A 57671-nucleotide genomic window follows, 5' to 3' on the forward strand; every position below is an offset into this window, starting at 1 on the left:
CGCTGATCGGCCACCACACCCTGCTGGCATCAAGATCCACCGCCGCGCCAGCTAATCGAACATCCGGGGATTATTTGTCTGAGGCACGGCCTACCTTTCGCGGGGATCTTGACATGAGGCACCCCGGGTGTGGGTTCTGATGGGGCGCCAGGTCCCCACCCGTATAAAGCGAAAACCTATGTTCCAAGATGTCTGGAAAATCTGAAGACATCCTCGTGGAAGGTGTACGAGCCTAGACGGTGTTCAACGCCCGAGACTACTGAGCACACCTAAGGAGATTAATGGGATAGCGGGAAGCGGAGCGCTGAATTTCGTGCATGAGCGCTTCCTTTTTAGGCTCTGCACTTGAGGCTGGGTAATGGCTCCGAAAGAGCTGATACCCAGGTATCAGGAATAATTGTCCGGTTTGGACCTTGCTTGTTTACAACAACAGCGGCGCAAGAAGCGACATCGTCAGGAGCACAATGCCTCCACCGATGCGAGATGAAATCGACAGGAAAGGTAGCAGGTCAAGTCGTTGAGAAGCTTGAAGCACTGCTAAGTCACCAGACGAACCAAAGTCGGCCAAGCCTAGACCGGCCGAGATTGCAGACTCGATGATATAGAGTCGCATCAACCAGCCTATGGCCCCCGCGATCGCGATCGCCAAGAGAACGGTCGCTACGGTCATCACCATGTACCCGGGGTCGGAAAGTAGTGCGAGTAAGTCGTCAATATTGATAGACACGATACTCAATGTCGCCAATACGGCCGGAATCATGGAATTGGCGACGAATACATACCAAAGGTCGACTGCCTCTTCGATCTCGGTGGGAAGTTGAACGAAAACCTTCAACACCGCGCAGATCAAAATCAAAAACACGTAGGCGTGCAGTTGCGGAATAAGGGTAGCAACGAAGTTGGCAATGATGAAAAGCATCCCGGCGAGTAAAAATCCGGTGACCGCTGACTTGATCGCGATGACGGGGTTCGTCATGGAATATGTGCGTCCCGAGAGATCTGTTGAGACATCGCGAGCTAAGACGCCATGTCCGTTGAATCCCTTCCAGCGGGTTCCGAGCTTCTTTCCGGCGAAATTCATTCCGCCGGCCGAGATGATACAGACGATGTTAGCTACTGCGACAGCAGGCACTAGCAATGTGAGGTATTCGGTTGAATTTCCTCCACTTTGACCTGCAATGATTTCGGAGATGGGGATGGCGCCGGCGGCAACTCCACCACCTAAAACGGGACCAACAACGTAGAAAATTGTGTATCCGGCGCCCATGCCTGCCAACTCACCAATGGTACCCAAAATTGCTATGCAACCGATGATGACTGCGATGATTGGCACGATAATTCGCGTGCCTGCCTTGATAAGTAGCGTGCGTGGCATGCCAAGGATGCTGCCGGTGATCAGGGCTGCCACAACGAACTGACCGAACCCAGATACTTCATAAAAGCTCTCTATGGTCGTGATCAGGTGGCTCGGGACTAGGTCCAAGTAATTCAAAATTGACGGGCCCAAGATGCAAAGTATCACTCCACCGCCGATGAAGTTGAAATACGGGATCGCAGAACCGATCCACATGAGAGCCCCGCCGGTAGTCATGGTGAGTGCGAACGCAGTTGTCATGCCGGTATCAGCTGGAGACAGGGCCGCGAGTATTACCACCAGTGTGGTCAGTATGAGAAAAGTAGGGACCGGGAGGCCAAGGATTCGCCGGTCGATACGTGGCGTCGTGTCTTCGGTTGTCATGGGTCGGTGATGGCCCTTCATCAGGGAGTATTGGATACAACTTTAGGCTTTTGGCCACTAATTTGAGGGCATGAGGGTTGCTCGCCTCTAGTATCGTACACAATATACAATAATGGGGGCGTTGCTAGGGAAGGACACTGATGACAGAACAACAACACTGTGAACGCGGACCGCTGGCGGGCATTCGGGTCATCGAGATGGGACAGCTCATTGCCGGCCCATTCTGTGGGCAGTTGATGGGGGATCTCGGCGCTGAGGTCATCAAGATCGAGGACCCGGTGCGAGGCGACCCCTTACGCCAGTGGGGACAGGCCCGGGTGGAGGGCGACTCGTTGTGGTGGTCGGTGCTGGCCCGAAACAAAAAGTCGGTGACCCTCAACCTGCGCGAGCCAGCTGGTCAAGCCATTGCGCGCGAGCTGATAGCCTCCGCGGACGTGGTACTGGAAAACTTCCGCCCCGGCTCGATGGAGAAATGGCATTTGGATTACGAGTCCCTGTCGGCAGACAACCCTGCTTTGGTGATGACGCGAGTCTCCGGTTACGGCCAAACCGGCCCGAGCGCCCAGCAACCCGGATATGGGTCGATCGGTGAAGCCATGGGCGGGCTACGCTACATCGTTGGTGACCCCACCACCCCGCCGTCCCGCGTCGGGATTTCGATCGGCGACACACTGGCAGCGATTTTCGCCACCCTGGGAACGCTGGCAGCGCTGCTGGAGGTTAAAAACTCCGGACGCGGCCAGGTGGTGGATGCCTCTATCTACGAATCGGTGCTGGGCGTAATGGAATCGTTGGTTCCCGACTGGATCGAAGGTGGCATCCAGCGTGAGCGGACCGGATCGATCCTGCCCAAAATTGCTCCCAGCAACGTCTACCCAACCGGCTCGGGGGAGTGGATGATCATTGCCGCCAATCAGGACACGGTCTTCGCGCGTCTGGCGGCAGCCATGGGCCGACCCGAACTCGCCGAGGATCCCCGGTACGCGAACCACTATGCCCGCGGAGAACATCAGGCCGAACTTGATGAACTGATTGCCGAATTCTCGATGACCAAAACCTCGCAAGAACTCACTGAGCTACTCCAGGCGCACTCAGTGCCGGTGGGCAAGATCTTCCGACCTCGAGATATGGTCACTGACCCACAGTTCATCGCCCGCGAGTCCATTATCGCCGTGGATTCGGAACAGCACGGCTCACTCCACATGCACAACGCGTTCCCGCGGCTGTCACGGACCGATACCCGGGTGCGGTGGTCCGGTCCGGTGCTGGGCAAGCACACCGCAGAGATCTTGACTGATCTCGGATACGACGCCCAGCGGCAAGATCAGCTGCGTGCTGCGGGGGTGATCCGCTAATGGCTGGCACCTTGGCGAATGACTGGAACCTCCCCGAGAGAGCCAGAATCGTTGACGTCGGCTTACGCGATGGTCTGCAAGCGGTGGCGGATCCGTTAGAGACCACTCGGAAAGTCGAGATCGCCGACCGCTTAGTGGCAGCCGGTTGCAGCGAGCTAGAAGTCTGTTCGTTTGCCCATCCCAAAGTGCTACCCCAATTGGCCGATGCCACCCAACTGGTCGCAGAACTCGACCAACTCCCGTGGCGTAAGAACGTCACCCTGCGTGGGCTGGCCCCGAACCTCAAGGGCGCCCAGCGCGCGGTGGAGACCTCACTGGAGGAAATCGCGGTGGTGATTCCGGCCGAAGACGGTATGGCGCTCAAGAACCAATCGGCCACCACCGACCAACTCCTCGACCAGCTCCCGGCGATGGCGCGGGTGGTCGACCAAGCCGGCAAACGTTTGATTGTCGCGGTGGCCTGCGCCTACTTCTCACCCTGTTACGGTGCGGTCTCCGCGTCGATGCGACACCGGGTGATCCGCGCCGCCGTGGACCTGGGGGTGGACAAGATCTACCTGGCCAACACCACCGGTGAAGAACACCCCGGCGAAGTCTATGCTGGACTGGTTCAGGCCCGCACCCAGGATCCTCACGTGAGCTTCGGAACCCACCTGCACAACCGCAACGGTGTGGCCCCGGCCAATGCGCTCGCAGCCCTGGCTGCCGGGGCAGACTGGTTGGAAACCAGCGTGGCCGCCCTGGGCGGGGACATGTGGTTCCCCGGCGACCCCGTCGTGTTAGGCAATATGGCCACCGAAGATCTTGTGCACTTTTTGGAGTCCACGGGGATCGCCACCGGCCTCAACCTCGAGGACCTCCGCGCCCTCGCCACTGACGTGGTGGGCTGGACGGGCTTCCCACCTAGTTCCTTCGTGCTCCGCGGTGGCACCCGCAACGACCTCGCGGAAGCGAGCTGGGACTAATGGAAGACCAGATCATGCAACTGATCCTGGACGGCGAGATCCACCCAGGTGACTGGTTACGCGAAGCAGATCTTGCCGCCCGTCTCGGGGTTTCCCGCACCCCGATACGCAACGGTATAGCCAAACTCGCCAGCACCGGCGTGGTTGTTTACCATCCCAACCGTGGTGCCCAAGTCCGGCAATATACCGCGGAAGATGTCGTTGAGATCTACGAGTCCCGTGCCCTGGTCGAATCTTTTGTTACCGGTCTGGTGGCCGAGGCGATCGAAAAACCCCAGCTGGCCCGGTTGACAGAACTCTCCGCCCAAATGCGGGCCGCTCGTGGTGCCGAGCGCGCTCAGCTCAACGGAGTATTCCACCGCGAGATTATCACGGTGCGAGCCGATCACCCGCTCGCCTCGGCTGCTGAGAATCTTGTCATCCCGTTGCTACTTCATCGTGTGATGGCGAGCTATGGGCCTAAAGCAAGTGAACGTAGCATGTGTCAGCACGAGGACATCATTCAAGCTTTGGAACATCACGACCGTGCGTGGGCTGAATCAGCGATGCGAACACACATTCTGTTCGGTCTCAACCAGTACCGTCAACGCGCTGAGGCATAGCCCAAGGCCACATCAAGGGCCTGCAGGGTGGCTTCAGGCTGGTCGATCAGCATCAGGTGACCGGCCTGCTCGATCACGGTGTGTTCGGCCTGTGGCAGGGCCTCCAGCAGGATCTCGGTGGCTTTCGGCGAACACAGCTGGTCGTTGGCACCGCTGATCACGTGGATCTCAGCGGTAATCTTCCCCAAGTCATCGTGCAGACTCGAGCCCACCGACGCCACCGCCCGGGCGGCATTGGCAAAGCCGGCACCCTGGCCAATATCCTCGACCCGTTGCGCGGTGAGCTCATCGACGTCAACGGTATCCTGATAGACCATATCCCGGGTATCTTGGGCCAGCATCTCGAAAAACTCCTCGGGATGATCCACTAGCTCAGCCCGTTGCCGGTAGTACTCCGCGGCCCGCGAGCCCACCACCGACGAGGTCCCCAACACCACGATCTTCTCAAACAGTTCCGGACGGTGGGCCGCTGCCCACAACACGATCATCCCGCCCAGTGAAAAACCCACGGCAGTGCGCGCCTGGGTGGCTTCCATCACCTCGATGAGATCCTGGCCCAATTGCGCCAGGGTCCCGTCGGCCTCACCCAGCGGGGCCTGTCCAAAGCCACGCACATCGTAGGCCACCGCGCCGGTGACGTGCTCGACCACGGGCTCCCAACTGGCCGCCGATTGCCCGAGCCCGTGGACGAAAACTGCCTGATGTTCCATGCCTCTACTGTAGCGCCTGAAAGCTCATGTAAGGTGAGTCACACTGGTTGCTATTCAAGGAGTATCAATGGCGCACACCCACGCTGTTACCATCTTCGGCCCCGATTTCCCCTTCGACTACCGGCACTGGCTCACCGCAGGCCAACACATCGGTCGCCTTCCCGATCACGCACTTGGCACCGAGGTGGCGGTTATTGGCGCCGGCATCTCCGGGCTCGTGGCCGCCTATGAGCTGATGCGACTGGGACTGAAACCCGTGGTCTACGAGGCCGAACGTCTCGGCGGACGGCTACGTTCCGAGCCCTTCACCTTCACGGCAGAACACGCCGGGCGAGATCATTCCGCCATCATTGCCGAGCTGGGTGGCATGCGCTTCCCGGTCTCTTCCACCACGCTGTTTCACTATCTGAATCTGGTCGGATTGGAGACCAAGCCCTTCCCCAACCCGCTCACCGAGGCCGCCGGTAGTACCGTGATCGATTTGGGTGGTGACACCTGGTACGCGCGCAGTCTGGAGGATCTCCCCCCGTTCTTTGCCGAAGTAGCCGAAGCCTGGGATGCCGCCCTGGAGCGAGAATTCGGGCTCACGAGCCTGCAGGAGGCCATCAAGCGCCAAGACGCCACCGGGCTGAAAGCGGCGTGGAACCAGATCGTGGCCGCCTGGGACGATAAGAGCTTCTACGAGTTCGTGACCGAATCCGAGGAATTTTCCCGCCTGTCCTACCGGCACCGAGAAGTCTTCGGTCAAGTTGGCTTCGGGACCGGGGGCTGGGACTCGGACTTCGCCAACTCCATGCTCGAAATTCTGCGCGTGGTGCTCACCGAATGCGACTCACATCAGCATCTGGTGATCGGCGGCTCCGAACAACTGCCTCGGCGTCTGTGGGAACGCGGTCTGATCGACCCGGTGCACTGGTCTCAGGGCACCAGTCTGGCCGCGCTCCACGACAACCGCCAGCCACGGGGTGCGGTGTCGGGGCTTTACCGCGATGGCGAGCAGATTGTGGTCACCGAAGCCACCGGGAGCGCTCAGCATTACGACGCGGTGGTGGTGACCTGCCAATCCTGGCTCCTGACCACTGAGATCGACTGCGCTGAAGACCTGTTCTCCCAAGAGATGTGGATGGCCTTGGATCGGACTCGGTATATGCAGTCCTCGAAAACTTTCGTGCCCGTCGATCGCCCCTTCTGGAAAGACCAGGACCCCGCCACCGGCCAGGATGTGATGAGCATGACGCTCACCGACCGCATCACCCGTGGGACTTACCTGTTCGATCACGGCGACGATCAGCCCGGGGTGATCTGTTTGACCTACTCGTGGATGTCGGATGCGCTGAAAATGCTACCCTACGACCCAGAGAAGCGTGCCGAGCTGGCGCTAGGAGCCCTGGAGAAGATCTATCCCACCGTCGATATCCGCAGTCACATTATCGGCGAGCCGGTGACCGTCTCCTGGGAAGCCAACCCCTACTTCTTGGGCGCGTTCAAAGGGGCGTTACCGGGCCACTACCGGTACAACCACCGCATGTACGGTCACTTCGTCCAGGACGATCTGCCCGCTAGTCAGCGCGGGATCTTCCTCGCCGGAGACAGCGTGTCCTTTACGCCCGCGTGGGCCGAAGGCGCGGTACAGACCGGGCTGAACGCGGTCTGGGGTGTACTTCACCACTTCGGCGGTACCACCGATCCGGCCAATCCCGGACCCGGTGACCTGTACGAGCAATTCGGACCCCTTGAGCTGGCGCCATGAGACTCGCCATCGCCCAAGTGCCACCGCTCGACGGGGACCCGCCTGCCAATCTGCGCCGGCTGGACCAGCTCGCTCGCCGGGCGCATGACTGCTCAGCTGAGCTGTTGGTGTTGCCCGAAATGTTTCTCACCGGCTACGTGATTGGCCGGCAGCGCATCCTCGAGCTGGCCGGGTCCTATCACCGTGAGGTCGCCGAGATGGCGACCCGCTACCACCTGGCCATCGCTTACGGTTACCCCGAACGCAACGGGGCGACCGTGTTCAACACGGTCGGGGTTCTCGATCAGGCTGGGACGCGGTTGCTCGATCAGCGCAAGATCCACTACTTCGGCCAGCTCGACGCCGACCAGTTCGACCCTCCGCCCAGGCGGCCGCCTCAGGTGGTCTCCTGGCGGGGCTGGCAGATCGGGGTGGCGATCTGTTATGACATCGAATTCCCCGAAACTGCCCGCGCGCTCGCGGTGGCCGGGGCGGATCTGATCGTGGTGCCTACCGCGAACATGATCGACTACGACCAGGTGCAACACCTGCTGTTGCCGGCCCGCGCTCTGGAAAATCAGGTGTATCTGGCCTACGCCAACTATTGCGGGTCCGATACCCAGCACGAGTATGGCGGACTGTCCCGCGTGCTGGCGCCAACCGGGGAGGTTGTCGCCACCGCAACGCGGGACCCCACCATCCTGGTGGTGGAGATCGATCGTGACCGGCTGACCGCCTGCCGACAGCGCCATTCGTATCTGGCCGACCGACGTTTCGACATTACTCTTAGGTAAACTGATGTCAATTACCGCACATAGGTGTTGCGTAATTAGTGGGCGTGCCCTACACTCCAAAGTGTCAACGGTTTTGGAGAGGAGGGACATCATGACCGAGATTCAGGATTTGGCTGAATTTGTGGTCGCGGCCGATTCAGCCACGATGTCCGAACACGCTGTGAAACAACTCAAGATTCGTGTCATGGACACCATTGCCGTTGCTATTGGTGCCTTGAACGCCGAGCCCCTCGTGGCGATCCGCGAGCTGGTGGACGAGCAGGGTGGCTCCGAACAGGCCACGCTGATCGGTGGCGGACGTACCACCGCCGAGAAAGCCGCCTTTTACAACTCGGCACTCTCACGCTACTTGGACTTCATGGATGCCTACTTAGCGCCGAAGGAAACCAACCACCCCAGTGACAACATGGGGGCTGTGCTGGCAGCCGCCGAACTGGCCGGGGCCAGTGGCAAAACCTTCCTGGACGCTTTCGCGGTGGCGATTCAGGTCCACACGCGACTCTCCGACGTCGCTCCGGTGCGCGATCGCGGCTTCGACCACACCACCCAGGGTAGCTATGCCGCGGCCGCTGGCGTCGCGAAGGCCTTGGGACTCACCGCCGATCAAGCTGCCCATGCGATGGCCATTGCCGGCACGGCGAATAATGCGTTGCGCGTGACCCGCACCGGGGATTTATCGCACTGGAAGGGCCTGGCCTACGCCCACGTGGCACAGGCAGCGACCTGGGCGGCCTTGCTGGCCCAACGTGGCATTACCGGACCCGCCGAGGTCTTTGAGGGCAATAAGGGCTTCAAGGACTCCATCGCTGGAGATTTCCAGATCTCCTGGTCCGCCGAAGATCTCGAGAAGGTCACAGAGACCATCATCAAAAAACACAATGCCGAGATCCACTCGCAGTCGGCCCTGGAAGCCGCTCAAGATATGCGCGCCCAGCACGATTTCGACCCCACAGCGATCGCCAGCGTGAAGCTGAAGACCTTCGACGTCGCCTGGAACATTATTGGTGGGGGTGAAGAAGGCGATAAACGCACCATCCGCACCAAGGAAGAAGCCGATCACTCCCTGCCGTGGATGCTGGCTTGCGTGCTCCTCGATGGAGAGCTCACTCCGGCACAATACAGCCCCGAGCGCATTGTGGCTGATGATGTGCAGTCGCTGATGACCAAGGTCGAGATTGCCGAAGATCCCGAGTTTTCCGCGCAGTTTCCACAGCATATGCCCGCTGAGCTGACCGTCACGCTACAGGACGGCACGGTGCTCAACGCCGAAAAACGGTCTTACCCGGGCTTTCACGATGATCCGATGAACTGGCAAGACGAACGCGCCAAGTTCGACGCGCTCGTTAGCCCCTTCACCACCGAAGACTGGCGCGACCACATGGTGGAAGTCATTTACGATCTCGACAACCGCCCGATTGCAGACCTGACTGAGCTTCTGGCTCAGGTGAACCGCTAAGAAGAAAGAGAGGTTCAGATGTCGAACGAGATTCCTTTCGATGTCTCGATGAACTTTGTCCCGCGCGCTCACCGTCCCGCCAAGCCGCGCACCATCGGTATGACCGAGATTCGAGCGCCACACTACTCGACCTACGGCACCCGGCATATGCAGGATGTCTTCGACGTGGCCGGGCAGTGGATTGACGGCATTAAGTGGGCCGGTGGTTCTTTCGCGCTGATTCCCGACGAACAAGTCAAGGCCATCAACGAGATCGCCCACCACGGTGACGCCTATGTCTCCTCGGGAGGCTGGATCGAGACCGTCTTGCGTTACGGCGACGAGGCCGTGGACGAATACCTGAAACGGGCCAAGGACCTCGGTATGGACGTCATCGAGATTTCCACCGGGTTCATTATGCTCCCCACCTCGGGGTTGCAGCGACTGGTGGAACGCGTGGCGAACGCTGGGCTGAAACCCAAGCCCGAACTGGGCATTCAGATCGGTTCCGGTGGTGACTCCGCCGAATCCGAACTCGCTGCTGAAGGTGCCAAGGATGTCGGTGACCTGATTGATCGCGGCAAGGCCGCCCTCGAGGCTGGCGCCGAGATCATCATGATCGAATCCGAAGGGATCACCGAGAACGTCGCCGAATGGAATACCGGTGTGGCCGCTTCCATCATGAACGGTCTCGGTCAGGAGAACGTGATGTTCGAGGCCGCCGACCCGCTGGTGTTCGAGTGGTACCTGAAGAATTACGGTAACGAGGTCAACCTATTCGTCGACCACTCCCAGATTCTGCAACTGGAAGGAATGCGACAGAACATTTGGGGCAATAAGGGCTCCTGGGGTCGCATCATCAACCCGAGCTAACCGCAACGACTCAGTAACACCAGCGTTTCGCAGTGGGCGGTTTGGGGGAACATATCGAGCACGGTGCCCCGTACCGGCGTGAAGTCCGGCAGATACTCCAGATCGGTCGCCAAGGTCTTGGGGTGACAACTGGAGTAGAGCACGTGATCGGTGTGGGTGTTCAACCAGCTGGCAAGCTCGGCTCCGATCCCGCGTCGGGGCGGATTGACCACCACCAGATCTGGCCGTTCCTCGGCCGTTGCCAGTCTGGTGGCATCCCCGGCCCGGAACTGCACGGTGTCCGCTAGCCCCAGATCGGCCACCGTCTGATTCCCAGCGGTGATCGCTTGCGGTGAGCTCTCCATGCCCCACACCCGCAACGGGGTGCCGGCCCGACGCGCTGTGTCGGCCAGGGTTAACCCAAAACCGCCCACTCCGGCATATAGATCCCACACCACACGGATCTCCGGCAACTCAGCGATCCATGTGGCCGCGCGGTGATATAGCTCGGCAGCAATGACGGTGTTGGTTTGGAAAAACCCTTGCGGGCGTAACCGCAAGGGCACCCCGTTGAGCAACATCGTCAGCGTCTGATCCCCGGCCAGGTGGATCTCCTCGTCGCCTTCCAGCAACGCCTGATGCTGGGGCAAAATATTGGCGGTGATCACCCGGGCCGGGGCCTGGCGCCGTGCCAGCTCGTCTTGGAGTGCTGGCAGATGCTCGCGCAACGGGGCGAGTTGTTCGGTGGAGCGCAACACGAACCGGATCATCAGCTGTTGTTGCGGTGAAACCGTGATGATCACGTGCTTGAGCTCGCCACGACGCGTGGGCATCTGATACGGCTCGATCCCGGCGGCTATGATCAGTCGGCGGATCGGCTCAAAACTCGCTATGATCGCTGGCTCGTACAGCGGGCACTCGGACAGATCCACCCCGGTGCCATCGTGATGCTTCGGATGCTGATCCGGATCCAGAATTCCGAGATTCGGTTCGTGGGCAGATCCGGTCACGACCATCTTGGCCTTATTGCGGAACCCTTCCTCCGGTGAGCACACCGGCGCCGTCCAGAAGTCGTCGAGGTTGCTATCCCGACTGGTCAGGATTGGGTCAAGGTAGGAGCGCACTGTGGAGACCTTTTCGGACAACTGCACCGTATACGGGATATTCATCCAGGTGCACGACCGGCACAGCCCCTTGTCGAAGTAGTCGCAGCGCATGTCCTCAATTTTAAACAGTGTCACACAGTGGTTGACCACGGGCGTCATCTACTAGCCTTCAAAAGTAAAAATCTGCTGTGATGTAGTACGCTTTCGGCAGTATTCCATCTCACACCTGAGGACATCATGAACTCACTCATCCTGGCCGTGGTCGGGGTCGCTATGATCCTGCTGGGCTATTTTCTCTATTCGAAATTCCTCTCGCAAAAGGTCTACAAGCTTTCCTCCACCTACCTCACGCCGGCTCACCAGTTCCGTGACGGGGTGGACTTCGTTCCCACCAATAAATATGTGCTGTGGGGCCACCACTTCACCTCGGTGGCCGGTGCGGCCCCGATCGTTGGTCCCGCGGTCGCGGTGATCTGGGGTTGGGCTCCGGCGTTCCTTTGGGTGACCCTCGGCACCATCTTCTTCGCCGGCATGCACGACCTGGGTGCTCTGTGGGCCTCCAGCCGGCACAAAGGCCGTTCCATCGGAACCCTGTCCGGCCGTTACATCGGAACGCACGGGCGAAACCTGTTCCTGGTGGTCATCTTCTTGCTCCTGCTGATGGTCAACGCCGCCTTTGCAGTGGTCATCTCCGGATTGCTGGTCTCCACCCCAACCGCCGTGATCCCCACCTGGGGTGCGATCGTGGTAGCGCTGCTGATCGGTCAGGCCATCTATAAGTGGAAGTGGAACCTGCCGCTCGTATCGGTGATCGGTGTGGTCGTCCTCTACGGCTTGATGATCCTTGGCGACCGGTACCCCGTTGAACTGCCCGAGACCATCATGGGCCTGTCCGCTAGTGCGTTCTGGATTGTGGTGCTGTTCATCTACGCCGGGATCGCCTCGGTGCTTCCCGTGTGGATGCTGTTGCAGCCGCGTGACTACATCAACGGTCTGCAACTCTTCGTCGGTCTGGCCCTACTCTACGGTGCCATCTTGATCTCGAACCCCACCGTGGTGGCTCCCGCGGTGAACCAAGACCTTCCCGAGGGCACTCCGGGAATCTTCCCGTTGTTGTTCGTCACGATTGCCTGTGGGGCGATCTCTGGTTTCCACGGCATCGTCTCCTCGGGTACCTCGTCCAAACAGCTCGATAAGGAATCCGATGCGCGGTTCGTGGGCTACTTCGGTGCGGTGGGCGAAGGCTTGCTCGCCCTGGGAACCATCATCGCTACCACCTCAGGTTTCCAAGCCTTGGCGGATTGGAAAGAGGTCTACTCGGAGTTCAACGCCGGTGGCGCCCCAGCCTTTGTGGAAGCCGGTGGCAACATTCTGAACATGGGATTGGGCATCCCGCCGTCACTGTCGGCCACGATCCTGGCCACCATGGCCGTGCTGTTCGCCGCCACCACCATGGATACCGGTGTCCGGTTGCAACGTTTCGTGGTCGCTGAAATTGGTCAGACCATGGGACTGAAGCTCAATCCGTTCGTGGCCACCTTGATCGTGATGCTGGTGACCATGGGACTGGCTTTCTCGGCCGGTGCGGATGGCGAAGGTGGCATGATCATCTGGCCGCTGTTCGGTACTACCAACCAGCTGATGGCTGCCCTCACCCTGTCGGTCTTGACCATCATCCTGGCACGCCTGAAGCGTCCGATCTGGCCGGTGGTGATCCCATTGGTCTATGTGCTGGTGGTCTCTGTCTACGCGCTGATCATTCAGCTGGGCCAGTTCTACCGAGAGGAAAATTGGTTGCTCCTGGTGCTGGATATCATCATCCTGGTCGCCTCGCTGTTGGTGATCATCACCGCGGTGCGGGCCTACATCACCACCCGGAACGAACCGCTGGATCTTGATACCGAGCACGATGATCTCGAGGCCAACGCGCAGGCCAAGGTCTAATGGCTACGGCACGCTGGCGGTGGGTCCGGGACAAATTTGCCGCACTCGCCGCCGGACTCCATGAGTTCTACGCCGGGCCTTATCGTCAGACCTTCGCACGATCCGCCCGCGACGAGGATGACCTGCTGATGATGATGGTTTTCTCCGAAGCATTAGGTATTCCCAATCCGGCCACTTACTACACGGCTGAGCTGATGCCCGTGCTGTACGAGAACTTCCACGACTGGCACCGACGCATGGGAATGGAACGCTCCCCGGTGGAAGGACTACGGTGCTGCTAAACCAGTTCCTCACCCAGGTGATCGGCAACCGATCCGTCGTGCTCTTTGGTGGGAAAGGTGGAGTCGGTAAAACCACGTTGTCTGCCACCGCCGCACTGGCCGTGGCTCGTGCTCGCCCTGACGCTCGTCTTCTGTTGGTCTCGACCGACCCTGCACATAACCTCGGGCACCTGTTTGAGCGGCAGTTTTCGGATCAGCCCGAACGATTACACGACAACCTTTGGGTACTTGAAGCCGATCCGCAACGGGTTGCCGCTGAGCATTTTGATACCGTGGCCGAGACGGTCCGAGGCATGATGCCCCCGCATTTGCACGGCGAGGTCACCCGGTATTTCCGGGCCGCCACCGCCTCGCCGGGTGCTCACGAGGCTGCGCTGTTGGAGCATATGGCCCAACTGAGCTTGAGCCCGGACTGGGATCTGGTGATTTTTGATACCGCCCCGACCGGTCATACGCTCCGGCTGCTGGAACTTCCCGAAACCATGACCACCTGGGCTGAGGCCATGCTGTCGCGGCGCCGGAAATCCGAGAACTACGTCGCGGCCCTAAATGCATTGCCCGGTCCTGACCAACCCGAAGGCACCACTCCCGCCGACGAGCGCAATGCCGCAATCCGCGCCGCCTTGTATCGGCGCAAAGAGTTGCTAGAGAACTTCCATCGATTGCTGACTGATTCTGCCCGGTGTAGCTTCATCCCGGTCACCGCCGCTGAGCGACTTCCGGTTCAGGAAACGCTGGAGCTGACCGATCAACTGCGATCCAGTCGCATCCCTGTCGCCGCGGTGATGATTAATCGCCGAACGCCGGCCGGATCCGAGGGAGTTTTTGCCGAGCGCCGGGAGCGTGAAGCAGTATGGGCTCAGCGCATCACCGAGACATTCTCCCCGGTTTTCCAGGTTCCGCTCTATACCGACGGCGACCTGGAGCAGATCTTGGCCTCCACTGATGCTGGCTAAGATCCAAGCCGATAGGAAATCTCTGTCGCAGCCCTAACGACTTCATCGGCAAGTCCATGCATGTTGACGTTTTCCATGGCCAAGGTGGTCACCGAAACCGCATGAGAAACTTGTCCCAAGTAGTTGGTCACGGGTGCCCCGACGCAACGAATGCCCGGCACATTCTCTTCATCGTCGAGGGCGTACCCCTGTTCGCGCACCCGATCCAGCTCTTTGGTTAACGCCGTCAAGTTTGTAATTGTCCGGGGAGTCTTGGCGTTTAGACCTGGGTGGTCGGCGTAATCAGCCACATATTCTGGGCTGGAGGTTGCCAGTAGCACCTTGCCGATCGAGGTGGAATGTAGCGACAGGCGATCACCAACATGGGAAGGGAGTCTGTAGGGCATTCGACCGTTGTCGATAGCCACATATATGGCCTCATTATCGTTACGAGCTCCCACATGTACCGTAAACCCGGTCTCGTGCGCTAGACGATGGATAACCGGTGTGGCTACTGCGGAAATATCGATCGCGTCAAAAGCTTCGGATGCCATCGATAACATTGCTGGCCCTGGAAAATATTGCTCGTCGAAGGTTAAGAAACCGTAGCTCAGTAGTTTCTGCAGGATCCGATGCACGGTGGCTTTCGCTAGACCAGTATCTTCAACGATATCGGTGAAACGTCGATGAGTGATAGCAGAACGTAGCACCATCAGAGTTTTGTCGGTGGCGGTCACAGGCTCCATAGGAGACAAATCCTTGTGCTGGGAGATCGGTGAAACTAGGCTCAATAGTACAAAACAAAATATGAAACTTAGTTTCATCTGATGGAACTCAATGGGGAGTATGACATGAGCCTGATTACCCAAGCGCGCACAAGTGACGTGCGTTTTCCAACCTCCGATTTTCTCGATGGTTCTGACGCGATGAACCCCGATCCGGATTACTCGGTGGCCTATCTCACTGTCGAAACTGACGCCGGGGAGACCGGCCATGGGTTTGTGTTCACTATTGGTCGCGGAAACGACGTGGTTGTCGCAGCGATTGATTCGCTGAAACACTATGTTGTCGGCTCCGAGGTGGACGCGCTACTGGCAGATATGGGTGCGACATCTCAAATGTTTATAAACGATTCTCAGCTCCGCTGGCTTGGTCCGGAAAAAGGCGTGGAGCACATGGCCATTGGAGCGATGCTCACCGCCCTCTGGGACCTTAAAGCCAAGCGAGAGAAGAAACCGCTCTGGGAATTGCTTGCGGACATGACACCAGAGCAACTCGTCGATCTGGTGGACTTTCGTTATTTATCAGATGCCATCACTCGCAATGAAGCTCTCGACATACTGCGATGTGCTGAGCCCACTCGTGCCGAGCGCAAAGCTGACCTCTTAGCCAATGGTTACCCGGGATACTCGACAGCTCCGGGGTGGTTGGGCTACTCAGACGAGAAGATGGTGGGCTTGTGTCAAGAGGCCGTTAAGGACCACGGTTTCGGTCAGATTAAGCTCAAAGTCGGTGGCAGCGTGGAAGATGACTGGCGACGACTTGCTCTCGCTCGTGAGGCTGTGGGGCCGGACGTGAAACTAGCGGTCGATGCCAACCAAGTTTGGGATGTTCCCGAAGCAATTGAGTGGATCAACCAGCTTCAAGATTACGATTTAGCATGGGTAGAAGAGCCGACCAGCCCGGACGATATTCTCGGGCATCGTGCGATACGTGAGGCCATTACCCCTATCCCAGTCGCGACCGGTGAACAAATGCAGAACCGGATCATCGCCAAGCAGTTCATTACTTCGGGTGCTCTAGACGTTTATCAGATGGATGCCACTCGGGTAGCCGGACCGAATGAGAACATAGCGATCTTGCTATTGGCCGCTAAGTACGGAGTTCGCGTTTGCCCCCATGCTGGCGGTGTAGGGCTATGCGAGTTGGTGGCTCACATGTCAATGTTTGACTATATCGCCGTTTCGGCGACTAAAGAAAACCGATTCATCGAATATGTCGATAACCTACACGAGCATTTTGTGACTCCCACCGAAATTCGTCAGGGCCATTATGTGGCTCCCAGAACTCCAGGCGCGTCGAGCGAAATGAAGCCTGAATCAATCACGGCATATACCTTTGACGCCGCGTCGCAGCGACTTCTAAACCAGCAATAAGGAGACCTATCGTGGATCTGAAACTAGCAGAAAAACCCATAATTGTTACCGGTGGTAAACATGGCATTGGACGGGCCATCACTGAATCTCTGGCACGTGAAGGTGCTATACCCGTCGTCTTGAACCGTTCGGAAGCCGATGAGGATTTTACCGCTTCAATGAGTGATCTAGGCGCTACCTATGAATATTACACGGTTGACCTAAACAATACGGAGCAAATTGCACCGATCGTTGATGAAGTCTACCGGAAGTACGGTGTCCTGGCCGGAGTGGTCAATAACGCTGGGACAAATGACAACCTGGATCTAGATAGCACCACTTGGGAAGAATTCGAGAAGTCTCTGCACGGCAATCTCACCCATTACTACGAAACCGTGCATGCCTCGGTGAATTACTTGCGCGAATCTAAGGGGTCCATTCTAAATATCACGTCCAAAACCGCGGTAACGGGTCAGGGAAAGACGTCCGCCTATGCGGCCGCGAAAGGTGCGATCCTTGGTCTGACACGCGAGTGGGCGGCCGCCCTTGCGAAGGACTCGGTACGTGCTAATGCGATTGTGGTTGCAGAAGCCTGGACCCCGATGTATGCCAATTGGATTAAAACTTTCGGGGCAGAAGCCGAACAACAAGCGCGACTTGAGGAGATCACCGAAAACATCCCCTTGGAAAAGCGGATGACGACTCCGAAAGAAATCGCTGATATGGGTGTTTTCTTGCTCTCACCACTGTCCAGCCACACCACAGGTCAGCAGATTTACGTTGACGGTGGGTACGTTCATCTCGACCGCGCGCTGAATTAGGAGCCATCATGTCTGCGGAAAATACCGGACGAAAAACCTCGGCCGTCCGCACGGCCATTATCTTGGTTACTGCCCTCTTCTTTATCTGGGGTTTGACCATGAACCTCGTCAATGGCATCCGTGACCCGTTTGCCACCTATCTTCAACTTTCCGGTGCGGAGTCTTCGCTCTTGCAGGTCGCTTATTTCGGGGCATATTTCGTGATGGCGATCCCAGCAACAATGGTGGCGAAACGGCATGGGTATAAGGGTGGCATGATTGTCGGGCTCGTATTTTTTGTTCTCGGTGCGGCGCTGACTATCCCTGCGACTTCTACATTGTCCTACTGGATATTTCTTATAGCGATGTTCGTTATTGCTCTGGGGGCCGCTGCGCTGGAAGCTAACTGCAACCCGTATATGACCAAGATTGGGGGTGAAAGTACTGCGTCGACGCGGATGAACATCGCCCAGGGGTTTAACGGTATTGGTCAGGTCATTGGCCCCTTGTTGCTTGGCCTGATCCTGGGTGAGACGGTAACCGCCGGCGACCCCGGCTTCCAGGAAGCCCGGGATACTTTTATGGGGCAGACCGCACTGATCTATACGGTCATCGGTATTGTTGTGCTTGCCGTGTTGCTGGTATTCGTCTTCGCCAAACTCCCCACACCCGCAGGCGATGATGTGGGGATGGCTAATTCGGCGAGGTTTGGAGCGGTGTTCTTTAGGCCCTACTTCACCTTTGGTGTAGTTGCCTTGTTCGTTTACGTGGGGTTGCAAACTCTTGGATTTTCAGTGTTTTCGACCTTTGCTCAGCAGCAGTGGGACGGGATCAACGCCGGAGTGGCTTCTACCCTTTTGGCAGTTCTGACTGTGCTCTTCGCGTTGGGGCGCTTCGCCACGGCGCCAGTTTTCAAATACGTTGAATCTGGAAAAGTTCTTGCCATCTATTTCAGTGCTGGTTTTGCGATGATGTTCTTAGCGGCACTTGGACTCGGGCCCATCTCAGTGATCGCGTTTATGGTGCTTTACTTCTTTATGTCGATTGGCTTCCCAACTATTTACGCGTTGGCACTGCGTGGCATTGATGGAGCCGCGGCGAAGAACGGTGCAGCGATACTCACGATGACTATTGGCGGTGGAGCAGTTATCCCGCTCCTGTTGGGTTTCGTCCAAGACGCTTTCGGTTTGGAAGCTTCGCTATTTGTGTCTCTGATTGGCTTTGCCTACCTGGTTTGGTACGGCATTTCCGGTTCTCGAATCGGCTACCACCAGAAAGTGAGTTAGGACAATGCTCAAGGGAATTGACTCGGTCATTTCGCCGGAACTTCTTAAGGTCCTTGCTGAAATGGGCCACGGGGACACAATTGTGCTTGCGGACGCGCACTTTCCCGCGACTTCCATCGGGCAGCGGATTGTGCGTGCTGATGGCCACGGGACTTTACGGCTAGTCAAGGCAGTTCTTGAGCTGATCCCGTTAGATACCTACATTGAGAAACCCGTTACGCTTATGGAAGTCGTGGCTGGAGATCGGGTAGAAACGCCTATCTGGAACGATTATATCGAGCTCCTAAACGAGGAGAATATTGGGTTTTTGAACCGCTTCGACTTCTATGAGCAGGCTCAGCAGGCTTATGCAGTGGTGGCTACGGGCGAAGTCGCGCAGTATGCCAATTTGATCTTGACCAAAGGGGTGGTTGTATGAAGGTCATTGACGCCCATTTTCACCAGTGGGATCCGAATGTTCAGTCGATCCCGTGGCTGAGCGACAGACTGAACCGAACGTACCGGTTCGAGGATCTTCGGGCTGAATATGACAAGTATGATGACGTCGAGTTTCTCGGTGGGGTCTACGTTGAAATTGATCAAGATGATCCAGAACAGGAAGATCAGTTGGTCTACGAACGTCAGAGACCACAAATCCTCGGACGGGTTTTGCGATCTCAACTAAGCCCGTGGATGAGGGTGCCTGTCCACGCTACCGGCATTCGAGAGCCGCTTCACACTGCTCCTTCTGGAAGAGTGATGGAACAGAGTTTTATAGAAGGTCTGCGCTCTCTGCCTCTGCCCTTTGATGTCACATGCAGAGGCGAAGACATCACGGATATAGCCCGAGCCCTGGCTAAGGTTCCTGAAGCACAGCTCGTTTTGGATCACCTGGGCAATGTCACCGATTTGACCCCTGAATCACGAGCTGCGTTGCGGGATTTGGCCCAGTTGCCTAGCTGCTATGTCAAGATCTCCGGCGATGACCCGGTGCAGAAGGAAGTAGTGGACTATGTTGCCGAAACGTTCGGGAAGTTCAAAGTGCTTTACGCATCAAATTTCCCGGTGCGAGCTGACTTCGATGAGCACTTCTGCTTTGTCCGATCAGTCTTTAAAGATGACGAGGATGTCTTCGCCTTCAACGCGCTTCGCGCTTATCAAATTGGTCAGGAGCGATAATGTTTAACGGAGTCTATACGCCGTCAATTACCCCGCTGCAAAACGGTTCCTTCGATTTTGACAACTGGAAACGACACCTCGATCATCTAGTTGAGGCTGGGATAGACGGCGTGTTGCTCTTTGGTTCTATTGGTGAGTTCTACGGGTTCACCTTGGAGCAAAAGAAAGAAGCCGTGGCTATTCTGGCTGAGCATCTTGATTCGAGGATCCAACTGTTAGTGGGGACCGGAGCTACTCGCCAAGAAGACGTAATCGAATTATCGAATTTCTCGCGCGAACATGGTGCAGATGCAGTAGTTGTGGTTTCACCGTACTACTTCGGCCCTTCGGAATGCTCGGCTGAGAAGTTTTTCGCTACCGTCGCTGAATCTGTCCACATGCCGGTTATGCTCTATAACTTTCCGGCCCGGACTGGTTCGGACCTCGGCCCGGAGCTTGTAACCCGTCTCGCGAGCAAATATCAAAATATTGTGGGGATCAAAGATACGGTGGATTCTGCTTCGCATACCAGGGAAGTTATTCAAGCTGTGTCGAAAGCCCGGGATGACTTTTCAGTGCTATCGGGTTTTGATGAGTACTATTTGACCAATAGAGTCAGTGGTGGTGCCGGGATACTTTCTGGGTTGACCAATGTTGAACCCGAGCTGTTCGTCAGGCTACACCGGGCTTACCAAGCAAAACACTGCCAGACCGTGGTCGAGTGTGCTACTCGTATAACAAGTTTGATGCGACTTTATGACACAGCTGATCTTTTCATTTCGGCCATAAAAGTAGCGGTAAAAACCAAGGGACTACCGATAAGCACAGAGATTCTCGAACCAGGCGTACAGGCTGATCAAGAGCTAGAAAAAAGTGTAAGTAAAGTTTTGAAATCTTAACTGTGTGCCCTGACGTTTCGACGGGGAGTGGGATCAGGGTTCAGCCACGGAGCCGGTGAGAACCACACTCCCTCGCGGTCGACTCTGACAATACTCCACTTACCGGTGTGCACATCGGTATGGTGGGCGCTACAGAGTAGTACCGCGTTATCGATGTCCGTTTCGCCACCGTGTTCCCACTCTGTGATGTGGTGGACGTGGCACCAGGCTGGAGGCATAGTGCACCCCGGTGTGGCACACCCGCGGTCTCGAGCCACCAGGCAGCGGTGTTGAGCGGCGGAAAAATCGCGTCGCTGCCGTCCCATGTCTAGGACCTCGTGATCGCCATCCATGAGTTGCGGGATGATTCCGGCGTGGCAGGCCATCGCTCTGAGTCGTGAGGGATGAATCGTTGCAGAATATTGACCTTCGGATCGGAATCTGTGTCCGCGAGTGGTGGGGTCATCAACCAACCAATCTCGAAGTGTGGACCTTCTGAGATCCTCATCGAGCTGGAAGCGTCGGGAGAGTTGATGGCTGAAGGTTTCGTAGTCCATGGTCACGATCATCTTCGTATCTTGACCGCGGGTGGAGGGGAGCGCGTTCTTCTGACGGCCTGCTCCGAGTCCCGCGGTGAGGACCGCGAACAGTGCATTCAGCGTACGCTGATTGCGACTTCTCCGGTCGAGCAGATCGTGCTCTGCGTACACCTGCTCAGTGCCGTTCTCGTCAACACTGATCACATCGTGGGGTTTCAGCTCTGGGAAGTTTGCCATGATTGCTTTGATCAGCGGATTGCGTGGCGTCTGCGCCTGAGCCTCGTTGGTGGCGTTGTTTTTCAGGGCAGCGTAGTTGTTCGCAGCATGGTCGATGGTCGAGAGGAGTTCGGCAGACAACCCGTACACCGTACCACCGAAATCAAGGCCACCATCTTCACGCGGTCGGACCCAAAAATCTTCCCGGCCCCGCTGTGGGTCGACGACCTCCTCGGGTGCCGGGCCGTCTTGATCAATGTGGTGGCAGATCTTGGGTAGCCATTCCTTGCAGAGCGTGTTGAACTCGTTGACGCTGAGTTCCTCGGCGCGCTCGACCAGCAGGGGCACGACCTCATCAAGCAGTCGATCGATCAAACCAGGTGGAGTATGTGTGTTCCGGGCATACTTCTTGACATCATTGACCAGGCGAATGAGCCGGTCCAAGTGTTCTGTGCTGATCGACCCAATGCTGAAGGCCTTCGTCGCTGCGGGAAACTCCGGTGGGATCTCGGGGCCGCCACTGATCGGTGGTGGACCGCCGGAGATGAATTCGGAGCGTTGCTGGCGTTGTTTGGCTTCTCGAGTTCCGATCCCGACAGACTCGGTAAAGTACTTCCGGCCATCCCGGTAACCACGAGCGCCCTCGGGAACGCCCAAAAGATCCTGCTGATCGGCACTGGACGCCGTGGCGCGTTGGGTATGACCGCTCAACAGCGTCTGGGCCCCGGCCAACGCAGTCTGCAAGGCTTCTGCCACATGGTTTATTTCCGGCAACGAGTCCCAGTAGTTGTCAGGTTCCACTAACCGCGTGGAGTCATGTTGTTGCGGGGCGGAGGCGAGCGACGAGTTCCAGTCTGCGCTCGCGGTTTCGGGAGTGTAGCGAGCGAATTTCTCGTAAGCGTCCGATGCGGCCAGGTCCTGCCCCAGCGATTTGAGCAAGACCAGAGCAGCGGCGGCCTTATCTCCCATGGAGGCCCCGGCCACGCCATCGAGATCCAAAAATGACAATGGATGGCGGGCGCGCGGTGAGTCAGTGACCGTCATCGTGCACACCTCCCATCATCGATCAGTTGTTTGATACTATGCTCTGTCAATCGTTATGTAGAACATAGTATCGATTCCTGAGGACACGATAAGACCGCCGATTGGGACTGTGGATAGCGTGCAGTGTGGCGTCTTACGGAGTCATCTCTGGGTCTGTATTGAGGTTGAACGGGCTCGTCGAGCTCTGAAGTCGTGTATGTGACAGCGGTCATGACAGCCTCATTGTGGTGTGTCAGACTAGCCCGGTAACCATCCAGATCGACCGAGAGACCTGGCTCGAAGACGTCGAGGCAACCCGCCATATGAGGCAAAGGTGCCAATGCCAGCTACGATGGAGGATTCCTATGATTTCTCTGCGTCACGTCACCACAACGTTCAAAGGTGGTGAGATTACCGCAGTCGATAACGTCAGCCTTGAGATACGTCGGGGCTCGATCCATGGCATTATCGGTTTTTCGGGGGCCGGTAAATCCACACTGTTGCGCAATATCAATCTGCTCGAACGGCCCACGGCCGGGCAGGTGTGGGTCGATGGCGAGGAGCTGACACAGCTCAACGCTGAGCAACTGCGTCAGCGTCGCCATCAGATCGGGATGATCTTCCCGGGGTTCAACCTGGTCAATAATCACACAGCGCTGGCCAATGTCGAGCAGTCTTTGACGTTTTCCGGGGTGAAAGACCGACGTGAGCGTCGCCGGCGGGCGCTGGAAGCGCTCGACTTGGTGGATCTTGCGGACAAGGCGAGGGCCTATCCGGCGCAGCTATCTGGCGGCCAAAAACAGCGTGTTGCGATTGCGCGGGCGCTAGCCACCCAGCCGAATGTGTTGTTGTGCGATGAGCCAACCTCGGCATTGGATCCGTTCACTACTGCCACGGTCTTGCAATATCTGGCTGATATTAACGCTCAACTGGGGATCACCATTGTGCTGGTGACCCACGAAATGGAAGTGATTAAAGCCCTGGCCGATGACGTGACGGTCATGGAGCATGGCTCGATCGTGGAGCAATTCACCACCGATGACCTGCGGGCCGCAACCTTCCAGCCTCAGACCGCGATCGGGCGTTACCTGCTTTCTGAAGGGATCTCGGTACAGAAGGGACGGAGTACGCCCCCGGATGTTCCTGTCGTGGTGGAAGAGGCCGCGGAGTTGGCACTGCAGAAGGTGGGTGAGTGAGATGGAACGCATCCTCGAGCTCCTTCCCGAACTCACCACAGCACTGTTGCAGACCTTCGTTATGATCGGGGTCGCGATCCCGATTGCGGTGTTGCTCGGAACTCCGTTGGGAATTTGGTTGGTCAACCACGCGCCCGACGGGATTTCGCCCTCACCGCACTTGCATAAGGTGATATCGGCTTTGGTGAATGCGGTGCGGTCATTCCCGTTCTTGATCCTGCTGATCGCGATCATTCCCTTCACCCGTTTGCTGGTGGGGACCACGGTCGGCACAGCGGCGGCTATCGTTCCGCTGACGGTCAATGCCATCCCGTACTTCGCTCGACTGGTCGAACAGAACATCAATCAACTCGGCTCCGGGCCGATCGAGGCAGCCCGCGCGATGGGGGCGACCCGTGGTCAGATCATCCGGCAGGTCATGCTGGTAGACGCCCGGCCGGCGCTGATCGGCTCCATCACGATCACCACTGTCTCCTTTATTTCGTATTCGGCCATGGTCGGCCTGGTCGGAGGTGGCGGGATCGGGGACTTCGCGATCCGCTACGGCTATTACCGGTATGAAACCGAAGTCATGCTGGTTGCCATCGTGCTGATGCTGTTGCTGGTCAGCGCGGTGCAAATCCTGGGTAACCGCCTGGTGCGCATCACCGATAAACGCTTGGCCTAGCTCGCCAGTGGTCATCAGGCCCTTCAGAAATCTTGCTGTGAAAGGAAACTCACCATGACAATCACCATGCTCACCACTGCACCCTCGCGGCGATGGGGCGCTCTCGGCGCCAGCCTGCTGGCCGGGCTGTCCTTGACCTCCTGCGGGTTAGCTAATCAGCAAAGCACTGTTGATGAGGAACAGACCATTTCGATGATCGTCACCGAATCGGCGCCCTTCCAAGAGCCCACTGAGATCGTGAAAGATCAGCTTGAGGAAGAGGGGTGGACACTTGAGACCACCTATGTCACCGACATCGTGTTGCCGAATGAGGCGGTGAGCCAAGGCGAGTACGACGTCAACTTCTTCCAGGATCAGGCCTATTTGCGACAGTTTAATCAAGACAACGGAACCGATGTTGAGCCACTCTTCTCGGTCAATTACGCTCCCTCCGGTATTTTCTCGGAGAAGTACGAGACCTTGGACGAGCTTCCGGAGGGGGCGACCGTTGCCATTCCCGTCGATACCTCCAATAACGGTCGTGCTCTCAAGCTGTTGGCCGAGGGAGGCTTGATCGAGGTGGATGAGTCCAAAGACGTGACGGCGCTATCTCAACAGGACATCACCGCTAACCCGAAGGATCTCGAGTTCGTCGAAATCGATCAGCACTCCTTGGGGCAGTCCTTGCCCGATGTTGACGCGGGCTTCGGGTTCGTCAGATTGATTGCCGAAGCCGGATATGACGTGGAGGAGACGGCTCTGATTCTCGAGGATAATCCTGAGGTTGAGGTCCCCTTCACTGTTGTCGTGGCTGCCAAGCCGGAATTCCGCGATACCGAGGCGGCTCAGGTCTTACAGGAGGCGTACCAGTCTGAGGAAGTCCAGCAGTGGTATGAGGATTATCTCGGAGGGGGAGTGGTCGCGCCTGAGGATACGATCACCGTAGGTGATTCGGCTCAGAAGTGGGAGGAGTTCACGTCGGGCAAGCTGTAAGGCTCGGCGGACGCGGGCTGAACAGAGAAATGGAGGGCTCTGCGGTGCGATCACTGTCTCAGGGCCGAGGTGTTGCTCGTCACCGTGGAAGATCGGCTCGCTGAGACTTCTGTGGTGATCGCGCTGGATTCCGCAGTGCCCTCCTGGCTCGGTCAACACACAAAACCTGAGCCATCACCAGCGGGTGCTTGAGGACTATTGGCAGTAAACCCGCGCTTAATTGTGATGCACTTCACATTACACCGGTGCGTGGGCGTGCGCAAGGGGGACGAATGGTTGAGGGAAGCGTTGGGGGTGCCAGAATCTCAAGGGCCATGTTTCTACCCGCCTATCAGATTTGCGGAATAGCTGTCGAAGAGAGCCACCCCCGCGCATTGTCAGAGGGCTGAAGCATGCGCCGGGGTGGCAATTTCGTAGGCTAGGTCCCTAGTGTCTGCGACGTGTTGCCGACAGTGCGGCTAGAGATCCCCCTGCGAGAAGCAGTATTCCTGCCCCGAGGACAAGGAGTAAGTTGGCTCCTGTGCTCGCGAGAGTGCCAGTTTTCTCTGACTCAGCGCGACCTGGAGAATCTTCTTGAACTTGTTCTGTTCCAGCTCCCGGATCTCCAGCAATATCTTGTTCGGGGGTGGTGGTTCCCGCGGTGGGTTCCTGGGTTGGTTGTTGTTCGGGGGTGGTGGTTCCCGTGGTGGGTTCAGGGGTTGGTTCTGTATCTGGTCCTGGTTGCGGGGCGGTGCTTGTTTCGGAGGTAGGCTCCGGAACCGGTTGTGGCTCAGGGGTAGCGTCTGGATTAGGTTCCGGCTCCTCCTCGGGATCTTGTGCTGGGGCTGCAACGACCTCGACTGTGTGTGAAGCGGTCTCGCCATTAATCGTGAAGGTGAGCGTTGCGGTACCCGGTTGGGTGGCTACGAGTTGACCAGTGGCAGGATTGACTCGGATCACCGCGGCATTCCCTTCTGATCCACCATTGTTGACTTCTACGTGGTCGCCACCCCATTTGGCGCTCATCGGCCAGACAAACGGCATGTGCTTGCCGTCCTGGGTGAAACTAGCGTCAACGGATACCTGGTCACCGACCGTCATGGTTGACGGGAGCTCGGTAGTTGCACCGAGCGTGATCGAATCGACAAAAGGATGCATCTGCACTTGTAGCCAGGCATTACGTGCGACTTCAGGCTCTGGGGACTTACCGACGATGCCCTGAGAAGGATCTATTGTGAGCATGCTCCAACCGACGAATCCTCCGGTCTCGGGTGTGCCGGAGGGACCTTTGCCACTGTTGCCGTTGATAATTGCGGGCACGCCGTCGGCGGTTGACGCATGGAATACTCCAACATGTCCGTTGATAACCGCGACGGATTTGCCTGTTTCGGTCCGGAAGCGGGACAGACGGTCTTGGACCTCTCGTGCTTCAACGCGATTTCCCATCTGGCTGAGCTTGGTTGGTAGCGGATCATTCATTGGGTGGTGCCACATCAAAACGACACTGGTCGTGCCTTCATCTGTGGCTGCTGCTTCCAGCCGATCTTCAAGCCAAGGAAGTTGGTCTCGATCGGAAGACCGGAGCCCGCCCTGAGCGGTGTTGAGGGTCAGGAACTGTGTCCCCTGTAGATTTTGAGAAGTCCTTGTGTCGCCGAATGCTTCCACAAAGTTGTCGATCTCCCCGCCCATGATTTCGTGGTTTCCGGGCGCATAGGTCACCGGAATTTCATCACCAATTTCTTCATCAAGGATCCGCTTAGCGAGTTCAAAATCTTCCGGCGAGGCCTCATCGACAAAGTCGCCAACGATGAATATTGCATCAGGAGATGCGGCTTTGATCTCTTGCAGTGCCCGTCGCGCTCCTTGGACATTTTGACTCTGAGGTGAACGAGCGACGAACTGAGCATCGCTCATCACTGCGATCTGTTGCGGTCGTTCTTCATACAGACGAGCGGTATCGACAACGGAATCGTGAATTTCTGTCTTTTCGCCCGCATCAGTGTCGGGGGCTACCACGGCGCCCAGGTTCGCAATTTTCACGCTGCCCGAATAGGAAGCGTTAGGGCGCGTTTCCATGAGTCGCACCATTTCGATCGTGATGGGATACTCGATCCCGTCGGGAACGGGGAACGTGACATCTCGCCACCCGTGCCAGGTGATATTTCCACCATCAAGATTCGATCGTGTGCCTGCTCCGTTTAAATACTGAATACGGGGCCATGCGCCATTGCCGTCACCGTAGATGCTCAGGGTAATTGAACGGGGCTGTCCATCCACTTGAATCGGGTGAGGCGGAGCAGCATAAGCGCCCCGAGTTGCAGTCGACCCCGTGAAGTCGTAGGAGATTTCAAGAGCATTTTCACCATTTTCACCCTCGCTAGGGGAGACCGATCCAGAGGCGCGGGCCTGGCTGAACTCCCAGCTGTCAGCATCTGAGAAATCAGAAATAGTGACGTCTTCGAAGCCAATGGTCACTGGGAGATCGATGCGCTTCTCGCCGACTTTAAAGTGGATGGTGCCACTTCCACTACCGGCGTTCGGGGACACGGTGAAAGTGTCCACGCCACTGGGTGTCACCTCGATGGTGTCGTTGCTGGAAACCTCGATATCCTCGGTTTCGATGGGTGCACGGAAACCGTCGCCGTCAATTCCGAGTACACGCACCGAAGCGGAAGCATCCGCATTTTCTAACGCTACTCTCTGATGACTTAGCTCGAGATGCTCGAGCTCTCCGAGAACGCGTACAGGTAGCTCTCCTTCTCCGCCGTTGCTTTCACCGCGAACGGTTGCGAGGCCGTGCTTCGTTCCAGTAACTCGGGCCACTGTTTGTCCTCGGTCGTTCTGTGTCGGGGTGCCGAGTAGCTCGAGGCCATCACCAGGAGAGATTGCGACGTCAGCGGGGAGTGGATCACCACTGGAGTTCGTTGCGGTACCGATGACAGTCCGGCCAAGTCCGGTGAATACGCGGTCGGTTCGTTCCGAGTCGCTTGCGGGGTTGACGGTGACGCCGGCGGTTTCCGCCGGTGCCTGAGCAGTTGAACGGAAGACGAGGGCGTTGGCGACGTCGCGCTCCTTACCGTCGGAAGGACGGTTGGTCGGTGATGCTGATGCGTCGCCTGGATTGCGGGTGTGCAAAGTGGTGGATCCACCACCATCAAGGTTGAGAGCCTGGTAGGCACCGAGATCTACCATCAACTCCGAAAGTTCGCTGAGCCGCATACCGACCGCGTCATCTTGCCGACCCTCGATTGAAACGACAAATAGCTGTGTCCCGTCTTGAGAGATCCCGACAGCTGTCCGGGCGGCAGTTGCCTGTTCTGCGCCGGTGGCGCGACCGTCACGGACGAGCACCTGTTGGCCAGAAACCGCCAGGTCAACATCGCGGTCCAGCGCTACCGAGATTTCAACGTTGGTACCAACAGTCGGGACGTGATCCGAGCTTGAACCGGAAAAGACGAGCACGCCCTCGCCCTCGGAAAGATTGGTGTCTGAATCTAGAGCGCTGGCTTCGAGAATCTCGGTAACAGCCCCGTCGATGACTTTGACGGCGGTCCGTTTGTTGGCAGACAGAGCTTGAGAAATCGGTGTTGTGCCCCAGGCAGCGGTGTAGTACGCAATGCCGTCGCGGTCTTCGGTTGGCGAGTTCACCGACGGCACGTCGTAGGTTCTGCCTTCGATGGTGGCCGTGGCGGCACTGGTCAGTGCTCCAATGCTCGCTGTTCCTTCATGCACAGACAGCGCCTGTGATGAGCCATTTGCGATGGAACGGATCCCTTCTGAAGCAGACACATTTGTGCCTATGGGGGCTCCGGTGTTGTTCATATCAAAATAATCACCGTTGACGGCAGCGACGACGTTGTCTTCGTTCTCGATCTGATTGGATACGCTCGAAACGCCGGACACAGAACCGCCATCGACGACATCGAGTGAGAGTGAAGCGTTGGTCAAGTCCACGTTCAATACATGACCCGTTTGGAAGCCGGTCTTTTGTTCGCGCGTGAACGAGGTGTGGTTGAGGCCCGGGGCAATCGTTTCAGTGTTTGCTTGATGCAGAGTCGAGCCGCTACCGGTGAGGTTGAGCCCGCCTGTCTCGAGCGTTTCACCAACGGGCTGTTTGGATGCCTGCTCAGTGGTTCGTTGTGAGTGGGGAAATGCAGGGGTGGCGAATGCCGGGGTCTGTGACAGAGTGAGGCCGAAAGCGAGTGTGGCGATCGTCGCGAAGCGACCGAAACGACGGAACCGCGTCGACCGGCCACGCTCGTGCGCGGTAGTTGAGTGAAGAGAGTGTGACACCTTTTCTCCCAGGTCAGAGTGATATTCGACGCACTGACCATAGGTGTGAGAGGTAGCCTGATCGTGACGGGTGAGTTACCGAATGATGTCCCGTACGTATTAATGGGTACGCGTTGATGAGCGCGCGACACGAGCGGGGTATTTCGAGGTGCTGATCGTCAGGGCCGACTTATCTCTTGTAATCGGCTAGTACCGCGGGCTGGGACGCAGGTCGCTGCGGTCAAAGCGTTCGGCCACGCGGTTCAGCGCAGACTCGGCGGCGTCAGCCATGACCGAATCGGTGCTGGTGACCGCGCTGTTGAGGGCTTTCAGGGCGGATTCGTTCTCGGCGGAGATGATCTCGCCCAACGCGGTGGCGGCCTGCGAGCGGACCTGCGGGGTGGGGTCGTCGAGCAGGTCGAGCAAGGTGTCGGTGGCCTCGTTGAGGTCACGGTAACCGGCGACCTCAACGGCGATGACGCGGACCTGCCAGGCGGGATCGTTGAGCGCGGTGATCACGGATGTGGTGGCGGTGTGGTGCCAGAGTTCTAGTAGCGTTTGGGCGGCCCAGACACGGCCCATCCAGTCCTCGACGGCCTCCATTCCGCCCAGCACGGCGATATCCGGATCGCCGTCTGCTCCGTGCCGGGCGCGACCATCCAGCAGGCGGCAGACCCAGTCCAGCAACGGGTTGGTTCCGAGGGTTTCAGCAGCGTCGTGAATGCGGGACACGGTGGTGGGGGACAGTGAATGCGGTGCTGTGTTGCTCATGGTCTCTATTATGGTCGATGCCACAGTGATAAATTGAGAGGCATGCGCTCCCGTAGTTCACTTTCTCTGCAGTTTCGTGCCGAGGCGTACGATTTTCCGACCGGGAGCGTGACCGCGGGAACGGTGATGAGCTGGCTGGATAAGGCCGGGTATGCCACCGCGGCCTCGTGGACCGGAACGAATGTGGTCGCCGGGTATGTGGGCAACTTGCATTTCGCGCATCCGGTGCCGGTGGAAACCCCGATCACGGTGCAGTGTCGCATGCTGTATACCGGAACCTCCTCGGTACATGTGCAGTCTCGGTTGGTGCTTCCGACCATTCGGGATGACGAGGGGCAACCGACGGTGGCCACCGAGGTGATCATGGTCTATGTGGCCATTGACGACAACGGTGAGAAGGTCCGGGTCAAGCCCTGGGAGCCGACCACGGATGCGGCCAAGGAGCGGGCGGTGAAAGCCAAGGCCCGCTCGGATCAGCTGAAAGCCTCCGAAAAGTCGTTGATGACCATTGCTTTTCCGGAGCAGGAAGAGACTACCGCCGAGATCATTCGTCTGCGGTTTATTGTCTCCGAACCGGATGCCGGTGTCGGCGTACGCGTCGGCGGTGGCTCGGTGTTGCGGTGGCTGGATGAGGCCGCCAACGTATGCGGGGCCCGCTGGGTGCAGGACAATGTGGTTGCGGTTTTTGCCGGGGGCGTGCGGTTCGAGAATATGGTGTACGGCGGTGACTTACTGGAGATCGAGGCTCGCCTGGTGCACACCTCGGCACACTCCATGCACGTGATGTTGCGGGCCTGGACTTCGACCCGGTTTGACCCCACGCAGATCCCGGTGGCCCACGGGATCACGGTATTGGTGGATCCCGGCGAGGACGGGAAGGCCAAGCGAATTCGACCCTGGCATCCGCGCACGGTGTTGGAAACCGAGCTGGAGCAACACTGCACCGAGCTGGTGCGGATGCGCAATGAGATTGCCTATTCCTGGGCCCTGTAATGCTGGGTGGTCTGGCCGTCCGGTAGAATGGCGAGAGTGCTTCTCCGCCTGCTCAGTCGCTACGCCAAACCCTACGGGTGGCATCTGCTGATTGTGGTGATCGCGCAGGTGATGGCCACGATGGCGACACTGGCACTGCCGCGACTGAATGCTGACATTATCGATCACGGAATTGCCACCGGGGATACCGGATATATCGGTTCCACCGGGTTGGTGATGCTCGGGGTGGCGGGCCTTCAGGTGGTCTGTGAGGTCGCGGCCACGTTCTTCGCAGCACGGGCGACGATGGGGATCGGCCGGGATCTGCGGGCCGACCTCTTTGAGCAGGTCACCGACCTGTCGGTACATCAAGTCCAACAGTTCGGTCCCGGCACCTTGCTCACCCGGACCACCAACGATGTCGAACAGGTGCAGTCGCTGGCCTTGGTGGTGGCCTCCACGGTGTTATTGTCCCCGATTATGCTGGTCGGCGGGCTGGTGATGGCCATGGAACAAGATGTGGTGCTCTCCGCCGTGGTGTGGGTGGCAGTCCCGGTGCTGTTGCTGTTCGTCTGGTTACTCTTCGCGCGGGTGATGCCGTTATTCCAGGCCATGCAAGACAGCATTGACGGGGTGAATACCGTGCTGCGCGAGCAGATCGCTGGCATCCGCGTGGTGCGAGCCTTTGTGCGGGAGGCCGAGCAGACCCGACGGTTTGATCGGGCGAACCGGAAACTGACTGCGATCAGCCTGGGCATTGGTCGCTGGATGGTGCTGATGGGCCCGGTGATCGCCATGATCCTGCAGGCAGCGATGGTCGCGGTGCTGTATTTCGGCGGGCACCGGGTGGCGGCCGGGGAAGTGCAGGTCGGTGGCGTTGCTGCGCTGATGCAGTATCTGACGCTGATTCTCATGGCGGTGATGATGGGCGTGTTCGTGTTCATGATGATCCCGCGGGCGGCAGTGGCAGCCCGGCGCATCCAGGAGGTGCTGACTACCGAACCGGAGTTGGACTCCCCGCACCAACAGAAGGCACAACCGGCCTCGGCGGAGCTGGTGTTTGATCACGTACAGGTCCAGCTACCCGGGGCCGAGGCGCCCATCGTGGATGAGGTGAGTTTCCGCATTCCCCCGGGGACCACCACAGCGATCATCGGCTCCACCGGGTCAGGGAAGACCACGCTGGTGAAGCTGATGACCCGGCTGATCGATCCCACCGCGGGGGCCGTGCGGATCGGTGGAGTGGATCTTCGTGAGATCCCGCGCGCGAGGCTGTCGGATCTGGTGGGGCTCGCCCCACAAACCGCGACCCTGCTGTCGGGAACGGTGGGATCCAACCTGGGGTTTGCCACGCCTGAAGCCACCGAGGAGCAGATGCATCAGGCCCTGGAGATCGCTCAGTGCCGGGACTTTCTGCCCGAGGGGCCACAAGATGCCCTGGAGTACCCGATCAGCCAGGGTGGGGCGAATCTGTCCGGCGGGCAACGTCAGCGGCTCAGCATCGCTCGCGCGCTGGTTGGTGGGCGACAGATCTACGTGTTTGATGATGCGCTCTCGGCGCTGGATGCCAGCACCGAGGCGGCGGTGCGCGCCGGGTTGACCAGATATCAGCGCTCCAGTGGCGCGAGCGTGGTGATGGTGGACCAACGCGTGGCGGCCATCACCGAGGCCGATCAGATCCTGGTGCTGGAAGGCGGCCGGATCGTCGGGGTCGGTACGCACGCGGAACTGAGCCAGTCGAATCCGGTCTACCGGCAGATCATGGACTCGCAGCAGGTCACCTCATGACAGCACAAACGGCAGCACACAGCTCCCCCAGGTTTTTTGCCACGGCCGGGCGTGTGCTACGACTATTTGGTGCCCACTGGCGGATGATCCTGCTGGTGCCGGTGTTGGCGGTGGTGTCGGTCATGGCTGCGGTTGCGGCCCCGCTGATGCTCGGGGCGGCCATGGACGTGATTTTTTCCGGTGCGGTGGAGACCGACTACACCGCCGGAGCGGGCATTAATTTCAGCCAGCTGAACCGGTACGCGCTGCTGACCCTGGCGCTCTATGGGGTGGCCCAGGGGTTTGAGTACCTGCAGGGCCTGGTGGTCAATCGGGTGTCGGTGCAGGTGGTATACCGGTTGCGCCAGCGGATCGAGGCTCAGCTGAACCGGGTGCCACTGGCCTGGGTGGATGACCGGGCGCGCGGGGATCTCCTCTCGCGCACCACCAACGATGTGGATAACCTCCACGGGGCGATCCAAGGTGGTATGGTCTCGCTGATCAACGGGCTGATGACTCTGATCGGGATCGCGGTGATGATGTTGGCGCTGGACTGGCAGCTGGCCCTGGTCGCCCTGGGGATCCTGCCTGCCGGAGCGATCGTGGTGGTGTTGGTCGGGGCCCGGTCACATCGGAAATTCACCGAACAGTGGGCGGTGACCGGTGAGGTGAACGCGCGCGTGGAAGAAACCGTCAGCTCCTACCCGGTCGTGGTGGCATTCGGGCGGGCGCAACGGGTGCGCGACCAGTTCCGCGAAGACAATCAGCGCCTGTATGCTGCCTCGGCTCAGGCAGAGTTTTATTCAGGGCTGATCTACCCGCTGATGGAGTGGATCACCCAGCTGGCCTATGTGGGCCTGGCGGTGCTGGGTGCGCTGAAGGTCGCCGGCGGGTCGATGACCTTAGGCGGGGTGACTGCCTTCATCCAGTACTCCCGACAGTTCTCCCAACCGGTCAGCGAGGTGGCCTCCACCTCGAATATGGTGATCTCCGCGGTGGTCTCGGCCGGGCGGATCTTCGAGTTCTTGGATGCCGAGCCCGAAGCCGATCCCGCCATTGACAACACGGAACCAGACGCCACCTCGGGTCGGGGTGCGGTGCGTTTTGAGGACGTGAGCTTTTCCTATACCGACGAGCCACTGATTCGCGAGATCAACCTGGATGTGGCGCCCGGGGAGATGGTCGCCATTGTCGGTCCCACCGGGGCCGGTAAGACCACATTGGTGAATCTGCTGATGCGGTTCTACGAGCTGGACGCCGGTCGGATCACCCTCGATGGCGAGGACATTTCGAAGATCTCCCGGGTCAAACTGCGCCGGAAGATCGGCATGGTGCTCCAAGACGGGGTGGTGCTCACCGGGACCATCGCCGAGAACCTGCGACTCGGCCGGCCCGAGGCCACCGAAGCGCAGCTGATAGCAGCCGCAAAGGCCACCCGGGTCCATGAGTTCGTGACCACGTTGCCCGAGGGGTATGACACGGAGATCTCGTTGCAGGCCGAGAACCTCTCCGTCGGCGAGTTACAGCGGTTGACCATTGCCCGAGCGTTTTTGGCCGACCCGAAGGTGCTGATTCTGGATGAAGCCACCAGCTCGGTCGATACCCGCACCGAAGAGCTGATCCAGCAGGGCATGGCCACGCTTCGAGCAGATCGGACCACCTTCGTGATCGCCCACCGGCTATCCACCATCCGACACGCCGACCATATTTTGGTCATGGACCACGGCCGGATTGTCGAACAGGGCAGACACGAGCAACTACTACGCCGTGGCGGCGCCTACGCCCGGCTGTACCACGATCAGTATGCCAGCCACGGTGCCACTCACAACGGTGCCACTCACAACACTGACAACACCGGTGACCAGTACCCCCAGTAGACTGGCACTCATGACTGATCAGCAACAGCTTCCGCCGGGGTGGACCCAGCCCGCCGGCGCCCCGTATCCGATCCCGTCGGGATGGCCCGGTGCCACACAGGGAAACCGCCTGGGCGAGCCACGTAACCCGGTGATCCCGGACTGCCGGCCCGGACCGTTTGTGTGGCGCGACCTGCTCGCCGTGCTGGGTTACGTGTTGCTGTTTCTGCTCGGACTCGGCGCGCTGATGCTGTTCATTCCAGGGTTTGTGTCCTTCTCGGCGTGGCTGGTGGGCACCGATCCGGTCAGCGTCGAAGACCTTGCCCGGGGCGTGTTCCCGGTTGAAATCGGTTTCGCGGTGAATCTGATCAACTACCTGATCATGACCGTGTTGGTGCTCATCGCCGCCGGCCCGACGCTACTGTCCTCGCTCCGGTCCTTCCGCCGGCTGTGGCCACTGAAACTGTTGATGATTCCGGCCATCTGGTTCGGCACCATCATCATCAACCTGGTCGTGACCGTGTTGATCGGTGAGGTCCCCAGCTCGGAGAACCAGCTGGTGCTCGAGGAAATGACCACCGTGGCCCCGTTCTGGCTGATGTTTATCACTGTGGTAATTTGTGGCCCGCTCGTCGAAGAGTACATTTTCCGCCACCTGCTGATCGGTAAGCTCTCCCGCTGGGTCACGGTGTGGGTTTCGGTACCGATCTCGGTGATCACCTTCTCGCTGTTACATTTCATTGGGGCGGGCCAATTCAACATCATTGAAACCATTCCGTACGCGGTGATGGGACTGGCGTTCTCGCTGGTCTACACGCTGATGAAGTTCTCGCTGGCCTTCAGCTACGTCCAACACGCCTTCAATAACGCGGTGTCGGTCTGTCTGCTCTACCTCACCCCGGCAGAGCTGTTGGAACAAGGCCGGGAGCAGTTGGGTGCGGCATGGTGGTTCACCATCGCACCGTGGGCAGGCCTGGCTTAACGCGGTGCCTGAGGCTGAGTCCCGCCGTTCAGACCGGCCGCGGTCGGTATCTGCCCAGATTCTTTCATTGGCCGTGCCCTCACTCGGGGCACTGATCGCCGAGCCACTGTTTTTAGTCGTCGATACCGCCATGATCGGCAACCTGGGTACCAGTCAGCTGGCCGGGGTCGGATTGGCCGCCACGGTGCTGCAGACCGTGACCGGCTTGCTCGTCTTTCTGGCCTATTCCACCACCCCGGCTGTCGCCCGTTTTCTCGGTGCCGGTGAGCTCAACCGGGCCCTGCAACGTGGTCGTGACGGTATCTGGTTGGGGTTGCTACTGGGCGTGGTGATCGCCATACCTTTGGCTCTCACTGCCCCGTGGGTGCTGAGCGCGCTGGGGGCTAGCGGGCAGACCCACGCTCACGCGGTGGAGTATCTGCAGTACTCGATGATCGGGCTTCCGGCCATGACCGCTATCCTGGCCACGGTGGGCACCCTGCGGGGACTGGCCGACGCCAAAACCCCGCTGGTGGTCGCCGGTGTAGGCTTTGCGATCAACATTGCGGTCAATTACCTGCTGATCTACGTGGTCGGACTCGGCGTGATCGGCTCCGCCTTGGGCACCTCAGTGATCCAATGGGCGATGTTCTGCATCTACCTGATGATTCTCACCACCCGCTACCGGGGAAAGGGCGGTCGCTTGTTGCCCACCCTGGCGGGGCTGAAAGACACCGCCCAGATCGGGTCGTGGTTGCTGGTGCGTTCGGCAGCACTGCGTGCCGGGATTTTGGTCACGGTACTGACCGCCACACAACTGGGCGCCCCAGTGCTGGCCAGCCACCAGATGGTGATGACCATCTTCTCCACGCTGTCGTTCGCCCTGGACGCGCTGGCCATCGCCGCCCAGGCACTGGTCGGTCAGGAACTCGGCGCCAGCCACCGCCGGGAAGTTCGGGAGCTGACCCGGACGATGATCCGCTGGTCGATGGGCTTCGGGGTGATCACCGGGCTGTTGTTGGCCGGGCTGTCTGCGGTGATCCCGCGAATGTTTAGCCAAGACCCGGTCGTGATCCAGGCCGGAGCGGCCGGGCTGATGGTGTTGGCCATCGCCCAGCCGCTGGCGGGGTATGTGTTCATCCTCGACGGCATCCTGATGGGTGCCGGGGACGCCAAATACCTCGGGATCGCCTCAGTGGTTGCCTTGGCGCTCTACCTGCCGTTCATTCTGTTTCTCGGCTGGCTGGCCGCCCAGCTCGACGACGGCTCCGGGGTCGTATCGGTGGTGTTGGTCTGGGTCGGCTTCGCCGTGGTATATCTGGGCGCTCGTGCGCTGACACTGTGGTGGCGGATTCGGGGCGAGGCCTGGATCGTGTTGGGCAGTGTGGTCGGCCCGTCGCGCTCGTCCTAGGCGTCGGGGTTGGTGAGCGTCAGAAATGGTTCGGCAGCGTCCACCGGCTCATTCCGGTTGGGGACCCCCAGCGCCTGATTCACCACGGCCTCGGCATCGTGATCAACCAGCCGGTCGACGAACTGCCAGTGCACGGTCAGCTGTAGCCCTTGGGCCGCTCGCAACAGGTTGGCTGCCGGGCAAGCGTGCTCCACGTCCTGGGCGAAGGCCCGTAGTCGGTCCGCGTCGCGCACATCGGTCTGGACTAACACGGCCAAATGATAGGTGTGAAAGTGAGGTTGGACATCCCGGCCTGCCACCAGACCACCCAAATCCTGGGAGGCATAGGAGTAGGTGTGAATGCCCTGAATCGGGATCTGGTGTGTGCCGGACTTGGCCTCAATCACCACGGAAATACACCCGTTGGTGGCCCCGAGAATGTATTCCATCGGGTTAGGCGCTGCATTCTTTCCACCGGAGGCTTCCGGCTCATCAACCAGGAAACGGTACGCACCGGTGCTCACGGTTGTTTGAGCGGAACCGTAGAACACGCCGGACACCCGGTTGGATTCAGATTCGGCCACCTGGGGCTGTTCGGTGAACGTTGTCATATTCTTGCTCCCATCGATTCTGGCATTAGCACTCGAGATAGATTGCTGCGGCGTCATGGAGCCAGATCTCTCGGCCGCTCGTGATGGACATTTATATTCTGTCATACCGGGCGCGAAGGAGAAAACTGCCGGAGAACGTTTTCTTGCCTAGAATGTCTCCCGTGACTCAGACCCAACAGCAGCCTCCGTCCAAGATCAGCCCCGACACCGCCCACCTGATTTTTCGACCGTATCTGATTCGTGCCGGGGTGGCCTTAGCCTTCGGGATCTTCTCGCTGATCTACCAAGCGCCCGACCTGATGGACTCCGGCCCTGCCTGGGTTAATGTCAGCTGCGCCATCTACCTGTTTCTCACCGGGGTGGCGATGTGGGAATTCCTGCGCCAAGAACCGGTGCCGGAGGCCATGCGCTCGCCTTTGTCGATGGCTGCGGCCGCCTGGGTGCTTGGGCCGGTTGCATTAGTTGGGGCCCAACTGTTCTCCGCCGGGGTGATGGCCACCGCGATCATCCTCAGCCTGGCCTTGCTGGTTGCCGGCATTGCTCAGCTGGTGGCCGGTGGTGGATACCGCAAAGAATTCCCCCCGGCCCGCGACTGGTTGATCCCCGGAGCCGTCGATGTGCTCACGGCGGTGGCCACCGTCATCGCGATCTTCGTCGGAGCTGACTTTCACAATCTGCTCGGTATTGTGGGCTCGGCGGCCTTTATTCACGCGGTGTTTTGCAGTATTCCCGGGGTGGGGTACTATCTCGACACCCGCCGGGCTCGTCGTCGTGGGTGGAGGCCGAAAGAATCCTGACCTGCAGTGCTGGTCTGTGGTGCGCCCTGTTGTTCACTCTGAGAGGTCACGTGCGGATTCTGTCAGCATGCCGTGATTAGAATAGTCAGGTGCGCCCTGGTGCCCCACGACATGGATCATCCGGAGCGTGCAGGCATTATGTATTGTGATCATCGAGCACCCCAGGAGCGTGAGTCGTGACTACTCAGCGCGGCCCGCAACCTCCGAACGGCCCCGAGAAGAAGAAACCTCTCGGCGTTGCGGCACCCCTGATTTTCTCAGCCGTCCTCGGCTTGATCGGTGGTGTCGTGGTCACGCTGGCCTCCACCGGTGGCCTGAACAACCCCGATAGGCCCCTCCGCCTGGACCTGGGTTTGATCGCTTTCGGGGTGTTTTTCATCGTCTCCCTGCTGGTGGTCTCCTTGCTCCAGCTGGCATCACGAGACAACCCCGAACACCTTTCCGAAGGCTCCGGCATTAACCGGTCCTCGGAACAAATGCACCGTGAAGCCATGGCCAAAGCGCGGGCGAAAAAACGCGCTGAGGCCGAACGGGCCGAAGCGCAGCGCTCCCCAGCATCCCACCCGAGCGACTCAACCCCGCAGCACGCGGAGGATGCGGACCGCGAGGACCCACAGCACGGTGAGGGTCGCTCCTCCTAACGCGATCTGTGCAACGAACGTGGTGGACATCATAGAAATGTCCCGGCATGTTCACAAAGGACTGAATCTGCCCCGGAATGTGACGGGGCGGACATCGGGTCGATGGTAGTTTGGATAGTCAAGCGAGAGATAACCGTTGTCCACCACCATGAGATCGCGGTTCATGATGAAAAAGTGTTGTTAACACATTCTGTGTGGAGCTGAGGAGCCAGATGAGCCAGAAGAAGCCTGCCGGCCACGTCATCGTTGATACGTTGGTCGCTCACGGCGTGAAACGCGTCTACAGCGTTCCAGGGGAGAGCTACCTGAACGTGCTAGACGGACTCTATGATTCACCCATTGACAATATTGTCTGTCGCCACGAGGGCGGGGCGGCCTATATGGCCGAAGCCGACGGCAAGATGAATTCCACCCCCGGTGTGGCCATGGTGACCCGTGGTCCCGGTGCCTCGAATGCGCACGTGGGACTGCACACCGCCTGGCAGGACTCGACCCCGATGGTGCTGTTTGTTGGACTCATCCCGTTCGAACACCGCGATAAGGAAGCCTTCCAGGAATTCGATCCGCATGCCTGGTTTGACTCTGGAGCCAAGCGTGTCATGGTGCTCGACCATGCTGAGCGCGCCTCAGAGATCGTCGCCGAAGCGATGTTCGCAGCCGCCTCGGGTCGCCCCGGTCCGGTGATTGTCGGTCTGCCTGAAGATGTCATCACCCACGAGATTGATGCCCGGTTGCACCCACAGATTCCGGTGGCTGGTGGCGGTATGACCGTGGACGACTGGAAGGCGCTGCACTCGGCGCTGTTGAACTCCGATAAGCCGCTATTCATCACCGGTGGGAACGACTGGAGCCACGAATCCGCTGAGGAACTAACCCGATGGCTGGAAGACCACCACATCGCCGCAGCGGCGGAATGGCGCACCGAAGGCACCATCCCCTTTGACTCACCCAGCTATGTGGGGCCAATCGGGTATGGTCGGCCCAAGCCCACCTACGATTTGCTGGAAGAAACCGACCTGATCGTCTTCGTTGGCACGGTGCCCGGTGATACTGTCACGGACGGATTCCGGGTGCGCCAAAACTGGGAAAAAACTAACTTCCTGGTCACTATCGACCCGTCACTGCGCGGTCGTTCCGGCCCGGTGTCCCACCAGATCGTGGCGAAACCGGATCTGTTTATCCACGACCTGGTCCGCATGGACCTGGAGGTCAAGGACTCCTGGAAGACCTGGACCGCGAAGATGCGGGCCCAACAGGAAGAGTTTGCGGCGTTGCCGGAGATCACCGGTGAAGGCCCGGCCACCATGGATGAAATGATGGCCCATCTGGTTGCGGCACTTCCTGCACCCCAGGATCCAATGGTTACCTTTGGTGCCGGTGAACACACCAACTGGGCCCACCGTTACTTCCCGACCCGCTCCTATGCCTCGATGATCTCGGCCCGTAACGGCTCGATGGGCTACTCGGTGCCCTCGGGTGTGGCCGCCTCGTTGAACTACCCGGACCGTCGGATCATCACGATTGCCGGTGACGGTGAGTTCTTGATGAACGGGCAGGAACTGGCCACCGCCCGCCAGTACGGTGCCACCCCGCTGGTGATCGTAATGGATAACCAGGAGTACGGCACTATCCGCACCCACCAGGAACGCGATTACCCGGGACGTGTGTCCGGTACGCAGCTGTTCAACCCGGATTTCGCTGGCATGGCGGAAGCCTTCGGTGGGTTCGGGGTCAAGGTCACCCACAACGCGGAGATTCCGGCCGCTCTCGAGCGTGCGCTGAAAGCTGTGGACGAAGACGGCACCTTCGCGCTGATCCACCTGGTCGTCGAGCAACGCCGGAAGGCGTACTAACCCGGTCGGGATGTGGCCCTGATCTGGTTCTTAGACGTTGCGGTCCTGCGCGTTGGCTTTCCCAGGTTCGTCCTGGTTCGTGTCGGCGTTCAGGGCCGCATTGCGTTTCATGGTACGACGGGCGTGGAAGATCGCCACCACAATCAGCGCCAGAGTAATCCACAGCAGATAGCGGTTGACGACCTCAACCACGGCCAGCACCTGATCTCCGAAGGTGTAGCCCAACCAGATAAACAGCCCATTGATTGCTAGCACACTGACCGCGTTAAGTACGATCATCAATCCAGCTGAGACCCGCAATAACCCCAGCAACGCGTTGATGATATTGCTCGGCACTGGTCCGGGGGTATAGCACAGGGGCACCAGTGCGCCGGTGATCCCTTTGGCCTTCGTGGACGTCATCGCCCGGTGGGCCATTTTCTTCAGCCAGGGCGTGTACTTCACCGACATGTCGATGAAATCCATGCCCCACCGTTTACCCATCCAGTAGTAGAAGGGGACAAACTTCAGCGCCCCGACCAGAGTGAATAACCAGTACATCCACCAGGGCCCCTCACCGACCGAGGCGTGGGCGCCACCAATCACCGACGAGGTGTAGCCCCCCACCAATAACGTGTAGGCCACCGGCTCGGTCAACAGCCAGGCACGGAACGGGATGAGAGCAATGCCCCACACGGCCATGGCGAACAGCATGATCAGCAGGAAGATATCCACTTTGGTGGGGTGGGCCAAGAACTCGGGGAGGTTGAGATCTTCTTCGGCGGTCTTTTGTTGCGGGCGCGGATCGCGCCGATATTCTGCCCCCGGCTCGGTATTGTCCGGTTGCCAGGCGTCGGAGTGCGGATCGGGATACGAAGTGGTCATGATCAGAGATAGCGTCCTGCCAGTCGAGTCAACGATGCCTGGATACCCTGGGCGTTGAATGCCACGGTATTCGAGAAGTAGTAGGCCATCGCCACCAAGAACGGCACCGAGGAATAGTCGAAAGATTCGGTGACCGTGGTGTAGCCAGGGTGGTGCGCATCGGCGGCAAGTTCCCAGCGCCAGGTGTGGCCAGCGGGGTGTTTCCATTCCACAATCTCTCCCGGGATTGCGGCTACTGTGGTCAACTTCATGGTGTAGTCGATGCCGAACTTGTGCATGGCGACTTTAAACGTATCGCCGATCGTCAGCCGGTGCGGTCCGGAGACTTTGGGCTTGACCGTGTCAGAGCCGTCGATCTCGTGGTGGCGGTGGGGGTCGGCCAGAATCTCCCAGAGTTCCTCCGGGCTGGCCTTGACGTTGACGCGGTAGGAGATGACCTTCGGGCCAGCGTCGACCGCCGTTGGCCACCCAGCCTGGGGTGCGGTTTGTGGCAGCCCGGTGTCGGGGTTGATCGGACGGGATGAGGAATCGTTCATCACAGGGCACCTTTCGGATGATGGTTGCGTGTCATACTGTACGCGAAAATGCCGATCCGGTGCCGTATCCACAGCCAGATCTCGCAGCCCGATCCGCAGTAATATTGCCCCGGATTTTCGCAGGTGGGGCTTGCGGGTCTACCATGTATTGAACGCTGTTCAGTGAACGGTGTTTTAAACCCTCAGGTGTCCCGCCTGCGGATGATTTCTCATCGACCGTTGGAAGAATTCACATCATGGCTGAAACCACCACCCCTGACGATGCGCGCACACCTCAACACGAGGCGAGAACCTCTCGCTTTCGAGGCGGTGTCTCGGCCCGCGCGCTGGCACAAATAGCGGTGTTTGCCGCGCTCATCGGAGCCTTCGGACTCGTTGGCAGCATCAATATTGCCGGCGGTGTGCCCATTACGCTACAAACCTTGGGGGTGATGCTGGCCGGTTCCGTGCTGGGACCCTGGCGCGGACTCGGTGCGGTGGCGCTGCTGGAACTGGCCGTAACACTGGGACTGCCCCTGCTGGCTGGTGGTCGTGGTGGTATCGGCGTGTTCGCCACCCCGACGGTGGGCTACTTGATCGGCTGGTTGGCCGGTGTTGTCGTCATCGGCCTGATCGTCCACGGCGCGAGCTCATGGCGTACCGGGTTGCGCATTACCTGGTGGAAAGTGGCACTGGGCAGCATCGTCGGCGGTATTTTGGTGATTTACGCTTTTGGTATCCCGGGACAGGCGCTGATGACCGGGCTGAGCATGCTGGAGACCGCCTATACCTCACTGGTCTTCTTGCCCGGTGACCTCACCAAGGTGGTACTGACCGTGCTGATCACCATGGGGCTGTGGCGCGCCTACCCGAAGGCCTTCCGCGCCTGAGGCCGAGGAGGGAATAACCACCTTGAGCATCTGGGTAAAATCACTGCGCACCTGGTTCCGCTCCGGCACCGTGTCCGCGGTGGTCAGGCCCAGTTGTTCGGCCTGCAATCGCTGTTGGGAGACCACGGCCGCACCTAAGATCAGTGAGACCAGCGTGTCGGTCAGCAACTCCGGGTCTGGTTCCTGGTCCATTTCTCTGGCCTGGCGTAAGCTACGCCGAAGCCGATTGCCTCCGGTTCCCAGTGCAATCACCGAGCTGACGAGTTCTGCGGCATCGCGAGTGGCGAGCAATCCCTGGTACAGCGTCAGGGCGCGGTGGCTCAATGAATCGGTGCGACGAATCTGGATGCCAGCCAAAATCTCATCGGCCATCAGTGCCAGCAACGACTGTTTATCTTTGACATGCCAGTACAATGCCGAGGGCCGCACCCCCAGTGTGGTGGCCACCCGGCGCATCGAGACATCGGCCAGCCCGTGGGTGCGCAGGATCTCCAGTCCGCACCGGATGAGATCGTCCACCACGATAGGGACCGATGTTTTCCGAGAGACCATGGGAATATCATAACGATGACGATTGCCTTCGATCAGTTGTGCGTCAGGGTTGATGCACCCGGTGAATCCTCCGGCCAAGCACAACTTCTGACCGATATCACCGCCGAACTCGACGCACCTCGAATCGCCATTATTGGCGAGAACGGTTCGGGTAAATCCACCCTGGCCCGCGTGCTGGCCGGCCTGCTGGGGTATACCTCCGGTGCCGCCACGGTGAATGGACACCTGGTCTCCCAGGGGCCTGGGAAACCGAAAATGGCTCCGGGGTTGCGTGGCAGGATCGGGATGATCTTCCCGCAGGCAGCCACTCAGGTGGTCATGCCCACGGTGGAAGAAGACATCGCGCTCTCATTGCGTGGCTCCGGGCTGTCCAAAGACGAGATGACCGCCCGCGTGCAGGCGGCCATGGAAGCGCATCACCTCACCGAGCTGGCCGATCGGCCGTGTCTGTCCCTGTCGTCGGGACAACTGCAACGCTTGGCGCTGTGCTCGGTACTGATTACCGAGCCACAGCTGGTGATCGCCGATGAGCCGACCTCGATGCTGGACACCCGCCACGCCTTGTTAGTCCGACGCAGACTATTGCACCTGCCGAGAGAAACCCAGCTGGTGTTGGTCACCCACGACCTGGACTTTGCCACCGCCTGCGACGACTGCTTGTGGATCCATCAGGGGCGTCTGCGCGAACACGGTCGCCCCCGTACGGTGGTGGAAAACTACCTGGACTTTATTCATTCCGAGATCGACCAGGAACGAATATGATTTCGCTCTATATCCCCGGAAACTCGCTGGTACACCGAGCCCCGGCCGGGCTGAAACTGCTCGTGCTGGCCCTGACTGCTCTGGTGTCGTTTCTGATTCCACCCTCCTATCCGGCGGCCGTAGTTTTCGTGCTCCTGCCGATTCTGGGGTATCTGGTGGCCCAACTTCCGTTGCGATTGCTGGTGACCGACCTGTTGCGACTCTCTTTTCTGCTGGTCTTTCTGGTGGTCACTCAGCTGATCTTTCTGGACCCTGTCCACGCTGCCACCAATACCGCACGACTCATCTCGATCATCCTGCTCGCCCAGGTGCTGACCCGCACCACCGAGATTTCGGGCATTGTGGCCACGACCGAAAAACTCTTCGGGCCCCTGCGCCGGTTCGGGGCGAATCCGGAGAAGATTGGGTTGGCGCTGGGGCTGATGCTCAACTCGGTGGGAACCCTCTCGGCGGTCATCAACCAGGTCAGAGAAGCCCAACGCGCCCGGGGTGTGCGCATCGCGCCGTGGTCGTGGGCGGTACCCGTTTTGGTCCTGAGCTTGAAACACGCCGATGATCTTGGGGATGCGCTCACCGCCCGTGGCCTGGACTAGCTGGTCTGTTCAACGAGGTCCTGGGATCCACCCCCGCTGATGTGTTGTGATGAGAAAAGCAGTACCCCCGGTAGAGAAAGGATGGCTCGGCGATGACGCAACAACGTGTCACGATCCCCCAGACAGAGTTGGATGTTTTTCCACTGAACCTGGGGACTAATACGTTCGGCTGGACCGCAGATGAACCCACCGCCCACCGGATCTTGGACGCCTACTGTGATGCCGGGGGTAACTTTTTAGACACCGCCGACACCTACCCCCATTGGGCGCCGAATGCTGTGGGAGGTGAATCCGAGGCCGTGATTGGATCCTGGCTGGCTCGCCAGCCTCGTGACCGCGTGGTGGTGGCCACCAAAGTCCGCGATTTTCCGCAGGCACCACAGACCTTGGATTATCTTCAGTCGCAGGTGAAGGAGTCCCTACGCCGTCTCCAGACTGACTACATCGATCTGTACTACGGGCACTTCGACAACACTGAGGTGCCGATTGCCGATCAAGCTCGGGCTTTTGACGAGCTCGTCACCGCCGGGCACATTCGCTATATCGGTCTGTCGAATTATTCGCCCGATCGGATGCGGGAGTGGTTCCGTGTGGCCCGAAAGGAGAATTTGGCGTTGCCGGTGGCGATCCAACCGCACTACAACCTGGTTCGTCGTGCCGACTATGAAAACACCTACCGGGCCGTGGCCGAAGAGAATAATCTCGCGGTGTTCCCCTACTTCGGTTTGGCAGCAGGGTTCTTGACCGGGAAGTATCGCACCGAGGCTGACTTAGAGACCGAACGAAAGAACCACGTCTCCGAGTACTTCAACGCTGACGGTCTGCGTGTGGTGGACCAGCTCGTCGAGGTTGCGCAGCACCACCAGGTCCAACCGGCTTCCGTAGCGCTGGCGTGGCTGTTGGCCCGTGGAGTCACGGCCCCGATTGCCTCAGCCCGCACGGTCGAACAGCTCCCGGCCTTGCTGGAAGCCACCACGCTACAACTCAGCGACGAAGAAGTCCGGTTGCTGACTGAGGCCTCCGAGATCTTCGCCTGATCACCGTCACGGACGCTGAGCGACGAAGTCCTCAGCTTTCTTGATGTACCACTCCAGGGTGTCGGCATCGCTGGCGGTGGCCTTATTGACGGTATCGGGTGAAGCACCTTGGAAGAGTCGTTTCACCGGAACCTCCAAGAGCTTGCCGGTCTTGGTGGTGGGTACTGCCGGGGCTTCGATGATCTCGTCCGGGACATAGCGCGGAGAAATCCGGGTGCGAATGGCCGTGACGATATCCTGTTTGAGCTCCTCGGTCACAGAGGTGCCCGGGATGGGCACCACAAATAGTGGCATATAGTAGTCGCCACCGGACAGCTCGGCACCGATCACCATGGATGCTGCGACGCCGTCAACCCCGTCGACCACCTGGGTGATGTCAGCCGAGCCCATCCGGATGCCACCACGGTTGATGGTGGAGTCAGACCGGCCGTGAATGATGAAGCCGTTGCCAGCAGTCTCGCCGGTTGCGCTGAGTGTTTCGCCCCCGGAGAGTTCGGTGGCCCAGTCCCCGTGACGCCACAGGCCATCGAAGACGTCGAAATAGGCGGAGTGATAGCGTTGGCCATCCGGGTCGTTCCAGAAGTAGATGGGCATGGACGGCATGGGCTGGGCGACGACGAGTTCGCCGACCTCGTCAAAGACGCGCTGGCCTTGGGGATTGACGACGCGGGCATCAACCCCCAGATAGGCACCCATCAACACACCGCGACGTACCGGCCGATACGGGTTAGTGCCGACAAAGGCCGAGCACATATCGGTGCCACCTGAGTCCGAACCCAGTCGCAGGTCGGGATTAATCGCCTGATACACCCATTCCCAGGTGGTGTCGGGCAACGGGGAGCCGGTGACCATCATGGTCTTGATGCTGGAGAGATCCATCTGACGGTTGGGGAAGATCCCGGCACGTTCGGCCAGTGAGAGCAGGGCGGCGCCGGTGCCGAAGAACGTGACGCGGTGTTTGGCCAGGATCTCGAAGGTTTTGGCGGGTCCGCCGGCGGTGGGGGAGCCGTCGTAGGTGATGATGGTTGCCCCGGACATTAGCATCGCCAGCAACAGGTTCCACACCATCCAGGTGGTGGCCACCGCGTAATAGCTGCGATCATCGGGTCCCAACCCGGCGTGGATGCCACCGAGCTTGTAGAACTCGATGGTCATTCCGCCGTGCGAGTGAACGATGCCTTTGGGCTTGCCGGTGGTGCCGGACGAATAGAGCACCCACAGCGGGTGGCCAAAGGGTACTTGCTCGTATACCGCCTCGTGGGTTTCAGCAATGACCTGGGAGTACCGGGTGGAGGTGATTGAGCCCAGATCGGGTAACTCGTCGCCCAGCTCCACCCCGGCAGCGGTGAGGTGCTCATCGGCGCAGTAGCGGTCAATCAGCAGGTGATGTTCCACGGTAGGAAGCACCTCGAGCAAGGCGGGAATGGTCGGGCGCAGATCGCGGTAGGTGCCGTTGAACTCGAACCCTTCGGCGGTGATCAGCACCTTCGGCTCAATCTGCGCGAAACGGTCGGCCACACCGTGGGCGGAGAAGTCCGTATTGACCACTGACCAGATGGCACCCACCGAGGCCGTGGCCAGCATGGCCACTATGGTCTGTGGCAGATTCGGTAGTACCGCCGAGACCGCGTCCCCGGGTTGTACCCCGACTGCACGCAGATAGTGGGCCAGTGCAGCAACCTGGTCGTGGAATTGTTGCCAGGTGAGTGTTTCGGTGCCGCTGAGCTCGTGTTCACCGATGATGGCTTCGGCCTCGGGGTGCGTGGCAACATGGCGGAGCATGTTTTCGGCGAAGTTCAGACGAGCATCCGGGAACCAGCGCGTGTGCTGCATCTCCTCGCCCTCGTAAACCGTCTCGGAGCCGGCCGAGGCGATCACATCGGAGAAGTCCCAGACTTCGCGCCAGAAGTCGGCCAGGTGATCCACCGACCACCGGTGCAAGTCCGCGTAGTTTGCCAGAGTCACCCCATATTTGTCCTCGATCCGCCGAGCAAAACGGGTCATCGGATGATGGGCGGTGTGTTCAGCGGTGGGCTGCCACAATACCGGGTGTGTGGTCTCAGCGGTTGATGCCATAGCCTGGGGCTCCTTCCGATGCCGACGGAGTGTTCGCCCCTTAGATTACCGCCTGTGAGACAAAACACAACACACCTCCGGTGAGGCGTAAGCCAGTTGTGGGGTGGCGGGGTGGTCCTCGTGCTGTTCGTAGAGCACACCGTCCTGTAGCACCACGGTGCGGTCCATTACCGCAAGCATCGACCGGTCGTGGGTAATAATCACCGAGGCGAGATTCAACTCGCGGGTCAGTTCGGACAGCAACGTCATGATCCGGGTGGACAGCTCGTGGTCTAGGGCCGAGGTGGGCTCATCGGCCAGGAGCACGTCGGGCTCACCCATCAGTGCCCGGGCGATATTGACACGCTGTTTCTGACCGCCGGAGAGCTGGGAGGTGTTGCGGGACCCGTAGCCGGGCAGACCAACCCGTTCCAATAGCTGTTCGGCCCGAGACCGACGGGCGCGCAGGGCCCGACCGCGCACACCGCGCAGGTGCTCGGTGATCAGTAACTGATCCATCACGGTCAGCGAGCTCAATAAATTCGGTTGCTGGAAAATGAAACCAATGTGATTCAGCCGTACCCGGGCCCGTTCCGACGCCGAGGCGGAGGAGATGTCATCGCCGGCGATGATCACCTCGCCGCTGGTGGGGGCGATCAAGCCGGCGGCGATGGACAGTAACGTGGACTTACCAGATCCGGATTCTCCCAGCAGTCCGGTGACGTCACCGGGGTGGGCGGTGAGGTCGACGTGGTCCAGGGCGGTGATGTCGGAGTCTCCGTCGGGGAAGATCTGGGTGATCTGGTTCAGTTGCAGAGTTGGTGTCGTCAGTGTCGATGCAGTCATGATGTCTCCTGTGTGCAGAGAGGGCAGAAGCCTGGTTGGGGTCGGTGGCTGGTGGCTAGGCTGCGGTGCCTAGGGCTTCGAGTGGGTTGACGGTGGCGACCTTGCGGGTGGCGATCAGTCCGCCGATCATGCCCAGCGCCCAGATACCGACCATCGGGCCGAACAGGGTCAGCCAGGTGAGTTCGAACGGTAGGACACCGGCTGCTAGTGCGCCGAGTCCGCTACCGGCCAGGGTGCCGATGATGACGCCGACGGCCAAAATGATGCCGGCTTGACCCAGGGCATCTTTGAACAGATAGGTCCCGGAGGCTCCCAGGGCGCGAAGCACCGACAGCTCGCGGGTGCGTTGCAAGGTCCAGACGGTCAGAAAGGAGACGATGACCAGAGCAGAAATCACGTAGAGGAAGCCCTGCATGCTCACCAGCGAACCCTGTTCGGATTGGTGGGCTGGCAGTGCAGAGAAAGATTCCTGGGGGGTCACTGCCAGGGTGTCGGTGTTTTCGGCGGTGGTGGACCACGAGCCATCGGCCTCGTCGGGCTCGGTGCCCTGGACCAACAGCACGGTGCCCACAACGGTCTCGGCATCGGCTTGCTGGTGGGTGGCGGCCGCCCAGGTGTCGGTGTCGGTCCAGACCACCGGGGAGTGTGAGTAGTACTCATCCTCGCTCATACCGGCGACCTCGACCTGTTCAGAGCCGACCGTGATGGTCTCGCCGACGCGCAACTCGTGGTCATCCGCCACCGACTGGGACACCAGAGCGGTGCCGGGCCGAACGGTTTCCCCTGAGGGGATCGCGGTTCCCTCCGGCAGAGACAGCAGAGCGATCGAGGAGGTGAAGTCGGTCTCCATCGTGGTTTGGCTAGCACCCAGACCGGCGACGTGATCTACACCGTTGGCCTCGGCCCAGTCCTCGGCCTGGCTGGCGGTGATCTGGGAATTGGCGAAGCTGGGGTCGGCGGTAGAGCCGTCTGGGTTTTGTTCTGCGGAGAACACCACCCGGTCGGCGTCCAGGGCCTGTAACGCGGAGGTGTTCTGGGCGCCGAGTCCGGCGGTGAGCCCGGTCAGCATAATCAGCAACAGGGTCATCATCGCGATCACTGCGGTGATCAGGCTGAACCTGCCTTTGGCATGGAATATTTCACGAACAGCAAGAAACATGGGGTTCCTTTCGTTGACTCACCAGCTATGCCTTCTAGTCTTCGCGTGAGGAAGAGCAGACACATCGGCTAACCGGTTGGAACCTGGCTCAACCTTTTGGTTGATGCACTCGGTGAGAAACCCGACTACGCTGACAATACGTGACCGTTGCGACACCCGAGCCCGTAGCGCATCTGACCACCGGCCATCCGGCTCCGGTGGAGTCGGTGATGCGCTGGTTGCGGGTGGTGTTGCACGTGATGTTTGCGTTTCTGCTGGTCTTCGCCACGATCCGAGCCGTGCTCTGCGAAACGCTGAGCTCTGGGATGCAGATCACGGTCGTCGTCTTGGCTGTGATGGTTGCTGCCATCTATGTGGCCGGCACCGTCTGGGAACGCCGAGTCGGGCTCGCTGCGTCCAGGCTGGCTTCCCGTTATGCGCCCGTGTGGCTCGTGGCGGTCATCGGTGGCTGGACGATGCTGTGTTTGATCTCGGCCGAATTCATCTGGGTGATGTTTCCCTTGGTCTTCGTCAGCATTCACGTGCTGACACCCATCAGTCGACTGCTTGCTCTCGGATGCCTGCTGGTGCTGTTAACGGTCACCATTGGAGCCGAGTACCTGGCCTCCGGGGCTGTGCAGGTCGCCGGGGTGATCGGACCGGTACTCGGCACGGTGGTGGCGGTGGTGGCCTACCGGGTCTATCACGTGCTGCACGATCAGGCGGTGGGATACCGCAAGCTGGTCGAGGACCTGATCGTGACTCGACACGAGCTGGCCACCAGCGAACGTCAAGCCGGACAGTTGCAGGAACGTCAACGGGTCTCCCAAGAAATCCACGACACCCTCGCCCAAGGATTCTCCTCACTCGTGCTCCTCTCCCGGGCCGCCCAACATGCCGTAGCCGACCAGGACACCGCACGGTTGCACGATCAGCTCCACCTGATGCACGACAGTGCCGAAAAGAACCTTGCCACCGCCCGCAAACTGGTACAGACCATGGCGGATCCGGCCACGGCCACCGAGGCGCTCGACGACAACCACCAGGCGCCCACCGGGTCACAGCTGATGCGACAACTAGGGGCGATGGTGCAACGCCACCAAGCCGAAGCGCGCGCCCAACGCCAGCCGGTGGAGCTGCTGCTACGCGGTGAACCGGCGGTGGAGGACCAACAGCTAGTGATCCAGACCGAGCGGTTCACCCCGGTGCTACGCATCGCCGATCAGGCACTGACCAATGCGCTGGCTCACGCCGCGGCCTCCACAGTGGTGATCACCGTGACAGCCACCGCCGGGATGCTCACTCTCGACGTTTTCGACGACGGCACCGGGTTTGACCCCGAGGCCGTGGACACCGAGCACCATTTCGGGCTCTCGGGCATGAAGACCCGGGCCGTTCAGGCCGGAGGAGAGCTCAGTGTGGAGTCAGCCCCGGGCGCCGGGACCGTGATCGGACTGCGCATACCGCTGGGAGGCGAGGATGATTAAGCTGATGCTGATCGATGACCACCCGGTGGTCCGTGCTGGGCTCAGGGCCATTCTGGAAAGCTTTGCAGACATCAGTGTGGTCGCCGAAGGCGCAGATGGCACCGCGGCGTTGGCAGACCACCGACCGGATGGGGTCGACGTGGTGGTTATGGACTTACAGATGCGCGGGATGGGCGGACTCGAGGCCACCCGGGCATTAGCCGAAGAGGCCCAGCAGACAGGGTCAGCGCCACCGGTGCTGATTCTGACCACCTATGATTCTCAGGCCGATATTCTGGCGGCAGTCTCCGCCGGAGCGGTGGGGTATTTGCTCAAAGACGCTGCTGAGGACCGATTACACGAGGCAGTACAAGCTGCCGCCCGGGGTGATCATGCTTTTTCCTCCAGAGTCTCCCAGGTGCTGATTTCCCGGGCCCAACAACCGGCCGATACACAACTCTCGGCCCGGGAGCTACAGATTTTGCAGGCCTTGACAACCGGGGAAAGCAACCGCGATATTGCCCGTAGCCTGTTTATTTCCCAAGCAACAGTGAAGACCCACCTGGTGCATATTTATCAAAAACTCGGGGTCGATAATCGCACCCAGGCGATTGCGGTAGCCCGGGAGCAACGACTCGTCTAGCTCACGCGCACCACAATATTGCCGATGGCATGCCCGGATTCGACGGTGGCGACCGCCTCGGCGACCCGATCCCAGTCGAGGATCTCTGAGACCACCGGCAAGGTCGGGTGCTGGGTCAGCTGGGTGGCGATGCGGGAAAAGATCTCGCGACGGCGGTGTCGGGTCACTCCACTGCCACCCAGGGTGGTGGCCAATGCTGGGTCGGCCACCGAGCGAATGCGCGGTGGGCAGTGGTCTCCGGCCAGCAAGGTAGCCGCTGCGGTGAGGGTTTGGCCCCCGACGGTGTCAAACACTGCAGCGATGGTGGGGGATTTTTGATCAGAGACAGCCTCAAGGGCCCCCGTTGGCACGTGGCTGGCGCCCAAGGACTCGACCAGTTCTTTTTTACTCTCCGAGGCCACCCCCACCACCCTGAGGCCGCGCCAGGTGGCTAATCCGGTCACCGCCGAGCCCACACCTCCGCCGGCCCCCAGTACGAGCAGTGTCTCGCCACGACTGAGCCCGGCTTGTTCGAGTTCGGCCAGCCCATCCCAGGCGGTGCCCACAGAGGTCGGAATACAGCAGGCTTGGGCAGCGCTCAATCCCTGAGGTATCGGGGTTGCGGAGGTAGCGGTCAGGAGTGTGTACTCGCCCAGGGTGCCCACTTCGGCAGCGGCCGAGCCGAAGACCCGGGTGCCCACCGGAATCTGAGTCGCGACCTCCGGGGTGAGACCGGGTCCGAGGCTGACCACGGTCCCGGCGGCTTCCCGCCCCATGGCCATGGGGAATCTGACGGGAAATGACCCGGTGCGGGCCCCGGACCGGACCTTGAGGTCTCCGGGATTCAGTCCCGAGGCCTCAGTGCGGATCAGCACCGTGTTCTCGGTGACCTCCGGGACCTCGACGTCGAGCACGCCGGAGACCTCGGGGCCACCGTAGCGGGTAAATCCATAGATCTGCATGGGTTCACCCTAGCTGGCACCCCGGACCACTAGCGGGCGAAACGAGTCAGCCGCAGTGAATTGGCCACCACCAGCACCGAGCTCAGTGCCATCGCGGCCCCGGCAATCATCGGGGACAGTAGCCCGAAGGCTGCCACCGGGAGGGCGAGCACGTTATAGGCGAATGCCCAGAACAGATTGGACTTAATCACCCGGAGCGTTTTCCGAGACAGCTGGATCGCCTGGGTGATCTGCCCCAGCGAGGATCCCATCACGGTGATCTGTGCGGCCTGACGGGCCACATCGGTGCCTGAGGCCATCGCGATGCCCAAATCGGCTTGGGCCAGGGCCGGGGCATCGTTAACGCCATCACCCACCATCGCCACGGTCTCGCCAGCTTCTTGGAGTTCGCGGATCTTGGCAACCTTGTCCTCGGGGTGAACTCCGGCGACGACGTGGTCGGTGTTGATGCCCACCTGACTGGCGACCCAGGTGGCCACCGAGCGGTTATCCCCGGTCAGCAACATGGGGGTCAGGTCCATCTCCGTTAGGTCTGCGATCGCCACATCGGCGGAGTCCTTGATCTGATCGCGGACGGCAATGATCCCGGCCGGGGCCTCATCGATGACGACCCAGATCGCGGTGGCTGCGGTTTCCTCCAGAGCATGGAAGGCGCGTTCGGCCTCCGGGGAGAGGGGGATCCCAGCCTGGTCGGTGACAAAACTGGTGCGACCCAGCACCATGCGATGATCTTCTACGGTGGCGAAGATGCCGCCACCAGCGGTGGCGGAGAACTCGGTGGCCTTCGGTAGGTGGCCGAGTTGCTGGCCGGCGTCGACGATGGCGTGGGCGATGGGGTGTTCGGAGCCGGCCTCCGCGGCGGCGGCCAACCGGAGAATCTCCTCGGAAGAGAAACGCTCATCCAAGCTGGTGGCCTCAGACACCGACATCGAACCTCGGGTGATGGTGCCGGTCTTGTCGAAGACCACCGAGGTGATCTGGCGAGTGTCTTCTAAGACTTCCGGGCCGCGGATCAATATGCCCAGCTGGGAGGCACGGCCGGTGCCGGCCAACAGCGCCACCGGGGTGGCCAGACCCAAGGCGCACGGGCACGCGATAATGAGTACCGTGACCGCGGCGTGGAAGGCCTGCTGCCCGGTGCCGAAGACCAGCCACAAGATCAAAGTGAGTGCGGCGATGACCAGTACGATCGGGACGAAGACCGCCGAGATGCGGTCGGCGATCCGGGCAATGGGGGCCTTCTGTGACTGGGCATCGGAGACTAGTTGCCCCATGTGTGACAGGGTGGTGTCCTCGCCGGTGCGGGTCACCCGAACGAGAAGACGACCCGAAGAGTTGATGGTCGCCCCGGTGACCGTATCATCGGGGCCGACTTCAACCGGGACGGATTCTCCGGTGATCAACGATGTATCAACGGCGGAATGACCGGAGACCACGTAGCCGTCGGTGGCGATTTTATCCCCGGGCCGGACCACAAACTCGTCCCCGATCTGCAGTTGGCTGGCCGGAATCTCGACCTCGGTGCCCTCACGGACCACCACCGCGGTTTCGGGCGCTAACGTCAGCAACTCTCGCAGCGCGTCCCCGGCGCGGTGCTTGGCGCGATCTTCTAGCCAGCGGCCAAGCAGCAAGAAGGTCGTGACCACTCCGGCGGTCTCAAAATACAGCTGATGGTCGTGGTGGCCGGGGACCGCGGTCATCATCGGGTCCATCACCAGCCCGATGGTGGAATAGGTCCAGGCCGCCAACACGCCCAGCGACACCAGCGTGTCCATCGTCGACGCGCCGTGCCGGGCCGCTGCGAACGCTGCAGAGTGAAAAGGCCAGGCGGTATAAAACACCACCGGAGTGGACAGCACCAGCGCCACCCAGCCCCAGTGGGGAAACTGGGCGAACGAAAACATCGAGATGATAAACAACGGCACGGTCAGGATCGCCGCCACGATGAAGCGGGGTTTCAGCGTGCTGGCCGATGGGCCGTGGTTCATATGGTCTTCACCGGAGTGTTGATCCTGCCCGTCGTGGTGGTCGTGCTCAGCGTGGTGTTCATGCCCACTGTGGTGGTGTGGGCTGTGGTGCACTTCGGCGTCATAGCCGGCCGAGGCCACCGCGTCAATCAGTTGCTGGTCGGTGACCTGTTCGGGGGCCTGCACGCGAGCGTTATTCAGCGGCAGGTTGACGGTGGCCGAGACCCCGGGGAGTTTGGTGAGTTTCCGTTCCACCCGGGAGACACAGGATGCGCAGGACATCCCGGAAATATCGAGGGTGACGGACCGGTCATCGCCGGTGTGGGGCGTGTCCGCGGAGCCGTGGTGGGTCGAGTCGTTGGACGGGGTGGTCATCTCAGTGTCCTTCGTAGTGTGTGTCAACTCAGTGTGCGTCAACGAGGGTGTAGCCGGCTTCGTCGATGGCCTCGGCGTACTGGTGATGAGTCGGCGCTTGGGTGTCAGTGGCTACAGTCACCGTAGCGATCGAGGTGGCTTCGGGGTGCAAGTCCACCGCAACCTGCTCCACGCCGGGTAGTTGAGTGAGTTCACGGGTGACTGCCTGCACGCAATGCTCGCAGGTCATTCCCGAAATATCCAGGGTGGTGGTGGAAGTCATGGCGGGTAATCCTTCCTGTCAGTGGACTGTGTTTAGCTTCGAGTCAGCCGGGCGATTGCTGCGGTGGCTTCGGCGACCTTCTCCTGTAACTGCTGCTCATCTCCGGACGCGGCGGCTGCTGCCACACAGTGGCCCAGATGGTCTTCAAGAAGTTTCACACTCACCGCATGCAGAGCCTTGGTGACAGCAGAAATCTGGGTCAGCACATCAATGCAGTACTCGTTATCGGCCACCATGCGCTCAATGCCACGCACCTGCCCTTCGATCCGACGCAACCTGGTCTGATAACTCTGCCGATGATCGGTATAGCCATACTGATGCCGGTGCTGTGCTGTGTCCGGAACTGGTGGTGGTGTCGTGGTGCTCATCGCAAGTCTCTCCTGATGCTGGGTCGTTCACTACCCATAACTATACCCCGAGGGGGTATATTCCCGGGAGGGCCTAAACCTCTCTGGGCAATCGAATGGTGTCGGTGACGGGCCAGCTGTCGACGCAGGCCCGGGCGGTGAATCTATGATGGAGTAATGACCACCGCCCCCGCAGCGTCCTCCCCACCCCGTTCGGGCTCATTTCGCATTGAATCCTGGGGTATCTGGGTAGCGATCATCGCCGGGGCGCTGGGAGCCATGGTGGGCTGGTGGTTCTTTTCCGACCAGCTCACGCCCCTGTCCGGTTTCGCGTCCGTGGGAACCGTCACCGGTATCTCTGCCGGGATCACCGCAGCGCTGGCCACGCTGATTGGCCTGTTACTCGCCTCTGCCCCCCGCCGTGGTGCGCTGGCGTGGATGCGATCCCGGGCCTGGTTCTGGCTGGTGTTGGACTGGGTTGGGCTGATCATTCTGCACGGGGCGATTGTGATGTTGGCCAGTCTGGCGCTGTTCCGGTTATTCCAGCAATCCTTCGTGGGACTCGAAATTGACGCGATTGCCGCCACCGCCATGATCGGGATCGTGGTCGCAACTGCCGGGTATTTCGGCCTCAGCTCGGCCGCGCGCGCCTCAACGCGCTCCCTTTCCAGCCTGCTGGCAGTGTTCATGGCCTCCGGCATTATCGCCGCCATGCTCCTGGCCGAAAACCCGTATTGGTGGCACGCCTTCTTCTCCGAACTCGGCACCGGCCAGGCCGGGGTGCTGTCCTTCTGGACCTTCAACACCACCCTGACCGTCTCCGGGCTGGTGCTATTTACGCTGGCCAATTTCATCTCTCAAGACTTGCGCACCTACTCCGACGTGCGTCGGTCCACGGGCAAACGTGGAGGCTCCATTTGGATGCTACGTAGCGGGCTGATGCTCATCGGTGCCTGTCTGGTGGGGATCTCGATGGTCCCCATCAATATCAATGACCCGCTGCACACACTCTTTACCCAAATTCTGGCCGCCGTGTGCCTCCTGTTATTTGCCACCATCCCGATCTGGTTACCCGGCGTGCCGGTGGTGATCTACCTGTTTTCCTACCTGATGATCGGGTTGTCGATCTTTGCGGCGGTGCTGTGGTGGCCACTGGGTTACTACAACCTCACCGGGGTGGAACTGGCCATGGCCGGAATCCTCTTCGCCTGGCTGGTGGTCTTGATCCGCGCGTTGAACGACGCCAACGGCTA

General features: G+C 59.8%; 52 protein-coding genes and 2 riboswitches (1 of these 54 running past the window's edge). Of the genes, 34 read left to right on the forward strand and 18 right to left on the reverse strand.

All coding sequences use genetic code 11. The annotated features are described in order from the left end of the window. Positions 1-421: 421 nt before the first annotated feature. On the reverse strand, positions 422-1738 hold the full coding sequence (locus DCC25_RS09565; RefSeq protein ID WP_110101504.1) for a 2-hydroxycarboxylate transporter family protein: 1317 nt from the start codon (positions 1736-1738) through the stop codon (positions 422-424). A 140-nt stretch (positions 1739-1878) separates the two neighbouring features. Here DCC25_RS09565 and DCC25_RS09570 point away from each other — a divergent pair, with 140 nt between their 5' ends. From DCC25_RS09570 to DCC25_RS09580, 3 genes are read left to right on the forward strand one after another with little or no spacing between them, the layout of a single operon-like run. After that, a complete protein-coding gene (locus DCC25_RS09570; protein ID WP_110101505.1) occupies positions 1879-3093 on the forward strand; it encodes a CaiB/BaiF CoA-transferase family protein in 1215 nt (404 codons plus the stop codon). Then, the gene (locus tag DCC25_RS09575; RefSeq protein ID WP_110101506.1) at positions 3093-4058 is read left to right on the forward strand and encodes a hydroxymethylglutaryl-CoA lyase; all 966 of its coding nucleotides are present in this window, start codon (positions 3093-3095) and stop codon (positions 4056-4058) included. The genes DCC25_RS09570 and DCC25_RS09575 overlap by 1 nt, the downstream gene beginning before the upstream one ends. Further along, positions 4058-4660, forward strand: a complete 603-nt coding sequence (locus DCC25_RS09580; protein ID WP_110101507.1) for a GntR family transcriptional regulator — start codon at positions 4058-4060, stop codon at positions 4658-4660. Before DCC25_RS09575 ends, DCC25_RS09580 begins: the two co-directional genes overlap by 1 nt. Here the strand turns inward: DCC25_RS09580 and DCC25_RS09585 are convergent. After that, entirely contained in the window at positions 4642-5370 is a 729-nt protein-coding gene (locus tag DCC25_RS09585) for an alpha/beta fold hydrolase (RefSeq protein WP_110101508.1), read from the reverse strand. The genes DCC25_RS09580 and DCC25_RS09585 overlap by 19 nt on opposite strands. Before the next feature lie 67 nt (positions 5371-5437). Between DCC25_RS09585 and DCC25_RS09590 the strand changes: the two genes are divergently transcribed. From DCC25_RS09590 to DCC25_RS09605, 4 genes are all read left to right on the forward strand, one after another. After that, complete coding sequence (locus tag DCC25_RS09590) at positions 5438-7120, forward strand: NAD(P)/FAD-dependent oxidoreductase (RefSeq protein ID WP_110101509.1); 1683 nt, start codon at positions 5438-5440, stop codon at positions 7118-7120. After that, positions 7117-7893, forward strand: a complete 777-nt coding sequence (locus DCC25_RS09595) for a carbon-nitrogen hydrolase family protein (protein WP_110101510.1) — start codon at positions 7117-7119, stop codon at positions 7891-7893. Before DCC25_RS09590 ends, DCC25_RS09595 begins: the two co-directional genes overlap by 4 nt. Positions 7894-7984: 91 nt before the next feature. Then, on the forward strand, positions 7985-9349 hold the full coding sequence (locus DCC25_RS09600) for an MmgE/PrpD family protein (protein WP_110101511.1): 1365 nt from the start codon (positions 7985-7987) through the stop codon (positions 9347-9349). 18 nt (positions 9350-9367) lie between these two features. Next, a complete protein-coding gene (locus DCC25_RS09605; protein WP_110099825.1) occupies positions 9368-10201 on the forward strand; it encodes a phosphosulfolactate synthase in 834 nt (277 codons plus the stop codon). Here the strand turns inward: DCC25_RS09605 and DCC25_RS09610 are convergent. Beyond that, positions 10198-11421, reverse strand: a complete 1224-nt coding sequence (locus DCC25_RS09610) for a methyltransferase domain-containing protein (RefSeq protein ID WP_370443927.1) — start codon at positions 11419-11421, stop codon at positions 10198-10200. The two genes, DCC25_RS09605 and DCC25_RS09610, sit on opposite strands and share 4 nt — an antisense overlap. 102 nt (positions 11422-11523) lie before the next feature. On the opposite strand from DCC25_RS09610, the gene DCC25_RS09615 reads away from it, so the two are divergent. Genes DCC25_RS09615 through DCC25_RS09625 form a run of 3 tightly spaced genes read left to right on the forward strand, consistent with a single transcriptional unit; the run spans position 11524 to position 14467 of the window. Next, on the forward strand, positions 11524-13230 hold the full coding sequence (locus tag DCC25_RS09615) for a carbon starvation protein A (protein WP_110101512.1): 1707 nt from the start codon (positions 11524-11526) through the stop codon (positions 13228-13230). After that, entirely contained in the window at positions 13230-13511 is a 282-nt protein-coding gene (locus DCC25_RS09620; protein WP_110101513.1) for a cory-CC-star protein, read from the forward strand. The genes DCC25_RS09615 and DCC25_RS09620 overlap by 1 nt, the downstream gene beginning before the upstream one ends. Then, positions 13502-14467: an ArsA family ATPase gene (locus DCC25_RS09625; RefSeq protein WP_158524773.1), complete on the forward strand. Its 966-nt coding sequence runs from the start codon at positions 13502-13504 to the stop codon at positions 14465-14467. The genes DCC25_RS09620 and DCC25_RS09625 overlap by 10 nt, the downstream gene beginning before the upstream one ends. On the opposite strand, the gene DCC25_RS09630 is transcribed toward DCC25_RS09625, so the two are convergent. Next, complete coding sequence (locus DCC25_RS09630; RefSeq protein ID WP_110101515.1) at positions 14464-15192, reverse strand: IclR family transcriptional regulator; 729 nt, start codon at positions 15190-15192, stop codon at positions 14464-14466. The two genes, DCC25_RS09625 and DCC25_RS09630, sit on opposite strands and share 4 nt — an antisense overlap. Positions 15193-15297: 105 nt before the next feature. Between DCC25_RS09630 and DCC25_RS09635 the strand changes: the two genes are divergently transcribed. From DCC25_RS09635 to DCC25_RS09660, 6 genes are read left to right on the forward strand one after another with little or no spacing between them, the layout of a single operon-like run. Next, on the forward strand, positions 15298-16602 hold the full coding sequence (locus DCC25_RS09635; RefSeq protein ID WP_110099861.1) for an enolase C-terminal domain-like protein: 1305 nt from the start codon (positions 15298-15300) through the stop codon (positions 16600-16602). An 11-nt stretch (positions 16603-16613) separates the two neighbouring features. After that, positions 16614-17402, forward strand: a complete 789-nt coding sequence (locus tag DCC25_RS09640) for an SDR family oxidoreductase (protein WP_110101516.1) — start codon at positions 16614-16616, stop codon at positions 17400-17402. Between the two features lie 8 nt (positions 17403-17410). Continuing rightward, entirely contained in the window at positions 17411-18667 is a 1257-nt protein-coding gene (locus DCC25_RS09645) for an MFS transporter (protein ID WP_110099831.1), read from the forward strand. A gap of 4 nt (positions 18668-18671) precedes the next feature. Beyond that, a complete protein-coding gene (locus tag DCC25_RS09650) occupies positions 18672-19085 on the forward strand; it encodes an RbsD/FucU family protein (RefSeq protein WP_110099832.1) in 414 nt (137 codons plus the stop codon). Beyond that, complete coding sequence (locus DCC25_RS09655; protein WP_110099833.1) at positions 19082-19825, forward strand: amidohydrolase; 744 nt, start codon at positions 19082-19084, stop codon at positions 19823-19825. The genes DCC25_RS09650 and DCC25_RS09655 overlap by 4 nt, the downstream gene beginning before the upstream one ends. After that, complete coding sequence (locus tag DCC25_RS09660; protein WP_110101517.1) at positions 19825-20703, forward strand: dihydrodipicolinate synthase family protein; 879 nt, start codon at positions 19825-19827, stop codon at positions 20701-20703. The genes DCC25_RS09655 and DCC25_RS09660 overlap by 1 nt, the downstream gene beginning before the upstream one ends. Here the strand turns inward: DCC25_RS09660 and DCC25_RS09665 are convergent. Then, positions 20700-22481, reverse strand: a complete 1782-nt coding sequence (locus tag DCC25_RS09665) for an HNH endonuclease signature motif containing protein (protein WP_110101518.1) — start codon at positions 22479-22481, stop codon at positions 20700-20702. The genes DCC25_RS09660 and DCC25_RS09665 overlap by 4 nt on opposite strands. A 246-nt stretch (positions 22482-22727) precedes the next feature. Continuing rightward, positions 22728-22819, forward strand: a riboswitch (SAM riboswitch). Positions 22820-22825: 6 nt separating this feature from the next. On the opposite strand from DCC25_RS09665, the gene DCC25_RS09670 reads away from it, so the two are divergent. Genes DCC25_RS09670 through DCC25_RS09680 form a run of 3 tightly spaced genes read left to right on the forward strand, consistent with a single transcriptional unit; the run spans position 22826 to position 25295 of the window. Then, positions 22826-23656 (forward strand): methionine ABC transporter ATP-binding protein, encoded by an 831-nt coding sequence (locus DCC25_RS09670; RefSeq protein WP_110101519.1) that lies wholly within the window; start codon positions 22826-22828, stop codon positions 23654-23656. 1 nt (position 23657) lies between these two features. After that, positions 23658-24323: a methionine ABC transporter permease gene (locus tag DCC25_RS09675; RefSeq protein WP_110101520.1), complete on the forward strand. Its 666-nt coding sequence runs from the start codon at positions 23658-23660 to the stop codon at positions 24321-24323. 54 nt (positions 24324-24377) lie between these two features. After that, entirely contained in the window at positions 24378-25295 is a 918-nt protein-coding gene (locus DCC25_RS09680; RefSeq protein WP_110101521.1) for a MetQ/NlpA family ABC transporter substrate-binding protein, read from the forward strand. A 426-nt stretch (positions 25296-25721) separates the two neighbouring features. On the opposite strand, the gene DCC25_RS09685 is transcribed toward DCC25_RS09680, so the two are convergent. Further along, a complete protein-coding gene (locus DCC25_RS09685) occupies positions 25722-29567 on the reverse strand; it encodes a phosphodiester glycosidase family protein (protein ID WP_110101522.1) in 3846 nt (1281 codons plus the stop codon). A 186-nt stretch (positions 29568-29753) separates the two neighbouring features. Beyond that, the gene (locus DCC25_RS09690; RefSeq protein ID WP_110101543.1) at positions 29754-30317 is read right to left on the reverse strand and encodes a HEAT repeat domain-containing protein; all 564 of its coding nucleotides are present in this window, start codon (positions 30315-30317) and stop codon (positions 29754-29756) included. A gap of 42 nt (positions 30318-30359) precedes the next feature. Here DCC25_RS09690 and DCC25_RS09695 point away from each other — a divergent pair, with 42 nt between their 5' ends. The 5 genes from DCC25_RS09695 (at position 30360) to DCC25_RS09715 (ending at position 37284) form a co-directional block, all read left to right on the forward strand. Next, positions 30360-31310, forward strand: coding sequence for an acyl-CoA thioesterase (locus DCC25_RS09695; RefSeq protein WP_158524774.1), 951 nt, complete (start codon positions 30360-30362; stop codon positions 31308-31310). Between the two features lie 36 nt (positions 31311-31346). Continuing rightward, the gene (locus DCC25_RS09700) at positions 31347-33077 is read left to right on the forward strand and encodes an ABC transporter ATP-binding protein (protein ID WP_110101524.1); all 1731 of its coding nucleotides are present in this window, start codon (positions 31347-31349) and stop codon (positions 33075-33077) included. After that, on the forward strand, positions 33074-34933 hold the full coding sequence (locus DCC25_RS09705; protein WP_110101525.1) for an ABC transporter ATP-binding protein: 1860 nt from the start codon (positions 33074-33076) through the stop codon (positions 34931-34933). The genes DCC25_RS09700 and DCC25_RS09705 overlap by 4 nt, the downstream gene beginning before the upstream one ends. A 10-nt stretch (positions 34934-34943) precedes the next feature. Continuing rightward, positions 34944-35894: a CPBP family intramembrane glutamic endopeptidase gene (locus tag DCC25_RS09710; protein WP_158524775.1), complete on the forward strand. Its 951-nt coding sequence runs from the start codon at positions 34944-34946 to the stop codon at positions 35892-35894. A 67-nt stretch (positions 35895-35961) separates the two neighbouring features. After that, positions 35962-37284, forward strand: coding sequence for an MATE family efflux transporter (locus DCC25_RS09715; protein ID WP_233488059.1), 1323 nt, complete (start codon positions 35962-35964; stop codon positions 37282-37284). Here DCC25_RS09715 and DCC25_RS09720 read toward each other — a convergent pair. Next, on the reverse strand, positions 37281-37874 hold the full coding sequence (locus DCC25_RS09720; RefSeq protein ID WP_158524776.1) for an OsmC family protein: 594 nt from the start codon (positions 37872-37874) through the stop codon (positions 37281-37283). The two genes, DCC25_RS09715 and DCC25_RS09720, sit on opposite strands and share 4 nt — an antisense overlap. Before the next feature lie 7 nt (positions 37875-37881). Further along, positions 37882-37964, reverse strand: a riboswitch (SAM riboswitch). 71 nt (positions 37965-38035) lie between these two features. On the opposite strand from DCC25_RS09720, the gene DCC25_RS09725 reads away from it, so the two are divergent. The 3 genes from DCC25_RS09725 to DCC25_RS09735 all read left to right on the forward strand — a co-directional run bounded on the left by DCC25_RS09725 (position 38036) and on the right by DCC25_RS09735 (position 41165). Continuing rightward, positions 38036-38671, forward strand: a complete 636-nt coding sequence (locus tag DCC25_RS09725; RefSeq protein ID WP_136089911.1) for a hypothetical protein — start codon at positions 38036-38038, stop codon at positions 38669-38671. 176 nt (positions 38672-38847) lie between these two features. Next, positions 38848-39312, forward strand: a complete 465-nt coding sequence (locus DCC25_RS11465; RefSeq protein WP_180342660.1) for a hypothetical protein — start codon at positions 38848-38850, stop codon at positions 39310-39312. 212 nt (positions 39313-39524) lie between these two features. Continuing rightward, positions 39525-41165, forward strand: coding sequence for a thiamine pyrophosphate-dependent enzyme (locus DCC25_RS09735; RefSeq protein ID WP_110101530.1), 1641 nt, complete (start codon positions 39525-39527; stop codon positions 41163-41165). 30 nt (positions 41166-41195) lie between these two features. Here DCC25_RS09735 and DCC25_RS09740 read toward each other — a convergent pair whose 3' ends face one another. Further along, complete coding sequence (locus DCC25_RS09740) at positions 41196-42029, reverse strand: DedA family protein (protein ID WP_199445914.1); 834 nt, start codon at positions 42027-42029, stop codon at positions 41196-41198. A gap of 2 nt (positions 42030-42031) precedes the next feature. Then, entirely contained in the window at positions 42032-42565 is a 534-nt protein-coding gene (locus DCC25_RS09745) for an SRPBCC family protein (RefSeq protein WP_110099847.1), read from the reverse strand. Between the two features lie 236 nt (positions 42566-42801). Here DCC25_RS09745 and DCC25_RS09750 point away from each other — a divergent pair, with 236 nt between their 5' ends. Further along, positions 42802-43434, forward strand: coding sequence for a biotin transporter BioY (locus tag DCC25_RS09750; protein WP_110099848.1), 633 nt, complete (start codon positions 42802-42804; stop codon positions 43432-43434). Here DCC25_RS09750 and DCC25_RS09755 read toward each other — a convergent pair. Next, positions 43336-43986, reverse strand: a complete 651-nt coding sequence (locus tag DCC25_RS09755) for a TetR/AcrR family transcriptional regulator (protein WP_146206452.1) — start codon at positions 43984-43986, stop codon at positions 43336-43338. The two genes, DCC25_RS09750 and DCC25_RS09755, sit on opposite strands and share 99 nt — an antisense overlap. 15 nt (positions 43987-44001) lie before the next feature. Here DCC25_RS09755 and DCC25_RS09760 point away from each other — a divergent pair, with 15 nt between their 5' ends. The 3 genes from DCC25_RS09760 (at position 44002) to DCC25_RS09770 (ending at position 46378) form a co-directional block, all read left to right on the forward strand. Further along, positions 44002-44748: an energy-coupling factor ABC transporter ATP-binding protein gene (locus DCC25_RS09760; protein WP_158524777.1), complete on the forward strand. Its 747-nt coding sequence runs from the start codon at positions 44002-44004 to the stop codon at positions 44746-44748. Further along, complete coding sequence (locus tag DCC25_RS09765; protein WP_110101532.1) at positions 44745-45341, forward strand: energy-coupling factor transporter transmembrane protein EcfT; 597 nt, start codon at positions 44745-44747, stop codon at positions 45339-45341. The genes DCC25_RS09760 and DCC25_RS09765 overlap by 4 nt, the downstream gene beginning before the upstream one ends. Positions 45342-45433: 92 nt before the next feature. Beyond that, positions 45434-46378 carry an aldo/keto reductase gene (locus DCC25_RS09770; protein WP_110101533.1) on the forward strand — a complete coding sequence of 315 codons (945 nt, stop codon included), beginning with the start codon at positions 45434-45436 and terminating at the stop codon, positions 46376-46378. Between the two features lie 6 nt (positions 46379-46384). Here DCC25_RS09770 and DCC25_RS09775 read toward each other — a convergent pair whose 3' ends face one another. From DCC25_RS09775 to DCC25_RS09785, 3 genes are read right to left on the reverse strand one after another with little or no spacing between them, the layout of a single operon-like run. Continuing rightward, on the reverse strand, positions 46385-48454 hold the full coding sequence (locus tag DCC25_RS09775; RefSeq protein ID WP_110101534.1) for an acetoacetate--CoA ligase: 2070 nt from the start codon (positions 48452-48454) through the stop codon (positions 46385-46387). 45 nt (positions 48455-48499) lie between these two features. Beyond that, entirely contained in the window at positions 48500-49279 is a 780-nt protein-coding gene (locus tag DCC25_RS09780; RefSeq protein ID WP_110101535.1) for an ABC transporter ATP-binding protein, read from the reverse strand. A gap of 55 nt (positions 49280-49334) precedes the next feature. After that, positions 49335-50438, reverse strand: a complete 1104-nt coding sequence (locus tag DCC25_RS09785; protein WP_110101536.1) for an ABC transporter permease — start codon at positions 50436-50438, stop codon at positions 49335-49337. 140 nt (positions 50439-50578) lie between these two features. Here DCC25_RS09785 and DCC25_RS09790 point away from each other — a divergent pair, with 140 nt between their 5' ends. Together DCC25_RS09790 and DCC25_RS09795 are read left to right on the forward strand one after the other, a co-directional pair. Next, complete coding sequence (locus DCC25_RS09790) at positions 50579-51904, forward strand: sensor histidine kinase (RefSeq protein WP_110101537.1); 1326 nt, start codon at positions 50579-50581, stop codon at positions 51902-51904. Beyond that, complete coding sequence (locus DCC25_RS09795; RefSeq protein WP_110101538.1) at positions 51897-52526, forward strand: response regulator transcription factor; 630 nt, start codon at positions 51897-51899, stop codon at positions 52524-52526. The genes DCC25_RS09790 and DCC25_RS09795 overlap by 8 nt, the downstream gene beginning before the upstream one ends. On the opposite strand, the gene DCC25_RS09800 is transcribed toward DCC25_RS09795, so the two are convergent. The 4 genes from DCC25_RS09800 to DCC25_RS09815 are packed head-to-tail and all read right to left on the reverse strand — an operon-like array spanning position 52523 to position 56439. Continuing rightward, positions 52523-53467, reverse strand: a complete 945-nt coding sequence (locus DCC25_RS09800) for an NADP-dependent oxidoreductase (RefSeq protein WP_110101539.1) — start codon at positions 53465-53467, stop codon at positions 52523-52525. The genes DCC25_RS09795 and DCC25_RS09800 overlap by 4 nt on opposite strands. A 29-nt stretch (positions 53468-53496) precedes the next feature. Continuing rightward, positions 53497-55809, reverse strand: a complete 2313-nt coding sequence (locus tag DCC25_RS09805; protein WP_110101540.1) for a cation-translocating P-type ATPase — start codon at positions 55807-55809, stop codon at positions 53497-53499. A gap of 28 nt (positions 55810-55837) precedes the next feature. Beyond that, entirely contained in the window at positions 55838-56071 is a 234-nt protein-coding gene (locus DCC25_RS09810) for a heavy-metal-associated domain-containing protein (RefSeq protein WP_110100086.1), read from the reverse strand. A gap of 32 nt (positions 56072-56103) precedes the next feature. Beyond that, complete coding sequence (locus DCC25_RS09815; protein ID WP_110100087.1) at positions 56104-56439, reverse strand: metal-sensitive transcriptional regulator; 336 nt, start codon at positions 56437-56439, stop codon at positions 56104-56106. A gap of 156 nt (positions 56440-56595) precedes the next feature. On the opposite strand from DCC25_RS09815, the gene DCC25_RS09820 reads away from it, so the two are divergent. After that, positions 56596-57671, forward strand: the 5' portion of a protein-coding gene (locus tag DCC25_RS09820; protein ID WP_110100088.1) for a hypothetical protein. 100 nt of this gene lie beyond the right edge of the window; only the first 1076 of its 1176 coding nucleotides appear in the window; the start codon lies at positions 56596-56598; the stop codon falls past the right edge of the window.

Source organism: Auritidibacter sp. NML120636, assembly GCF_003185945.1.
In the GTDB taxonomy this organism is placed as follows: Bacteria; Actinomycetota; Actinomycetes; order Actinomycetales; family Micrococcaceae; genus Auritidibacter; species Auritidibacter ignavus.

What these genes read in the sequence shown, in the direction of transcription:
- DCC25_RS09565 (WP_110101504.1), bottom strand. Translation starts at nt 1,738, where the DNA reads ATGACAACCGAAGACACGACGCCACGTATCGACCGGCGAATCCTTGGC.
- DCC25_RS09570 (WP_110101505.1), top strand. Translation starts at nt 1,879, where the DNA reads ATGACAGAACAACAACACTGTGAACGCGGACCGCTGGCGGGCATTCGG.
- DCC25_RS09575 (WP_110101506.1), top strand. Translation starts at nt 3,093, where the DNA reads ATGGCTGGCACCTTGGCGAATGACTGGAACCTCCCCGAGAGAGCCAGA.
- DCC25_RS09580 (WP_110101507.1), top strand. Translation starts at nt 4,058, where the DNA reads ATGGAAGACCAGATCATGCAACTGATCCTGGACGGCGAGATCCACCCA.
- DCC25_RS09585 (WP_110101508.1), bottom strand. Translation starts at nt 5,370, where the DNA reads ATGGAACATCAGGCAGTTTTCGTCCACGGGCTCGGGCAATCGGCGGCC.
- DCC25_RS09590 (WP_110101509.1), top strand. Translation starts at nt 5,438, where the DNA reads ATGGCGCACACCCACGCTGTTACCATCTTCGGCCCCGATTTCCCCTTC.
- DCC25_RS09595 (WP_110101510.1), top strand. Translation starts at nt 7,117, where the DNA reads ATGAGACTCGCCATCGCCCAAGTGCCACCGCTCGACGGGGACCCGCCT.
- DCC25_RS09600 (WP_110101511.1), top strand. Translation starts at nt 7,985, where the DNA reads ATGACCGAGATTCAGGATTTGGCTGAATTTGTGGTCGCGGCCGATTCA.
- DCC25_RS09605 (WP_110099825.1), top strand. Translation starts at nt 9,368, where the DNA reads ATGTCGAACGAGATTCCTTTCGATGTCTCGATGAACTTTGTCCCGCGC.
- DCC25_RS09615 (WP_110101512.1), top strand. Translation starts at nt 11,524, where the DNA reads ATGAACTCACTCATCCTGGCCGTGGTCGGGGTCGCTATGATCCTGCTG.
- DCC25_RS09620 (WP_110101513.1), top strand. Translation starts at nt 13,230, where the DNA reads ATGGCTACGGCACGCTGGCGGTGGGTCCGGGACAAATTTGCCGCACTC.
- DCC25_RS09630 (WP_110101515.1), bottom strand. Translation starts at nt 15,192, where the DNA reads ATGGAGCCTGTGACCGCCACCGACAAAACTCTGATGGTGCTACGTTCT.
- DCC25_RS09635 (WP_110099861.1), top strand. Translation starts at nt 15,298, where the DNA reads ATGAGCCTGATTACCCAAGCGCGCACAAGTGACGTGCGTTTTCCAACC.
- DCC25_RS09645 (WP_110099831.1), top strand. Translation starts at nt 17,411, where the DNA reads ATGTCTGCGGAAAATACCGGACGAAAAACCTCGGCCGTCCGCACGGCC.
- DCC25_RS09650 (WP_110099832.1), top strand. Translation starts at nt 18,672, where the DNA reads ATGCTCAAGGGAATTGACTCGGTCATTTCGCCGGAACTTCTTAAGGTC.
- DCC25_RS09655 (WP_110099833.1), top strand. Translation starts at nt 19,082, where the DNA reads ATGAAGGTCATTGACGCCCATTTTCACCAGTGGGATCCGAATGTTCAG.
- DCC25_RS09660 (WP_110101517.1), top strand. Translation starts at nt 19,825, where the DNA reads ATGTTTAACGGAGTCTATACGCCGTCAATTACCCCGCTGCAAAACGGT.
- DCC25_RS09665 (WP_110101518.1), bottom strand. Translation starts at nt 22,481, where the DNA reads ATGACGGTCACTGACTCACCGCGCGCCCGCCATCCATTGTCATTTTTG.
- DCC25_RS09670 (WP_110101519.1), top strand. Translation starts at nt 22,826, where the DNA reads ATGATTTCTCTGCGTCACGTCACCACAACGTTCAAAGGTGGTGAGATT.
- DCC25_RS09675 (WP_110101520.1), top strand. Translation starts at nt 23,658, where the DNA reads ATGGAACGCATCCTCGAGCTCCTTCCCGAACTCACCACAGCACTGTTG.
- DCC25_RS09680 (WP_110101521.1), top strand. Translation starts at nt 24,378, where the DNA reads ATGACAATCACCATGCTCACCACTGCACCCTCGCGGCGATGGGGCGCT.
- DCC25_RS09690 (WP_110101543.1), bottom strand. Translation starts at nt 30,317, where the DNA reads ATGAGCAACACAGCACCGCATTCACTGTCCCCCACCACCGTGTCCCGC.
- DCC25_RS09695 (WP_158524774.1), top strand. Translation starts at nt 30,360, where the DNA reads ATGCGCTCCCGTAGTTCACTTTCTCTGCAGTTTCGTGCCGAGGCGTAC.
- DCC25_RS09705 (WP_110101525.1), top strand. Translation starts at nt 33,074, where the DNA reads ATGACAGCACAAACGGCAGCACACAGCTCCCCCAGGTTTTTTGCCACG.
- DCC25_RS09710 (WP_158524775.1), top strand. Translation starts at nt 34,944, where the DNA reads ATGACTGATCAGCAACAGCTTCCGCCGGGGTGGACCCAGCCCGCCGGC.
- DCC25_RS09720 (WP_158524776.1), bottom strand. Translation starts at nt 37,874, where the DNA reads ATGACAACGTTCACCGAACAGCCCCAGGTGGCCGAATCTGAATCCAAC.
- DCC25_RS09735 (WP_110101530.1), top strand. Translation starts at nt 39,525, where the DNA reads ATGAGCCAGAAGAAGCCTGCCGGCCACGTCATCGTTGATACGTTGGTC.
- DCC25_RS09740 (WP_199445914.1), bottom strand. Translation starts at nt 42,029, where the DNA reads ATGACCACTTCGTATCCCGATCCGCACTCCGACGCCTGGCAACCGGAC.
- DCC25_RS09745 (WP_110099847.1), bottom strand. Translation starts at nt 42,565, where the DNA reads ATGAACGATTCCTCATCCCGTCCGATCAACCCCGACACCGGGCTGCCA.
- DCC25_RS09750 (WP_110099848.1), top strand. Translation starts at nt 42,802, where the DNA reads ATGGCTGAAACCACCACCCCTGACGATGCGCGCACACCTCAACACGAG.
- DCC25_RS09755 (WP_146206452.1), bottom strand. Translation starts at nt 43,986, where the DNA reads ATGGTCTCTCGGAAAACATCGGTCCCTATCGTGGTGGACGATCTCATC.
- DCC25_RS09760 (WP_158524777.1), top strand. Translation starts at nt 44,002, where the DNA reads ATGACGATTGCCTTCGATCAGTTGTGCGTCAGGGTTGATGCACCCGGT.
- DCC25_RS09765 (WP_110101532.1), top strand. Translation starts at nt 44,745, where the DNA reads ATGATTTCGCTCTATATCCCCGGAAACTCGCTGGTACACCGAGCCCCG.
- DCC25_RS09770 (WP_110101533.1), top strand. Translation starts at nt 45,434, where the DNA reads ATGACGCAACAACGTGTCACGATCCCCCAGACAGAGTTGGATGTTTTT.
- DCC25_RS09775 (WP_110101534.1), bottom strand. Translation starts at nt 48,454, where the DNA reads ATGGCATCAACCGCTGAGACCACACACCCGGTATTGTGGCAGCCCACC.
- DCC25_RS09780 (WP_110101535.1), bottom strand. Translation starts at nt 49,279, where the DNA reads ATGACTGCATCGACACTGACGACACCAACTCTGCAACTGAACCAGATC.
- DCC25_RS09785 (WP_110101536.1), bottom strand. Translation starts at nt 50,438, where the DNA reads ATGTTTCTTGCTGTTCGTGAAATATTCCATGCCAAAGGCAGGTTCAGC.
- DCC25_RS09795 (WP_110101538.1), top strand. Translation starts at nt 51,897, where the DNA reads ATGATTAAGCTGATGCTGATCGATGACCACCCGGTGGTCCGTGCTGGG.
- DCC25_RS09800 (WP_110101539.1), bottom strand. Translation starts at nt 53,467, where the DNA reads ATGCAGATCTATGGATTTACCCGCTACGGTGGCCCCGAGGTCTCCGGC.
- DCC25_RS09805 (WP_110101540.1), bottom strand. Translation starts at nt 55,809, where the DNA reads ATGACCACCCCGTCCAACGACTCGACCCACCACGGCTCCGCGGACACG.
- DCC25_RS09810 (WP_110100086.1), bottom strand. Translation starts at nt 56,071, where the DNA reads ATGACTTCCACCACCACCCTGGATATTTCGGGAATGACCTGCGAGCAT.
- DCC25_RS09815 (WP_110100087.1), bottom strand. Translation starts at nt 56,439, where the DNA reads ATGAGCACCACGACACCACCACCAGTTCCGGACACAGCACAGCACCGG.